At 69.7% G+C, this 55,809-nt stretch carries 53 protein-coding genes and 1 pseudogene (1 of these 54 only partly in view); 35 read left to right on the forward strand and 19 right to left on the reverse strand.

Annotation, left to right across the window (positions count from 1 at the left end):
* The coding region (locus ACFPUZ_RS12565; RefSeq protein WP_377002281.1) for an HNH endonuclease signature motif containing protein at nucleotides 1-879 on the forward strand (879 nt) is incomplete at its 5' end.
* Here ACFPUZ_RS12565 and ACFPUZ_RS12570 read toward each other — a convergent pair.
* The 3 genes from ACFPUZ_RS12570 to ACFPUZ_RS12580 are packed head-to-tail and all read right to left on the reverse strand — an operon-like array spanning nucleotide 876 to nucleotide 5,594.
* On the reverse strand, nucleotides 876-4,763 hold the full coding sequence (locus ACFPUZ_RS12570) for a Pls/PosA family non-ribosomal peptide synthetase (RefSeq protein ID WP_377002282.1): 3,888 nt from the start codon (nucleotides 4,761-4,763) through the stop codon (nucleotides 876-878). The genes ACFPUZ_RS12565 and ACFPUZ_RS12570 overlap by 4 nt on opposite strands.
* Before the next feature lie 5 nt (nucleotides 4,764-4,768).
* On the reverse strand, nucleotides 4,769-5,248 hold the full coding sequence (locus ACFPUZ_RS12575; RefSeq protein WP_377002283.1) for a MarR family winged helix-turn-helix transcriptional regulator: 480 nt from the start codon (nucleotides 5,246-5,248) through the stop codon (nucleotides 4,769-4,771).
* A 55-nt stretch (nucleotides 5,249-5,303) separates the two neighbouring features.
* A complete protein-coding gene (locus ACFPUZ_RS12580; protein WP_377002284.1) occupies nucleotides 5,304-5,594 on the reverse strand; it encodes a rhodanese-like domain-containing protein in 291 nt (96 codons plus the stop codon).
* A gap of 24 nt (nucleotides 5,595-5,618) precedes the next feature.
* On the opposite strand from ACFPUZ_RS12580, the gene ACFPUZ_RS12585 reads away from it, so the two are divergent.
* Together ACFPUZ_RS12585 and ACFPUZ_RS12590 are read left to right on the forward strand one after the other, a co-directional pair.
* A complete protein-coding gene (locus tag ACFPUZ_RS12585) occupies nucleotides 5,619-5,978 on the forward strand; it encodes a hypothetical protein (protein WP_377002285.1) in 360 nt (119 codons plus the stop codon).
* A gap of 153 nt (nucleotides 5,979-6,131) precedes the next feature.
* Nucleotides 6,132-7,709 carry an ABC-F family ATP-binding cassette domain-containing protein gene (locus tag ACFPUZ_RS12590; protein WP_377002286.1) on the forward strand — a complete coding sequence of 526 codons (1,578 nt, stop codon included), beginning with the start codon at nucleotides 6,132-6,134 and terminating at the stop codon, nucleotides 7,707-7,709.
* A gap of 8 nt (nucleotides 7,710-7,717) precedes the next feature.
* Here the strand turns inward: ACFPUZ_RS12590 and ACFPUZ_RS12595 are convergent, their stop codons facing one another.
* Nucleotides 7,718-8,263 (reverse strand): inorganic diphosphatase, encoded by a 546-nt coding sequence (locus tag ACFPUZ_RS12595; RefSeq protein WP_377002287.1) that lies wholly within the window; start codon nucleotides 8,261-8,263, stop codon nucleotides 7,718-7,720.
* Between the two features lie 76 nt (nucleotides 8,264-8,339).
* On the opposite strand from ACFPUZ_RS12595, the gene dacB reads away from it, so the two are divergent.
* The 13 genes from dacB (at nucleotide 8,340) to ACFPUZ_RS12660 (ending at nucleotide 18,970) form a co-directional block, all read left to right on the forward strand.
* On the forward strand, nucleotides 8,340-9,614 hold the full coding sequence (gene dacB / locus ACFPUZ_RS12600) for a D-alanyl-D-alanine carboxypeptidase/D-alanyl-D-alanine endopeptidase (RefSeq protein ID WP_377002288.1): 1,275 nt from the start codon (nucleotides 8,340-8,342) through the stop codon (nucleotides 9,612-9,614).
* A 20-nt stretch (nucleotides 9,615-9,634) separates the two neighbouring features.
* Complete coding sequence (gene tilS / locus ACFPUZ_RS12605) at nucleotides 9,635-10,516, forward strand: tRNA lysidine(34) synthetase TilS (RefSeq protein WP_377002289.1); 882 nt, start codon at nucleotides 9,635-9,637, stop codon at nucleotides 10,514-10,516.
* A 16-nt stretch (nucleotides 10,517-10,532) separates the two neighbouring features.
* Nucleotides 10,533-11,120, forward strand: coding sequence for a hypoxanthine phosphoribosyltransferase (hpt, locus tag ACFPUZ_RS12610; protein WP_377002401.1), 588 nt, complete (start codon nucleotides 10,533-10,535; stop codon nucleotides 11,118-11,120).
* Between the two features lie 91 nt (nucleotides 11,121-11,211).
* Nucleotides 11,212-13,551 carry an ATP-dependent zinc metalloprotease FtsH gene (ftsH, locus tag ACFPUZ_RS12615; protein ID WP_377002290.1) on the forward strand — a complete coding sequence of 780 codons (2,340 nt, stop codon included), beginning with the start codon at nucleotides 11,212-11,214 and terminating at the stop codon, nucleotides 13,549-13,551.
* A gap of 2 nt (nucleotides 13,552-13,553) precedes the next feature.
* Nucleotides 13,554-14,126 (forward strand): GTP cyclohydrolase I FolE, encoded by a 573-nt coding sequence (gene folE / locus ACFPUZ_RS12620; protein ID WP_377002291.1) that lies wholly within the window; start codon nucleotides 13,554-13,556, stop codon nucleotides 14,124-14,126.
* Nucleotides 14,127-14,131: 5 nt separating this feature from the next.
* Entirely contained in the window at nucleotides 14,132-14,980 is an 849-nt protein-coding gene (gene folP, locus ACFPUZ_RS12625; protein WP_377002292.1) for a dihydropteroate synthase, read from the forward strand.
* Nucleotides 14,973-15,368, forward strand: coding sequence for a dihydroneopterin aldolase (gene folB / locus ACFPUZ_RS12630; protein WP_377002293.1), 396 nt, complete (start codon nucleotides 14,973-14,975; stop codon nucleotides 15,366-15,368). Before folP ends, folB begins: the two co-directional genes overlap by 8 nt.
* Complete coding sequence (gene folK, locus ACFPUZ_RS12635; protein WP_377002294.1) at nucleotides 15,368-15,853, forward strand: 2-amino-4-hydroxy-6-hydroxymethyldihydropteridine diphosphokinase; 486 nt, start codon at nucleotides 15,368-15,370, stop codon at nucleotides 15,851-15,853. The genes folB and folK overlap by 1 nt, the downstream gene beginning before the upstream one ends.
* Entirely contained in the window at nucleotides 15,853-16,320 is a 468-nt protein-coding gene (locus tag ACFPUZ_RS12640; protein ID WP_377002295.1) for a DUF3180 domain-containing protein, read from the forward strand. The genes folK and ACFPUZ_RS12640 overlap by 1 nt, the downstream gene beginning before the upstream one ends.
* Before the next feature lie 10 nt (nucleotides 16,321-16,330).
* On the forward strand, nucleotides 16,331-17,134 hold the full coding sequence (locus ACFPUZ_RS12645) for a DUF6779 domain-containing protein (RefSeq protein WP_377002296.1): 804 nt from the start codon (nucleotides 16,331-16,333) through the stop codon (nucleotides 17,132-17,134).
* Entirely contained in the window at nucleotides 17,134-17,838 is a 705-nt protein-coding gene (locus tag ACFPUZ_RS12650; RefSeq protein ID WP_377002297.1) for a 6PGD fold domain-containing protein, read from the forward strand. Before ACFPUZ_RS12645 ends, ACFPUZ_RS12650 begins: the two co-directional genes overlap by 1 nt.
* On the forward strand, nucleotides 17,835-18,638 hold the full coding sequence (locus tag ACFPUZ_RS12655; RefSeq protein ID WP_377002298.1) for a pantoate--beta-alanine ligase: 804 nt from the start codon (nucleotides 17,835-17,837) through the stop codon (nucleotides 18,636-18,638). The genes ACFPUZ_RS12650 and ACFPUZ_RS12655 overlap by 4 nt, the downstream gene beginning before the upstream one ends.
* The gene (locus tag ACFPUZ_RS12660) at nucleotides 18,638-18,970 is read left to right on the forward strand and encodes a hypothetical protein (RefSeq protein WP_377002299.1); all 333 of its coding nucleotides are present in this window, start codon (nucleotides 18,638-18,640) and stop codon (nucleotides 18,968-18,970) included. The genes ACFPUZ_RS12655 and ACFPUZ_RS12660 overlap by 1 nt, the downstream gene beginning before the upstream one ends.
* A 175-nt stretch (nucleotides 18,971-19,145) precedes the next feature.
* Here ACFPUZ_RS12660 and ACFPUZ_RS12665 read toward each other — a convergent pair whose 3' ends face one another.
* The 4 genes from ACFPUZ_RS12665 to ACFPUZ_RS12680 all read right to left on the reverse strand — a co-directional run bounded on the left by ACFPUZ_RS12665 (nucleotide 19,146) and on the right by ACFPUZ_RS12680 (nucleotide 24,399).
* Entirely contained in the window at nucleotides 19,146-20,102 is a 957-nt protein-coding gene (locus ACFPUZ_RS12665; protein ID WP_377002402.1) for an ArsA family ATPase, read from the reverse strand.
* Entirely contained in the window at nucleotides 20,096-20,359 is a 264-nt protein-coding gene (locus ACFPUZ_RS12670; RefSeq protein WP_377002300.1) for a cory-CC-star protein, read from the reverse strand. Before ACFPUZ_RS12670 ends, ACFPUZ_RS12665 begins: the two co-directional genes overlap by 7 nt.
* 3 nt (nucleotides 20,360-20,362) lie before the next feature.
* The gene (locus tag ACFPUZ_RS12675; protein WP_377002301.1) at nucleotides 20,363-22,084 is read right to left on the reverse strand and encodes a carbon starvation CstA family protein; all 1,722 of its coding nucleotides are present in this window, start codon (nucleotides 22,082-22,084) and stop codon (nucleotides 20,363-20,365) included.
* A 230-nt stretch (nucleotides 22,085-22,314) separates the two neighbouring features.
* Nucleotides 22,315-24,399, reverse strand: a complete 2,085-nt coding sequence (locus ACFPUZ_RS12680) for a PhoX family protein (protein WP_377002302.1) — start codon at nucleotides 24,397-24,399, stop codon at nucleotides 22,315-22,317.
* A gap of 203 nt (nucleotides 24,400-24,602) precedes the next feature.
* On the opposite strand from ACFPUZ_RS12680, the gene ACFPUZ_RS12685 reads away from it, so the two are divergent.
* On the forward strand, nucleotides 24,603-25,778 hold the full coding sequence (locus tag ACFPUZ_RS12685; RefSeq protein WP_377002303.1) for a globin domain-containing protein: 1,176 nt from the start codon (nucleotides 24,603-24,605) through the stop codon (nucleotides 25,776-25,778).
* A 17-nt stretch (nucleotides 25,779-25,795) separates the two neighbouring features.
* Here the strand turns inward: ACFPUZ_RS12685 and ACFPUZ_RS12690 are convergent, their stop codons facing one another.
* From ACFPUZ_RS12690 to ACFPUZ_RS12700, 3 genes are read right to left on the reverse strand one after another with little or no spacing between them, the layout of a single operon-like run.
* On the reverse strand, nucleotides 25,796-26,290 hold the full coding sequence (locus tag ACFPUZ_RS12690; protein ID WP_377002304.1) for a DUF456 domain-containing protein: 495 nt from the start codon (nucleotides 26,288-26,290) through the stop codon (nucleotides 25,796-25,798).
* Between the two features lie 9 nt (nucleotides 26,291-26,299).
* Entirely contained in the window at nucleotides 26,300-26,491 is a 192-nt protein-coding gene (locus ACFPUZ_RS12695) for a type II toxin-antitoxin system antitoxin (RefSeq protein WP_377002305.1), read from the reverse strand.
* Nucleotides 26,492-27,427 (reverse strand): SPFH domain-containing protein, encoded by a 936-nt coding sequence (locus ACFPUZ_RS12700; RefSeq protein WP_377002306.1) that lies wholly within the window; start codon nucleotides 27,425-27,427, stop codon nucleotides 26,492-26,494.
* Nucleotides 27,428-27,518: 91 nt separating this feature from the next.
* Here ACFPUZ_RS12700 and lysS point away from each other — a divergent pair, with 91 nt between their 5' ends.
* From lysS to ACFPUZ_RS12715, 3 genes are all read left to right on the forward strand, one after another.
* Nucleotides 27,519-29,087, forward strand: a complete 1,569-nt coding sequence (gene lysS / locus ACFPUZ_RS12705) for a lysine--tRNA ligase (RefSeq protein WP_377002307.1) — start codon at nucleotides 27,519-27,521, stop codon at nucleotides 29,085-29,087.
* A gap of 191 nt (nucleotides 29,088-29,278) precedes the next feature.
* Entirely contained in the window at nucleotides 29,279-30,505 is a 1,227-nt protein-coding gene (locus ACFPUZ_RS12710) for a DUF418 domain-containing protein (protein WP_377002308.1), read from the forward strand.
* A gap of 128 nt (nucleotides 30,506-30,633) precedes the next feature.
* Nucleotides 30,634-32,061, forward strand: a complete 1,428-nt coding sequence (locus ACFPUZ_RS12715) for an MDR family MFS transporter (RefSeq protein WP_377002309.1) — start codon at nucleotides 30,634-30,636, stop codon at nucleotides 32,059-32,061.
* 6 nt (nucleotides 32,062-32,067) lie between these two features.
* On the opposite strand, the gene ACFPUZ_RS12720 is transcribed toward ACFPUZ_RS12715, so the two are convergent.
* Nucleotides 32,068-32,607, reverse strand: a complete 540-nt coding sequence (locus ACFPUZ_RS12720) for a CAP domain-containing protein (RefSeq protein ID WP_377002310.1) — start codon at nucleotides 32,605-32,607, stop codon at nucleotides 32,068-32,070.
* A 226-nt stretch (nucleotides 32,608-32,833) separates the two neighbouring features.
* Between ACFPUZ_RS12720 and ACFPUZ_RS12725 the strand changes: the two genes are divergently transcribed.
* Entirely contained in the window at nucleotides 32,834-35,554 is a 2,721-nt protein-coding gene (locus ACFPUZ_RS12725; protein ID WP_377002311.1) for an ATP-dependent Clp protease ATP-binding subunit, read from the forward strand.
* 67 nt (nucleotides 35,555-35,621) lie between these two features.
* Nucleotides 35,622-35,792 (forward strand): DUF4236 domain-containing protein, encoded by a 171-nt coding sequence (locus ACFPUZ_RS12730; RefSeq protein ID WP_377002312.1) that lies wholly within the window; start codon nucleotides 35,622-35,624, stop codon nucleotides 35,790-35,792.
* Nucleotides 35,793-35,882: 90 nt separating this feature from the next.
* Here ACFPUZ_RS12730 and ACFPUZ_RS12735 read toward each other — a convergent pair whose 3' ends face one another.
* The gene (locus ACFPUZ_RS12735) at nucleotides 35,883-36,746 is read right to left on the reverse strand and encodes an HhH-GPD family protein (protein ID WP_377002313.1); all 864 of its coding nucleotides are present in this window, start codon (nucleotides 36,744-36,746) and stop codon (nucleotides 35,883-35,885) included.
* Between the two features lie 25 nt (nucleotides 36,747-36,771).
* Here ACFPUZ_RS12735 and ACFPUZ_RS12740 point away from each other — a divergent pair, with 25 nt between their 5' ends.
* Both ACFPUZ_RS12740 and ACFPUZ_RS12745 read left to right on the forward strand, forming a co-directional pair.
* On the forward strand, nucleotides 36,772-37,395 hold the full coding sequence (locus tag ACFPUZ_RS12740; protein ID WP_377002314.1) for a carbonic anhydrase: 624 nt from the start codon (nucleotides 36,772-36,774) through the stop codon (nucleotides 37,393-37,395).
* A gap of 60 nt (nucleotides 37,396-37,455) precedes the next feature.
* Entirely contained in the window at nucleotides 37,456-38,124 is a 669-nt protein-coding gene (locus ACFPUZ_RS12745; protein WP_377002315.1) for a hypothetical protein, read from the forward strand.
* A gap of 105 nt (nucleotides 38,125-38,229) precedes the next feature.
* Here the strand turns inward: ACFPUZ_RS12745 and disA are convergent, their stop codons facing one another.
* The 3 genes from disA to ACFPUZ_RS12760 all read right to left on the reverse strand — a co-directional run bounded on the left by disA (nucleotide 38,230) and on the right by ACFPUZ_RS12760 (nucleotide 41,337).
* Entirely contained in the window at nucleotides 38,230-39,294 is a 1,065-nt protein-coding gene (gene disA / locus ACFPUZ_RS12750) for a DNA integrity scanning diadenylate cyclase DisA (RefSeq protein ID WP_377002316.1), read from the reverse strand.
* An 11-nt stretch (nucleotides 39,295-39,305) separates the two neighbouring features.
* A complete protein-coding gene (radA, locus tag ACFPUZ_RS12755; protein ID WP_377002317.1) occupies nucleotides 39,306-40,694 on the reverse strand; it encodes a DNA repair protein RadA in 1,389 nt (462 codons plus the stop codon).
* Between the two features lie 70 nt (nucleotides 40,695-40,764).
* Nucleotides 40,765-41,337: a hypothetical protein gene (locus ACFPUZ_RS12760; RefSeq protein WP_377002318.1), complete on the reverse strand. Its 573-nt coding sequence runs from the start codon at nucleotides 41,335-41,337 to the stop codon at nucleotides 40,765-40,767.
* 214 nt (nucleotides 41,338-41,551) lie between these two features.
* Here ACFPUZ_RS12760 and ACFPUZ_RS12765 point away from each other — a divergent pair, with 214 nt between their 5' ends.
* From ACFPUZ_RS12765 to ACFPUZ_RS12815, 11 genes and pseudogenes are all read left to right on the forward strand, one after another.
* Entirely contained in the window at nucleotides 41,552-42,130 is a 579-nt protein-coding gene (locus tag ACFPUZ_RS12765) for a CarD family transcriptional regulator (protein WP_377002319.1), read from the forward strand.
* A 125-nt stretch (nucleotides 42,131-42,255) separates the two neighbouring features.
* Nucleotides 42,256-43,020, forward strand: a complete 765-nt coding sequence (gene ispD / locus ACFPUZ_RS12770) for a 2-C-methyl-D-erythritol 4-phosphate cytidylyltransferase (RefSeq protein WP_377002403.1) — start codon at nucleotides 42,256-42,258, stop codon at nucleotides 43,018-43,020.
* Nucleotides 43,017-43,490, forward strand: a complete 474-nt coding sequence (ispF, locus tag ACFPUZ_RS12775; RefSeq protein ID WP_377002320.1) for a 2-C-methyl-D-erythritol 2,4-cyclodiphosphate synthase — start codon at nucleotides 43,017-43,019, stop codon at nucleotides 43,488-43,490. Before ispD ends, ispF begins: the two co-directional genes overlap by 4 nt.
* 222 nt (nucleotides 43,491-43,712) lie before the next feature.
* Nucleotides 43,713-44,582, forward strand: coding sequence for a PRD domain-containing protein (locus ACFPUZ_RS12780; RefSeq protein ID WP_377002322.1), 870 nt, complete (start codon nucleotides 43,713-43,715; stop codon nucleotides 44,580-44,582).
* Between the two features lie 11 nt (nucleotides 44,583-44,593).
* Nucleotides 44,594-46,717 (forward strand): annotated as a pseudogene (gene nagE, locus ACFPUZ_RS12785) (N-acetylglucosamine-specific PTS transporter subunit IIBC).
* Nucleotides 46,718-46,808: 91 nt separating this feature from the next.
* A complete protein-coding gene (locus ACFPUZ_RS12790; protein WP_377002323.1) occupies nucleotides 46,809-47,516 on the forward strand; it encodes a FadR/GntR family transcriptional regulator in 708 nt (235 codons plus the stop codon).
* A gap of 48 nt (nucleotides 47,517-47,564) precedes the next feature.
* Nucleotides 47,565-48,722, forward strand: coding sequence for an N-acetylglucosamine-6-phosphate deacetylase (locus tag ACFPUZ_RS12795; RefSeq protein WP_377002324.1), 1,158 nt, complete (start codon nucleotides 47,565-47,567; stop codon nucleotides 48,720-48,722).
* A 22-nt stretch (nucleotides 48,723-48,744) separates the two neighbouring features.
* Nucleotides 48,745-49,518 carry a glucosamine-6-phosphate deaminase gene (gene nagB, locus ACFPUZ_RS12800; protein ID WP_377002325.1) on the forward strand — a complete coding sequence of 258 codons (774 nt, stop codon included), beginning with the start codon at nucleotides 48,745-48,747 and terminating at the stop codon, nucleotides 49,516-49,518.
* A 21-nt stretch (nucleotides 49,519-49,539) separates the two neighbouring features.
* Nucleotides 49,540-50,934, forward strand: a complete 1,395-nt coding sequence (cysS, locus tag ACFPUZ_RS12805) for a cysteine--tRNA ligase (protein WP_377002326.1) — start codon at nucleotides 49,540-49,542, stop codon at nucleotides 50,932-50,934.
* 3 nt (nucleotides 50,935-50,937) lie between these two features.
* Nucleotides 50,938-51,882 (forward strand): 23S rRNA (guanosine(2251)-2'-O)-methyltransferase RlmB, encoded by a 945-nt coding sequence (gene rlmB, locus ACFPUZ_RS12810; protein WP_377002327.1) that lies wholly within the window; start codon nucleotides 50,938-50,940, stop codon nucleotides 51,880-51,882.
* Nucleotides 51,883-51,905: 23 nt separating this feature from the next.
* Complete coding sequence (locus ACFPUZ_RS12815) at nucleotides 51,906-52,988, forward strand: LacI family DNA-binding transcriptional regulator (RefSeq protein WP_377002328.1); 1,083 nt, start codon at nucleotides 51,906-51,908, stop codon at nucleotides 52,986-52,988.
* On the opposite strand, the gene otsB is transcribed toward ACFPUZ_RS12815, so the two are convergent.
* The 3 genes in view from otsB to ACFPUZ_RS12830 are tightly spaced (at most 10 nt apart) and all read right to left on the reverse strand, a layout consistent with a single transcriptional unit that may run on beyond the window.
* On the reverse strand, nucleotides 52,957-54,234 hold the full coding sequence (gene otsB, locus ACFPUZ_RS12820; protein WP_377002329.1) for a trehalose-phosphatase: 1,278 nt from the start codon (nucleotides 54,232-54,234) through the stop codon (nucleotides 52,957-52,959). The two genes, ACFPUZ_RS12815 and otsB, sit on opposite strands and share 32 nt — an antisense overlap.
* 10 nt (nucleotides 54,235-54,244) lie before the next feature.
* Nucleotides 54,245-54,670 (reverse strand): META domain-containing protein, encoded by a 426-nt coding sequence (locus ACFPUZ_RS12825; RefSeq protein WP_377002330.1) that lies wholly within the window; start codon nucleotides 54,668-54,670, stop codon nucleotides 54,245-54,247.
* Nucleotides 54,667-55,809 carry the 3' portion of an alpha,alpha-trehalose-phosphate synthase (UDP-forming) gene (locus tag ACFPUZ_RS12830; RefSeq protein WP_377002331.1) on the reverse strand. The gene runs 243 nt beyond the window's last position, so 1,143 of the gene's 1,386 nt are visible here — the last part of the coding sequence; its start codon lies off the right edge, out of view; its stop codon occupies nucleotides 54,667-54,669. The genes ACFPUZ_RS12825 and ACFPUZ_RS12830 overlap by 4 nt, the downstream gene beginning before the upstream one ends.

Raw genomic sequence — 55,809 nt, forward strand, 5'->3', positions numbered from 1 at the left:
TCGATGACCGTGGAGGAACTGCGCGTGCAGCTGTGTGGTTTGCGCGGCACGGTCGCGGAGATCGACCGGGCCGCAGCCACCCGGGTGCGCGACCTCAACCGCACGGTCAAAGATGCCGCGGCGAAGGCCTACGGGAAACGCGCGTTGCGGGGTGGCAAGAACACCGACGGCCACGGCATGCGGACCTTCACCGTTACCCGCCCGGAACGGGAGATCGCCGCGATGCTGTCCCATCTCACACCGACGGCTTCTGCGTTGCGGGCAGCGGATAAGGGCTTGAGCCACGAGCAGGCCATGGCCGATGCCCTCTACACCCACATCATGGGCAGCACTGGGGAGGCCGCCAACCAGCCCTTGGCCCCGCATGTCGTCATGGCCGTACCCGACTACGCCAAGGTGTTGCGCCGGGAGGGGGATGACACGGTGTTCGGGCTCACTGATGGCACCACCATCACCGGTGCGGAGCTGGTGGCCCATGAGATGGCCACCCACGGGTTCGTCGGTATCTACGACCCGGTCGAAGGGCCGGTGGATCTTTACCGGGACCAACGCAGTGCAACTTTCAAGCAGCGCATGCTGCTGGCCGCGGAGACGATCCTCTGCCCGGTCCCGGGGTGTACCACGGCGGCGGATTTCTGCCAGGTGCATCACCTGGAGGCCTGGAAGGACGGCGGGGAGACCAACATCAAGAACATGTCGATGGCCTGCAAGGTGCACAACGCGCGTAACGATGATGACCCGGACGCCCCGCCCCGCAACGGCCGTTTGGAACGCCACCCGGGTGGGGTGTTGCATCATCCACCTGATGGTGGGCCACCGAGGGCCAACATCCACCCCATCCGGAAACTCTCCGCCATGGGGCTCCTCAACAACGCCTAAGTGGTGCTCCAGGGCTCAATCGGGTTGCCCTGCCACACCGTCGACGCGGGGACCTGGTCCCCGCGCATGACGAGGGAGCCGGGGGCGACGGTGGCGGCGTCGCGAAGCATCGCGGCCGGCAGGGCCACCGAGTGGGCGGCGAGCGTCGCACCGTCGGCGATGGTGACGGTGTCGAGGCTCATGACCCGGTCCTGGAAGAGGTGCGTCTGCACGACGGTGCCCGGGCCGATGCTGGCGCCGCGGCCGACGACGCACAGGTCCGTCTCCGGGAACCAGTAGGACTCGATCCACGCGCCGCGGCCGATCTTCGCGCCGAGCGCGCGCAGCGCCAGGTTGAGCTCGCCCGTACCCAGGTTCGGCACCAGGAACCACGGCCCGGCCACCGCCTCGACGAAGGCGTCCTGCAGCTCGTTGAGCCACACGAATTCGCTCCACAGCGGGTGATCGCCCGGCTTGTGCCTGCCGACGCAGAACCACTTCACCAGCACCGTGATCGCCATGGCGACCGCCCCGGCGGCCATGAGCACGACACCGCCGAGCAGCCAGGCCAGGCCGACCCCGTAGGTGATGGTCAGCCAGTACAGCGTGCCGACGACCCCCGCCAAAAGCGTCGCCGAGGTCATCGGGGCGAGCAGGCGCATCGTCTCGACGAAACCGCGGAAGAACTTCACCTTCCACCCCGGGTTGTAGGTGAGGGCCTCCCCGCCGTCGACGTCGACCTGGACGCGGCGCATCCGCTCGGGTGGGGAACCCCACCAGTTGGTGTTCGCCTTCGCCTTCTTCGGGGTGGAGGACAGCACCGCCACCAGTGAGTTCTTCGGCAGCTTGCGCCCGGGGCCGGTGATACCCGAGTTGCCCACGAAGGAACGCTTGCCCACCCGGGTCTCCCCGGTGAGCATCCAGCCGCCGCCGAGCTCGTAGCCGCCGACGAGAGTGTCGTCGGCGAGGAAGGCGCCCTCGCGGACGTCGGTGAGCTTCGGCACCATGACTGCCGTGGATACCTCGACGTTCTTGCCGATTTTCGCCCCGAGGCTCCGCAGCCACCACGGGGTGAGCTGGCCGGCGTAGAGGGGGAAGAGGTAGGTGCGGGCGTCATCCATGAGGCGCTCGGTGGTCCACAGCTGCCAGCCACGCAAGGAGCGCACCGGGTAGACGCCGGGCTGCAGGCCAGCCTGCAGGACGCGCACCCCGATCCACGTGGAGACCATGTAGAACGCGAAGGCCACCAGGCCGCCCAGGGGGGCGAACACGAGAGCCCCGAGGAGGGGGTTGCCGCCGGTGGCGTCGATAAGCAGGATGACCACGAGCGCCGCCAGGGACAGCGCGGCCAGCGGCTGCAGGCTCAGCGCCACCGAGGTCAGCCCGTAGATGGGCACCCAGCGGGAACGGCGCGGCGGATGCTCGTCCGGGAAGCGGTGCTTGGAGCGGCCCACCTTCGACGCGGGCGAGCCCGACCAGCGGGAACCGGGCTTGATGACGCGGTCGCCGGTGACGGTGGAACCGGCCTCGACGTGCGCGTCCTCACCCACGACGGTGCCCGGCAGGAGCGTGGAGCGGGAACCGACGCGCGCCTCCCGGTGCACCTCGATGGCGCCGACGCGCAGAATGTCTCCGTCGACCCAGTAGCCGGACATGTCCACCTCCGGCTCGATGGCGCAGTGGTCGCCGAGGGTGAGCAGGCCCGTGATGGGGGGCAGGGAGTGCAGATCGACGCCGCGCCCCACCTTCACACCGAGGGAGCGGGCGTAGTAGTTCACCCACGTCGCCCCCGAGATGGACTGCGAGCCGGAGGCGTCCGCCCAGCGTTCCGCCGCCCAGATGCGCAGGTGCGTGGAGCCGCCGCGGGGGTAGTTGCCCGGCCGGATACCGGCCGTGAGCAGGCGCGCCCCGAGGCCGCCGAGCGGCAGACGCCCCAGCGGAGAGCCGAAGACGAGGAGCAGGGCGGCGACGAGCCACCACGAGGTGTGCACCGCCCACTCGACGCCCGCGAGATGGGCGAGGTTGCCGCCCAGGAGGACCCAGCCGAGCCACGTCGTGGCCTGGAGGGTCATCATGGGGATCTGGATGAGCACCTGGGCCACCCGGGTGCCCGGGCCGACCGGGTGGACGACGCGGGGTTCGGTCGGGGTGGCGTCGCTCAGCGAGACGCCGGACTTGCGGGCGATATTCTCGACGGCCTCCGCCAGCGAACCGAGGCGGGGATGATCGTAGAGGTCACGGACGGCGACGGTGGGGACCTGCTCGCGGATGCGGCCGACGAGGGTGGCCGCGGCGAGAGAGGTGCCGCCGAGGGAGAAGAAGTCGGCCCCCGAATCCTGGACGGAGGTGCCCAGGACGTCGACCCACAGCTCCGCCAGCCACGTCTCGGTGGGGGTGAGGTCGGTGGCCTCGACGCCGACGCCCGGCAGCGGCCAGGGCAGCGCGGCCTTGTCGACCTTGCCGGAGGTGCGGATCGGCAGCTCCTCCATGACGCAGATGCGCGGGACGAGGGCGGCGGGCATCATCTCGGCGAGACGCTCGTGGGCGGCGTCGTGATCGAAGCCGAGTGCGGGGTCGTCGAGGGAGACGTAGCCGACGAGCACCGACTGGTTGGCGCCGGTCTTCTGCACCGCGACGGCCGAGTTGTACACGTTCGGCAGGGCGGCGACATTCGCCTCCACCTCGCCGAGCTCGATGCGGCGGCCGCCGATCTTCACCTGGTCGTCGACGCGGCCGACGAAGTAGAGCCCGTCCTCCTCGAGGCGCACGTGGTCGCCGGAACGGTAGGCGCGGGACCAGCCGACGGTGGGCAGGGGGGCGTACTTCTCGGCGTCCTTGACGGGATCGAGATAGCGGGCCAGGCCGACGCCGCCGATGACCAGCTCACCGACCTCGCCGACGGGGACCGGCTTCTCCTCCGCGTCGACGACGAGCAGGTCCCAGCCCGCCAGCGGCAGGCCGATACCCACGGGCTGGCCGGGGTGCAGCTGCGTGGCGGAGGCGACGACGGTGGCCTCGGTGGGGCCGTAGGTGTTCCACATCTCGCGGTCCTCGGTGGCCAGGCGCTCGACGAGCTCTTGGGAGCAGGCCTCGCCGCCGACGATGAGCAGGCGGATGTTGTCGAGGGCCTCGGCGGGCCACAGACCTGCCAAGGTGGGGACGGTGGAGACGACCGTGATGTCGCGGCGGATGAGCCACGGGCCCAGGTCCATGCCGGAGCGCACGAGGGAACGGGGGGCGGGCACGAGGCAGGCGCCGTGGCGCCAGGCCAGCCACATCTCCTCACACGACGCGTCGAAGGCGACGGACAGCCCCGCCAGCACCCGGTCCTCCGGGCCGAGCGGCCCGCCGGGGGAGTCGACGAGGAACATCTGTGCCTCCGCGTCGACGAAGGCGGCGGCCGAACGGTGGGAGACGGCCACACCCTTCGGCTTGCCGGTGGAGCCGGAGGTGAAGATGATCCAGGCGGTGTCGTCGAGGCGGGGGCGGTGCTTGTCGCCGCCCGCGCGCGGGGAGAGCATGCGGAAGCCCTCGTCGGTGAACACCCCGTTGATCGCGCCCTCGGAGAACACCATCTCGGCGCGCTCCTCCGGGTCGTCGGCGTCGACGGGGACGTAGGCGGCGCCGGCGGCGATGGTGGCGAGGATGGCCACGTACAGGTCGCGGGAACCGGAGGTCATGCGGATGCCGATGCGGTCGCCGCGGCGGATGCCGTTGGCGTGCAGCTCGCGGGCGAGGGTGTGGACCTCGTCCATGAGCTCGGAGTAGGTGAGGATCTCACCGTCGTCGATGGCGGCGGCCTCCGGGTGGGCGGCGGCCGTGGCGGCGAGGATGTCGTAGAGGGTGCGCTTGGGCGGGGCGTCGCCGGCGCGGAGGAACTGGCGGGGAACCTGGTGCAGGGACACGGGCCTCAGGCTCCCTGGGCATTGTCGGGGACGGCCACGAGGACGGCCCGGGTCAGTTTGCGCAGGTGCTTGAGCTGCTTGCCGGTCGATTCGTCGAGGGCGGCGGATTCCGCGTCGCTCACCAGGGTGGCCAGTTCGGCCTGCGCCTTGGTGCCCTTCTTCGTCGTGGTGACGATCTGGCGGCGGCGGTCCTTCGGGTCCCGCTCGCGCCGGGCCCAGCCCTGCGCCTCGAGGCCGTCGATGAGGCGGACCATGTCGGAGGCGTCGATGGCGAGGATGTCGGACAGCGCCGACTGGGAGGAGGCGTCGCGGTCGACGAGGCAGGTGAGGACCCAGTAGCCGCGCATGGTGGTGCCTCGGGTGGCCAGGGCGGCCTCGACCTCGTCGCGCGTGCGTCGACGGAGGCGTTCCAGCTGGAAGCTGGGGGATTCGAGGAGTGACTCGGGGACCCCGGCCGTCGTGGGGGAATCAACTGATGGTGGCATGCCACCGATGGTACTCCGCCTACGGTGGCATCGTTAAATCATGGGGCGTGTCCCACTATTCGGTGGGAAGTCCCTGCGCAACCCACTCCAGGGTGCCGCCCTCGACGTTGATGGCCGCGATGTCGTGGTTTTCCTGAAGGAACTCGCATGCCCGGCCGGAGCGCCCGCCGGAGCGGCAGATGAGGTAGATGTCGCGGTCCGTGTCGAGCTCCCCGACGCGCCCCGCGAACTCCGACAACGGAATGAGCGTGGCGCCGGCGGCATGGACCTCGGAGAATTCCTCGGCCTCGCGGACGTCGATAAGCTGGGCGTCGGCGGGAACCTGGGTGACATTGACGGATTTCATGCCTCCGAGACTACCGTCATCGTCATGGACACCCGCCGTCTCACCGGTCTCATCGCGCTCCGCCTGTGGGCCGTCGTGCTCGTCGTCGGCGCCGCGGCCGCCGGCCTCCTGTGGCTCGGGGTCGGCTTCGGCATGGCGCTGGCCACCATCGCGGTGCTCTCGGCGCCCATCGCGCTGGTCGCAAGCGTGGCCTTCGCTTGTCGACGCCCCGCTCCCACCCTCCCCCGCTGGCTCACCTGGCTGGGCGGTACCGCCTCCCTCCTGGGGTTCGGGTGGCTGCTGCTGTCCCCGGGAGAGGTACCGGCGATCCTCACCTTGGCGGTCGGGGTGTGGTTGCTGGTCGTGGGGATCATCTCCGGGGTGGCCGTCGGGAAGCTGTGCTGAGGTCTGATGTGTTAACGTTCCCGTCGTACATGTACCCGAGGAAGGGAGAGGCCGTGCTCTTTCGCGACCGTTCGCCGCATATCCGCGCGTTGACGTCGTAGCACCCCTCCCGGGGCTCCGTCAGCGCACCGCTGAACCTCGCAGGAGCCCCACATGTCACACCCCATCACCTTGTCCGGCGTCACTGTCGCCTGGCCGGACGGTTCCCCCGTCCTCGACCGCAGCGACGCCGTGTTCTCCACCGGCCGCACCGGACTCATCGGCGACAACGGGACCGGCAAAACCACAATCCTCCGTCTCCTCGCCGGGGAGCTCGCGCCGACCACCGGCACCCTCACCCGTACCGGTGACGTCGCGTACCTCCCCCAGCAGCTCACTCTGCGCTCCGGGATGAGTGTCGCGGGTCTGCTCGGCATCCGGAGTCGGCTCGCGGCGCTCGACGCCATCGAGGCCGGCGACCCGGACCCCCGGCACTTCAGCCTCATCGGCGACGACTGGGACATCGAGGCCCGCTCGCGCGCGCTTCTCGACGCCACCGGCCTGACCACCGTCGGCCTCGACCGCCCCGTCGAGACCCTCTCCGGCGGCGAGGCGGTGCTCACCGCACTCATCGGCATCCAGCTGGCAGACACCTCCATCGCGCTTCTCGACGAACCGACCAACAACCTCGACCGACAGTCGCGCGCCCGCCTCCGTGATCTCGTCGCGGGGTGGCGGGGGACACTCGTCGTCGTCAGTCATGACGTCGAACTCCTGGAACTCATGGACTCCACCGTGGAACTCCGCGACCGTCGGCTCACCGCCTACGGCGGGCCCTACAGTCTCTACCGTGAGCAGCTGGCGCGGGAACAGGCCGCCGCCGAGCAGGCGGTGCGTACCGCCGAACAGACCCTCAAGGTGGAGAAGCGGCAGCGCATCGAGGCCGAGACCATGCTGGCGCGCCGGCGTTCCTACGCCAAGACGGACTACCTCAACAAGCGACGCCCGAAGATCATCATGAATCTGCGGAAGGCGGAGGCGCAGGTGTCCGCCGGAAAGCTGCGCGATGACCTGGGCAAGGCCGTCGACGCCGCGGAGTGCACACTCCGTGAGCAGGAGTCACGGGTCCGGAGGGAGTCCCACATCCGCATCGACCTGCCCGATCCCGAGGTGCCCGCCGGACGCCGTCTCCTCGAACTTGTCGACGCCCACGGCACCGCCCACATCATGCAGGGCCCGGAAAGGCTGGCCCTCACCGGGCGCAACGGTGCGGGCAAGACCCGCCTGCTGGAGACGCTGTTTCATGATGCGGACACCTACCCACGGCTGTTCGCCCACACCGGGCGCATCGGCTATCTCCCGCAGCGGCTCGATCATCTCGACGACGGGCAGGAGGTTGTCGAGAGCATCCGCGCGGCCGCCCCGGCCGCCGACCCCCAGCAGGTGCGCGCCAACCTCGCGCGCTTCCTGTTCACCGGGGATGACATCCACCGCCGGGTGGGCGACCTCTCCGGTGGGGAACGTTTCCGGGTGGCACTGGCCCGCCTCCTGCTGGCGGAGCCCACGCACCAACTGCTGCTTCTCGACGAACCCACCAACAACCTCGACCTCAACAGCATCGACGAGGTCGTCAGCGCCCTGTCGAACTACCACGGGGGGCTGGTCGTCATCAGTCACGATGAGGCCTTCCTCGGTCGGCTGGAGATCGACACCCGCCTGGAGCTGCAGGAGGGTCTGTTGACCCGGAGCTGAAGCCGCCCCTAGAGCTGCTGCTCGACCTCGTTCTCCGCGTCCTTCTCCGCCTCGAGGCCCTCGCGGGAGTTGTCGCCGACAGCCTTGTAGCGGTCGATGGACTCCTGGAGGATGCGCTCGGCCTCCTCGCGGGAACCCCAACCGGAGCCGGTGACCTCCTTGTTCGGCTCGAGGTCCTTGTAGTGGACGAAGAAGTGCTCGATCTCGTCGCGGGTGAACTCGGAGATGTCGTCGAGCTCCTGGAAGCTGTCGAAGCGCGGGTCGTCGATGACGCAGAGCAGCTTGTCGTCGCCGCCGGCCTCATCGGTCATCTTGAACACGCCGACGATGCGGGCCATGACGACCACGCCCGGGAACACCGGCTCCGGCATGATGACGAGGGCGTCCATCGGGTCGCCGTCCTCGCCGAGGGTGTGCTCGATGAAGCCGTAGTCCGCCGGGTACGCCATCGGGGTGAACAGGTAGCGGTCGAGGAAGACGCGGCCGGTCTCGTGGTCGACCTCGTACTTGTTGCGCGAACCCTTCGGGATCTCGATGATGACTTCAACGCCCATGCGTCAGACTCCTTGTTGCAGTTTCGGGGGATTGCAGATCATCCTAGCCGCCGGGCCGCGGGTTAGGCTGTACGGGATGAGTGGAAAGAAGTTGTGGTGGACGGCGACCGCCGGAGTGACGGCCCTGGCGGTGGCGGGGGTCGCGGGTTTCGCCGTGGTGGCCGACCGGCACTACGGAGATCTCACCCACGACCCGGCCTTTGTCGCGGAGGCGCCCGCGCCGCTGCTCGAGGCCGCTACCGCCGCGTCCGTCGATAATGCGGTCCTGGGCGCGCGGCTGAGAGAGCTGGCGGGGGATCCGGCACTCGGGACGGTCCACGGGCGGGTCACCGACACCGTCACGGGCGAGACCGTGTGGGAGCAGGCCTCGGGGGAGGCGTTGCAGCCGGCGTCGGCGACGAAGATCCTCACCGCGGCCGCCGCGATCCTCGAGCTTGGCCCCGATGACACGCTGGTCACCGAGGTCGTCGAGGGCAGCGCGCCGGGCGCGGTGGTCATCCGCGCGGTGGGGGACGTGTGGCTGACGGACAAGCAGCTGGATGAACTGGCGGCCCGGGTGGGCGCGGCGGAGCAGGTGATCATCGACACCTCGGTGTGGAGCGGGGAGCCCTTCATGCCGGGCTGGGATGCCGCGGACGTCGACGCCGGTTACATCGCCCCGCTCGAGCCCGCCATGCTCTACGGCGCGCGGCTCGGGGCGACGAGTGGCGATGTGCCGCGCTCGCACACCCCGGCGCTGGATGTCGCTCGTGCCCTGGCGGAGCGGGTCGGGGCGGCGACGGTCGGGCTGGGGCCCGCGCCCAGCGACGCCCGCGTGCTGGCGTCGGTGGAGTCGCCACTGCTCACCGAGCGCCTCGAGGCCATGATGAAGGACTCCGACAACGTCATGGCGGAGGCCATCGGCCATGAGCTGGCCGTCCACCGCGGCCTGCCGGGTTCCGCCTCGGCCGCCACGCAGGCCACCCTCGACGTGCTCACCGCGCACGGTTTCGATATCTCAGGGGTCACGCTGGCGGACAATTCCGGCCTGTCGGTGCACAATCTCATCCCGCCGCGCCTGCTCGACGACGTGCTTCTCGACGCCGCCACCCGCCCCCCGCTCCGCCCCCTCCTGGCGACCCTGCCTGTGGCGGGGGCCTCCGGCACTCTCACGGAGCGCTACGGGGAACTGCCGGGACGCGGCTGGGTGCGCGCCAAGACGGGCACGCTCACGGGTACCTCGGCGCTGGCGGGTGTGGTCACCGCGGAGTCCGGGCGGGTCTACTCCTTCGCGCTGCTGGTCAACGGGGCGGAGATCGAGGGCGCCCGGGCCGCGCTCGACGGGTTCACCTCGGCGATCCGGGATTCCTGACCGGCGATAGCATCAACCGCATGGACCCCTTCTGGCCCCGGCGTAGCCCGCACTTCCTCGCCTGCCGCCGCGCCGTGCGTCCCTTCCTCATCCCGGGCCCAGTGACCATCGGACTGTCGGGGGGCGCTGATTCCCTGGCGCTGCTGGCGGCGGCGCGGGCGGAAGGCCAGGAGGTGCAGGCGGTCATCGTGGACCATCAGTTGCAGGCGGGCTCAGCGGAGGTCGCCGCCCGGGCCGCCGCGCAGGCCGCGCACCTCGGCGCCCCGGCCACCATCACCCGGGTCGACGTCCCCGCCGGCAACCTCGAGGCCGCCGCCCGGGAGGCCCGCTACCGGGCGCTGTGCGCCCCCGGCCGACCCGTCTGGGTGGCGCACACCCGCGACGACCAGGCCGAGACCCTGCTGCTCCAGGCCTTGCGCGGCAACCCGGGCGGGATGGCACCGCGGTCAGGCGACATCGTCCGGCCCTTCCTCAGTATTCGCCGCCACGACACCGAGCAGGCCTGCGCGGAGCTGGGCCTCGAACCCTGGCACGACCCCCACAACGAGGACGCAGACTTCCAGCGTGTCGCCCTGCGCCGGGTGCTCCGGGGGCTGCACGGCGACCCGGTCGAACCCCTGGCGCAGACCGCCGAGCGGATCGCCGCCGACAACGCCCTGCTCACGGAGCTGGCGGGCCCGCCGACCGATGACTGCGCGGAACTCGCGGCACAACCCGGGCCGCTGCGCCGCAGGCGCATTGCGGCGTGGCTGATTGAGCGGGGGGTGGGGCCGACGCGGGCGTCGATAAGCATGATCGAGGACATGTGCACCACCTGGCACGGGCAGGGGGCCGTGCGCGTGGGAAGAGGGTTGGAAGTCAGGCGCGTAGGTGGCAGACTGGCTCTATCCGAGGAGGCCTAGGAAAGGTGTCATGAGCGTGCACGACCACAAGGATCACAACGTACCGGCGAGCTGTTACGGCGAGGACGTGGAGGCGGTGCTCATCAGCGAGGAGCAGCTGGCCGCCCGCATCCGGGAACTGGCCGACAAGGTGTCCGCGACCTACCGCGACGCCGATGATGAGCTGATCCTCGTGTGCGTGCTCAAGGGCGCGGTGTTCTTCCTCACCGACTTCACCCGCGCGCTGTCCATCCCTTCGCAGATGGAGTTCATGGCGGTGTCGTCCTACGGCAATTCGACGACGAGTTCGGGCGTGGTGCGCATCCTCAAGGATCTGGACCGTGAGATCGAGGGCCGCGACGTGCTCATCGTCGAGGACATCATCGATTCGGGGCTCACCCTGTCGTGGCTCATGCGCAACCTCCGGGCCCGCAACCCGCGCTCCCTCGAGGTGATCACCCTGCTGCGCAAGCCCGAGGTGGTCAAGGCGGAGATGGAGCTTTTCGACGTCGGTTTCGACATCCCCAACGAGTTCGTCATCGGTTACGGCCTCGACTACGCCGAGCGCTACCGCGACCTGCCCTTCGTGGGCACGCTGCATCCGCGCGTCTACTCCGGGGAGTAACGGGAACAACTCCCGGCGCTGCGGCGTTGAGCAGGAAGAACTTGGGACGAAGACGAAAGGCACCGGTCGCGCTGCCCTGCGGCCTTAATACATGAGCAACAAGAGAATTCTCCAGATCGGCCTGATCTCCGCGATCGCGCTGGTCACCATCTTCGTATTCAGCCTGCTCACCGACGACACGCGCGGTTTCCAGCGGGTGGACACCTCCGTGGCCATGACGCAGCTGCACGAGCGCAACGCCAAGGTGGTGCAGATCGACGACCGCGAACAGCGGATCCGCATCGAGCTGCGCGAACCCATCACCTATGAGGAGCTCGAGGGCGTCGAGGAGATTATCGCCCAGTACCCCGCGCGCACCTCCCCGCAGCTTTTCGACGCCGTGCAGGCCGCCGAGCCCGACGAGTACAACACGCGGGTGACGCAGGACAGCTTCCTCATGAGCATGCTGGGCTTCCTGCTGCCCATGCTGCTGCTGTTCGGCCTGCTCTTCTTCTTCCTCACCCGCATGCAGGGCGGCGGCGGACTCTTCGGCTTCGGCGGTTCCAAGCACAAGGAACTGACCAAGGACATGCCGAAGAACACGTTCGCGGATGTCGCGGGCGCGGATGAGGCGGTCAGTGAGCTGGAGGAGATCAAGGATTTCCTCCAGGATCCCACCCGCTACCACGCCCTCGGCGCGAAGATCCCGCGCGGCGTCCTGCTCTACGGCCCGCCCGGCACGGGTAAGACCCTCCTGGCGCGCGCGGTGGCGGGAGAGGCCGGGGTGCCCTTCTACTCCATCTCCGGCTCCGACTTCGTGGAGATGTTCGTCGGCGTCGGCGCCTCGCGCGTGCGTGACCTGTTCAAGCAGGCGAAGGAGAACAGCCCCTGCATCATCTTCGTCGACGAGATCGACGCGGTCGGCCGCCAGCGCGGTTCCGGCATGGGCGGCGGGCACGACGAGCGGGAGCAGACCCTCAACCAGCTGCTGGTGGAGATGGACGGCTTCGGGGACCGCGAGGGTGTCATCCTCATGGCGGCCACCAACCGCCCCGACATCCTCGATCCGGCGCTGCTGCGCCCGGGTCGTTTCGACCGGCAGATCCCCGTGACGGCCCCGGACCTCAAGGGCCGCGAGCGCATCCTCGAGGTCCACGCGAAGGGCAAGCCGCTGGGCCCCGACGCGGATCTCAAGGCGCTGGCCAAGCGCACCGCCGGCATGTCCGGCGCGGACCTGGCCAACGTGCTCAACGAGGCCGCCCTGCTCACCGCGCGTGTCGGCGGCAATGTCATCACCGCCGACGCCCTCGAGGAGGCGACGGACCGCGTCATCGGCGGCCCGCGTCGCGAGGGCAAGATCATCTCCGAGAAGGAGAAGAAGGTCACCGCCTACCACGAGGGCGGGCACACGCTCGCCGCGTGGGCGCTCAAGGACATCGAGCGCGTGTACAAGGTCACCATCCTCGCCCGCGGCCGCACCGGCGGGCACGCCATGACGGCGCAGGAGGACGACAAGGGCATGTACAACCGCGACGAGCTCTTCGCCCGCCTCGTCTTCGCCATGGGCGGCCGCGCCGCCGAGGAGCTCGTCTTCGGCGAGCAGACCACCGGCGCCTCCGCCGACATCGAGCAGGCCACCAAGATCGCCCGCGCGATGATCACCGAGTACGGCATGTCGCCCACCCTCGGCATGGTCAAGTACGGCGAGGAGCAGGGCGATCCCTTCTCCGGCCGCCCCGGCGGCGGCTCGCTCGCCGTCTCCCCGGCCGTCGCCGCCAAGATCGACGACGAGGTCCACCTGCTTCTCGACGCCGCGCACCGCCAGGCCTACGACATCCTCGCCCGCTACCGCGATCACCTGGACACCCTGGCCGAGAAGCTCCTGGAGAAGGAGACCCTGCGCCGCCCGGATCTGGAGGTCCTCTTCGAGGGCATCGAGCCCATGGACGCGCCCGACATCTTCCCGCACGCCGAGAACCGCTATCCGCAGCAGGCGGGCCGCGAGCCGGTGAAGACCCCGGTCGAGCTGGCCATCGAGCGCGGCGAGGAGCCGCCGAAGCGCTTCTCGCTGCTCGAGGCCTCCCAGCAGGCCCGCGCCAAGCGCCAGGCCGAGCTGGCCGCGCAGGCCCCGCCTGCCGAGGACACCGGCAAGCACCGCGCCCCGGAGCCCGCCGCCCGCTACGGGGGCACCCCGCCGCCGGCGGACTGGAGCGCGCCGGGCTGGCCGCCGCAGGACAATCCCTACGCCTCCCCCGGAGAGCACCCCGGGATGAAGAACTACGGTCCGGCCACCGCAGGCGCCGACGCCGAGGCCGATACCGCCGTCATTGGTTTCCGCCTGCCGGACCATGAGAAGCCGGAGCATGACGCGGAGGCCGCGGAACGGCAGCCCGAACAGCGCCCGGAGTCCGCAGCTGCGGACGTCGCCGACCCGGACCACCCCAAGGAGTAGACATGACCAGCACTTTCGATCAGGAGCGGGCCGAGGCCGCGGTCCGGGAACTGCTCATCGCCGTCGGCGAGGACCCGGAGCGCGAGGGCCTGCGGGACACCCCGGCGCGCGTCGCGCGGGCCTACAAGGAGGTGTTCGCGGGGCTGCACTCCGACCCCACGGACGTGCTCGAGCGGACCTTCGCGGAGGATCACCAGGAGCTGGTGCTGGTGCGGGACATCCCCATCTACTCCACGTGCGAGCATCACCTGGTGCCCTTCTACGGTAAGGCCCACATCGGGTACATCCCGGGGAAGAACGGGCACGTCACCGGGCTGTCGAAGCTGGCCCGCCTGGCGGACATGTACGCCAAGCGGCCGCAGGTGCAGGAGCGCCTCACCTCGCAGATCGCCGACGCGCTGGTGGACAAGCTGGGGGCGCAGGCCGTCATCGTGGTCATCGAGTGCGAGCACCTGTGCATGGCCATGCGGGGGATCCGGAAGCCGGGCTCCACGACGACGACGTCCGCGGTGCGCGGCGGATTCAAGACCTCCGCGGCCTCCCGCGCCGAGGTGCTCTCCCTGATCAGGGGTTAAGGGTCATGCGGGTCGCAGATCTCACGGTGCCGGGCCGGTGCCTGGTCATGGGCATCGTCAACGTCACGGAGGACTCCTTCTCCGACGGCGGGCGCTGGCTGGACATCGACGCCGCCATCGCCCACGGCCGCGCGCTGGTGGAGCAGGGCGCGGACATGATCGACGTCGGCGGTGAGTCCACCCGCCCCGGCGCGACGCGTGTCGACGCCGCCGTCGAGGCCGCCCGCGTCGCCCCCGTCATCGCGGCCCTCGCCGAGGAGGGCATCCCCACCTCGGTGGACACCATGCGCGCCTCCGTGGCGGCCGCCGCCGCCGAGGCCGGGGTGCACATGATCAACGACGTCTCCGGCGGCCTCGCCGACCCGGAGATGTACCGCGTCATGGCGGACGCGGACCTGCCGGTGTGCCTCATGCACTGGCGCACCGTGCAGTTCGGCGACGCCGCCGGGCAGGCCGACCACGGCGGGGATGTCGTCGCCGACGTGCGCGACACCCTCGCCCGGCTGGTGGACAACGCCCTGGCCGCGGGCGTGGCGCGCGACAGCATCGTGCTGGACCCGGGGCTGGGCTTCGCCAAGTCCCGCGAGGACAACTGGGCGCTGCTGCATCACCTGCCCGAGTTTCTCGCCGGGGAGTTCCCGGTGCTGGTCGGCGCCTCGCGGAAGCGTTTCCTCTCGGCGGTGCGCGCCGAGCGCGGCCTCGAGGGCGTGCCCGCGGATTCCGATCCCGCCACCGCCGCCGTCACCGCCATCTCGGCGCAGATGGGGGCGTGGGGCGTGCGGGTGCACAACGTGCCGGTCTCGCGTGACGCCGTCGATGTCGCCGCCCTGTGGAACGGAGGCGACCGTGGCTGACCGCATCGAACTGACGGGCCTCGAGTGTTTCGGGTACCACGGCGTCTTCCCCGAGGAGAAGCGCGACGGGCAGCGTTTCATCGTCGACATCACCTGCTGGTTGGAGATCGGCCCGGCGGCCGCGGGCGATGACCTGCACCTCACCGTCAACTACGCGGAGCTGGCGCAGCTGGCCGTCGACGTGGTCGAGGGGGAGCCGCGGGATCTCATCGAGACGGTGGCCGTGGAGATCGCCGAGGGCGCCATGGCCGGCTTCGACCTGCTCCACGCGGTCGAGGTGACCATCCACAAGCCCGAGGCGCCCATCCCGCACGCCTTCGCGGACGTGGCTGTCGTGGCGCGGCGCTCGCGGCGCCAGCGCGGCGAAGCCCAGTTCAGGAACGCCTGATGCGCGCCGTCCTGTCGATCGGCTCCAACATGGACGACCGCCGGGCGCTGCTGCGCCGGGTCCACGCTGAGTTCGCCGCGGAGATGGTTGCTGCCAGCCCCGTCTACTCCACCCCGCCGTGGGGGGTGACCGACCAGGACGAGTTCCTCAACGCCGTGCTCATCGTCGAGGTCGACCAGACCCCGTTGGAGCTGCTGCGCCGCGGGCAACGACTGGAGGAGGAGGCGGAGCGCGTGCGGGTGCGGCGTTGGGGGCCGCGCACCCTCGACGTCGACGTCGTCACCGTCTTCGACCCGGAGGAGGTGAGCTCCGCCGACCCGGTGCTCACCCTCCCGCACCCGCGCGCCCACGAGCGAGCCTTCGTGCTCGTCCCGTGGCTGGCGGCGGACCCGGAGGCGCGCCTGCAGGGGCGGCCGGTCGGGGAGCTGCTCGCGCAGCTCGACCCGGCGGAGGTCGCCGACATCGTGGAAGTGGGGGAGCTGTAGTGCAGCGGACCTCTCTGGCCGCCCTGGTCGCCGCCGGAGGCGTCACGGCGGCGCTGGCGGCCCTTCTGACATGGCGTTTCTACGGATCGATGACGTCGATCCCCGTGTCCGTCTCCCTCACCCTGTGGGTGTTGGCCGCCGTGTGCGTGGGGCTGGCCTGGCGGGTGCGCGACCGCCTGGGTGACGGCGGGATCGGCCAGGACCGTTCCCAGCTCAATCCGGTGACGGCGGCGCAGTTCCTCGTCGTGGGCAAGGCCGCGGCGTGGACCGGGACGATCATCGGCGGCGCCTACCTCGGCATGGCCACCTACATCGTCCCGCGGGCCGGCGACCTCATCGCCGCCGCCGACGATCTGCCCGGGGTCCTCGCCTCGGCGCTCGGGGGCCTGGCCGCCGCGGCCGCGGGCGTGTACCTGGAACGACACTGTGAGACACCGCCGCCCGCTGACGGGGAAGTCGCGGGTTAGAGTGGAACACATGACTGAGGAGCAAGGTGGTGTGGACCGCGGCCAGGTGATGCTGGTCGTCCTGATCGCACTCGCGTTCATCGCGAGCATCGTCATGCTGTTCACGGACAGCGACGGCGCCCTGAAACTGGCGCTGCTCGCCGCGCTGTGGGCGGCCATCATCGGGTCCTTCCTGGTGTTCCGTTACCGGCGGGACGCGGAATCCGCCCGCCGCGAACTCGCCCACAACACCCGGCTGCACGATGCCGAGCTGGCCCGCGCCGAAGCCGAGCGCGAGGCCCGCCTCGAGGCTCGGGAGCTGCGCGAGGTGCAGCGCACGCGGGACACGGCTGTTCTCGAGGACATCCAGCGGGAGCTGGCGGGCATCCGCACCCAGCTGGAGAACCTCGCCGGGCGCGAATTCGAGTACGAGCCCGCCGCCCTGCGCGCCGAGGCCCACCGCATCCGCGAGCTGGAGAGCGTCACCCTCGACGACGCCGTCGAATCGGACGTTCCGGAGCCCGAGCCGGCCCAGTCCTTCGGCGCCCCCTCCCCGGAGGCCGTCGCCGGCCGCCTCGGCCAGCAGCCCTCCCGCCCGCAGTCCAACCCGCTGGCGGATCTCATCCGGGAGAAGCAGGTCGCCGAGACCCGTGTCTTCGACACCGGTTCCTTCCAGGCCGTGTCGTGGGAGCAGGGCGGGGATCCGGTTGTCGTCGAGAAGCAGGAGCCGGAGCCGGAGACGGAACGCCGGGGACGGCGGCGTCGCGACGAGAACACCGGGGGACTCTCCGTCGCGGAGCTCCTCGCCCGGGCCCGCGCGAACCGGGAGGAGTGATGCGCGCCCCGCGGATGCGGGTGGGCGTGTACGGCGATTCGCGCACCTCCTCCCTGCCTGACCTGCTGTCCACCGCCGGCCACGACGTCAGCTACATGGACTACGACCCCAGCCCGCCCCCCGTCGAGGAGCTCGACCTCGTCGTCCTCGAGGTGCGCGACACCCTGCTGGAATCCGCCGTGGAGCGACTCGCGGAGCGCGCGCGGCGGGGGCAGATCTTCATCCACACCTCCCTGCAGCACGGGGTCATCGTCATGGATCCCCTGGAGGTCACCGGCGCGGTCGTCATCGCGATGGGTGAACTCAGCCCCACCCGCTGGGCCGTGACCACCGCCGACGAGCTCGGTGACACGATCGCGGAGCTGCTGCTCGGCGAGGTGGGGGCCAGCGGCGTGCCGTGCGCCGATGAGGAGCGCCTCCGCCTGGCGGCCGCCATCACCTACGTCGAGGCCGTGCACTCGCTGCGTCGCGACGCGATGCGCCTGCTCGGCGACGCAGTCGGGGACATCCAGGAGGCCGACGACATCGTCTCCGCGCGCGGCACCCTCGCGCGGCTGCCCGACGCCGCGCACCTGCGCGCCCAGTGGCAGGCCATCGACAACCCCGGCCAGGCGCGCGCCTTCCGCCAGGTCCTGCGCCGCGTCGCCGAGACCCAGCACAACCAGGACGTCGAACTGTGGGCCATCCAAGAGGAGAAACTGTGAGCTTCGAACCAGGTCAGGCCCGGGAATTCGGGCTGACGGAGGTGGGCGTGCTCGCCCGCGCCATGCGCCGTACCGGCCGCCCCGTCGTGCTCGTGCCCCTCGGGGTCGGCCTCCACGGCGGCCACGCCGCGCTCATCCGCGCCGCCCGGCGCCTCCCGCGGGCGGTGGTCATCGTGGCCTTCGCCGGCTCCGACCCCTCATTGCTTATCGACGAAAAAGTCGACGCCATCTGCACCTACACCCAGGACGACCTGTGGCCCCGCGGCCTGCGCACCCTCGTCCACCCCGTCGACCACCACCTCGAATCCGTCGACTCCGTGGCCATGCAGCTCACCCTCGAGCTGACCCTCATCAACGCGGTCGGCCCCTCCGACGTCGTCGTCGGGGAGAAGGACTACGAGCAGATGCGGGCCCTCCAGGCCGCCCTCACCGATCTCCACCTGCCGGTGAAGCTGCACGGTGTGCCCACCGTCCGCACCCCCGACGGTCTGGCCCTGTCCCTGCGCAACGCCCACGTGGAGGAGTCCGCCCGCGAACAGGCCCTCGCGATGTCCGCCGCCCTCACCGCCGGGGCGCACGCCGCCGAACACGGTGCCGAGGCAGTGCTGTCCGTGGCGCGCAGCGTCCTCGAGGACGCGGGTATCGACGTCGACTACCTCGAGATCCGCGGCCTCGACCTCGGCGACGCCCCCGCGCAGGGGGACGCACGGCTGCTCGTCTCCGCCGTGATCGGTGGCGTCCGCCTCACCGACAACGTCGGTCTGCCGCTGGGCATCGGCTTCCGCAACATCGAGGGCTGATGCTGACCTGGCTGACCGGGGTGACGCTGGTGGTCACGGTCCTTGCAATGTGGGGCGACTGGTGGTGGCTCTTCGGGGCGGGTTGCGTGGGCCTGCTCGGGCTTTTCATCCGGTGGGTCACGAGCTTCGGGAATCAGGGATGGCAAGCCGTAGTGGTGCTCGTCGGCACCGGGATGGTCTTGTCGCTCGTGGGTACCTGGTGGACGCGCAGCTTCCCCGAAGGAACTATCTTCCATCCCGTCATCTTTTCCCACCTTCTGGCTCTGATCTACACGGGCCTCGGCGTCTCGCTCGCGGTGTGGCGGTGGGGGCGCGGCGTCGAGAAGCAATAGAAGACGCCGGGAGACCCTAGTCCGAGTAAAGGATTGAGGGCTTCCCGGCGTGGTGCTCCTACCGGAGCGTTCCAGCGAAGGAACGAACATCAGCCATGTCCCGCCCCAGGGGAAGATCGCTCCGGAACCTGACCGCAGTGACCGCCCAGAAGCCGGTCGCGGCGTGATCCTCCCGCTAGAGCATCCCGGCGAAGGCCTCCACCTCGTCGAGCCCCCTGACATCGCGGGGGAGGAGGGGGAGGTGGATGACGGGGGCGTCGATACGCAGGGCGGCGAGGGCGGCGTCCTCGAGGGAGCGGCGCTCGGCGAGGAACTCTCCCTGGTCCGCCGGGGAACGTCGGTTGACCACCAGTCCGCCGACGCGGACTCCGGCGGCCTGCAGCTCGGCGTGGAATTCGCCGGTCTCCTGGACCGGGAGGCGTTCGGCGGTGAGGACGATGAAGAAGACGCAGTGGGCGGGGTCGCGGAGGGCGTCGCGAAGCAGGGTGAAACGCTGGCGACGCTTGAGCAGGATCGAGCGCAGCTGCTGGTTGCGGCGGTCGACGGGGTCTTCGGCGGCGGTGACGCGGTCGCGGCCGGTGGGGGAGAGCCCGCGGACCACCGCCGAGAGGTGCTCGGATTTGTCGCGGCGGTCGAGGAGGCCGTCGGTCCAGGCGGCCATGAGTTCGGGCAGCTCCATGAGGCGGGAGGTGTGGCCGGAGGGGGCGGTGTCGAAGACGACGTGGTCGTAGTCGGTGGCGCCGGCGACGATCTCCGCGATGCGCTCCAGGACGGCCGCCTCGTGGGTGCCGGGGGACTGCGCGGAGAGCTCGAGGTGTCGGCTCACCTCCCCGTGAAGGTGCTCCGGCATCATCTGCCGCATGGTGTGCCCGACGGACTGCAGGTGGGCCCGGGTGGTGGCCGCGGGGTCGAGCTCGAGGACGTCGAGGTTCTCCCGGACGGTGGTGACGGTGTCGCCGATGCGTTGTTCCCACAGGTGGCCGAGGTTGTGCGCGGGGTCGGTGGACACGAGCAGCACGCGGCGCCCGGCGGCGGCGAGGGCGGTCGCGGTGGAGGAGGCGACGGTGGTTTTGCCCACCCCGCCCTTGCCGCCGAAGAAGACGAGGCGCGTGGTTCCGATGAGCTCTAGCAGCACTGAATGTTCTCCAGGGGTGAGTGTTCCATGCCCATCCGGCGGTGCCAGGCGTGGAAGTCCTCGTAGACGATGGGCATCAGTTCGAGCGTGTAGAAGCTCGCCGGGTTGGGCACGCCGAGGGCCTCAGAGAGGACGAGCATCATGAAGAGGTCGTCCTCCTGTTGGCGCGCCTTGAGGAAGGTGGCCCGGTAGGGGCCCGCGTAGAACTCGGTGAGCCCATCGCTGAAGGCCCGCATCCGCTCCCGGAAGGACATGTCCTAGAGCTTCTGGTCGGCAGTGGCCGCGACCGGGGCGGGGGCGTCGGTGTCCTCGTCGCTCCACACCACCGGGTCTTCGCTCCGGGCGCGCTTCATGGCGGCGAAGGCCTCGATGGTCACCCAGACGGCGGCGACGATGATGACGAGGTCGATGATGAGCAGCAGCCAGTTCTGCGCATCCCAGAAGCCGCGGACCTGGACGACCGCCGCCCACAGGGACACGACGAGCACGAAGAGCAGCGGGATGAGCACCGGCCACGTCGGGCGACGCAGGCGGGTGAGGATGACGCAGATGATGGACAGCGACAGGGCGGCCATGAGCTGGTTGGTCGTGCCGAACAGCGGCCAGATGAGCATGCCGCCGGAGCCGTCGCCACCCGCGGAGAAGGTGAGTGCCAGGGCGACGACGACCACCACGCCGGTGGCGGCGACGGCGCCGAGCTTCACGCCCATGATCTCGCCGATCTCCTGGACGACGAAGCGCTGCAGGCGCACGCCGGTGTCCATGGTGGTGGCGGCGAAGAGGACGGCCATGGTGGCCAGGATGGTGGCGGACAGGCTCGGCGGGATGCCCAGGCCCTGGTTCATGAGGTTGCCGCCGCCCTCGACGAAGGCGTTGACGCCGCCCTTGTTGAAGGCGGTGTAGATGGCCTCCCAGTCGGCGATGGTGCGGAAACCGGCGGTGGTGGCGACGATCGTGCCCAGGGCCAGCAGGCCCTCGCCGACGGCGCCGAAGTAGCCGACGAAGCGGGCGTCGGTCTCCTTGTCCAGCTGCTTGGCGGAGGTGCCGGAGGAGACGATGCCGTGGAAGCCGGAGATGGCGCCGCAGGCGATGGTGACGAAGAGCAGCGGCCAGATCGGCGGGGTGCCTTCCGGCACGTTGGCGTTGTAGGCGGGCGCCACGATGGTCGGGGCGGTGAGCAGGAAGGAGCCGTAGAGGATGCCGAGGCCGACGAAGAGCTGCAGGCCGTTGATGTAGTCACGCGGCTGGAGCAGGACCCACACCGGCAGGAGGGAGGCGATGCCGCCGTAGAGGAACAGGACGATGATCCAGAAGGCGTTCGGGGACATGCCGAGGATGGAATCCGGCAGGACGATGGGGAAACGGTCGCCGATGATCATGAGGGCGTAGAGGACGACGACGCCGACGACGGAGACGAGCGGCAGGTTCCACTTGAAGCGGTAGATCGCCTGGCCGATGAACAGGGCCACGACGATCGCGCCCCACGTGGGGATGACGGCCGTGGGCGTGGAGACCAGCAGGTTGGAGATGACCACCGCGAAGGCCGCGACGACCATGAGCAGCAGCAGGAAGATGACCACGAGGAAGAGGTTGCGGCCCCGGTTGCCGATGTAGCGGCCCGAGAGCGTGCCGATCGACTGCCCCTTGTGCCGCTGGGAGGCCCACAGCGTGCCCAGGTCGTGCATACCGGCGATGAACACGGTGCCGATGGTCACCCAGAGGAACGCGGGCAGCCAGCCCCAGATCACCGCGACGGCCGGGCCGACGATGGGGGCGGCGCCGGCGACCGAGGTGAAGTGGTGGCCCCACAGGACGAACTTGTTGGTCGGCACGTAGTCGACGCCGTCGGTCATCGTGTGGGCGGGGGTGCGGTACCGGTCGGAGAGTTGGTAGACCTTGCTCCCGAGGAAGCGGGAGTAGAGCAGGTATCCACCGATCATCATGCCGACGCCGATGAAGACCAGGACTAGTGAGTTCATGGTTCGTCCCTCTGTTGGGCTCTGGGCCGCCCCCGGGTGCTCCAGCGGCGGCCATGCTTTCGTGGTTGAGTTTCCAGACTCTCACACAGCTGTGTCGCAGGTCACCGACAGGCGATCGCGCTCTCCGCATGGTGAGACGTTTATGCAGGAAGCGGCCGCTGTTGTCAGACCAAGGGGTGCGGGCATGAAAATACCCCCGGGGGTGGTGACCTCCGGGGGTGGGGGGGTGCTTAGGCCTTCTCGACGCCGATCTCGCCGCCGTCTTCCTTCCACACCACGGCGGTGGCCGGACGCGGCACCGCCGAACCGCCGTCGGGCCAGTGCGAGGACGGGGACTCCACGGTCGCCTCGTCCGTCTCGCCCGGGTGCTGGACGTTGACCAGCACGCGCTGCTTATCGACGATCGGGCCGCAGGTCTCAGCCGCGTAGGGAACCGTGAGGAAGCACTTGAGCTCGCCGCGGTTCTCGCCCTCGACGGCCAGGGCGTAGAGGCCGTCGTTGGAGCCGAGGGCGTTGCCGTCGGTGGAGATCCACAGGTTGCCGTACTCGTCGAAGGCGAGGTTGTCGGGGCAGGAGATGGGGGAGACCTTCTCCTTGTCGAAGCCGCCGAAGTAGGTGTAGGCCTCCTCCGGGTCGCCGCACACGAGGATGAGGTTCCAGGTGAAGGCCTCGCCGGCGTGGTCGTCGTCGATCTCCATGACGAGGCCGTTCTTGTTCTCCTTGACCGGCGCGTACTCCATGACGTCCTCCTTCGACTTCTCGGCGGCGCCCCGGTACTTGTTGTTGGTCAGGGCCATGTAGACCTTGCCGGTGACCGGGGAGGCCTCGACGTCCTCGGGGCGGTCCATCTTGGTGGCGCCCACGGCGTCGGCGGCCTCGCGGGTGAAGATGGCCACCTCCTCGGCGGTGAAGCCGTCGACGTGGGACTCGGCCGCACCGTTCTCATCGACGGTGAGCAGCTTCTCCCAGCGGCCCGCGCCGTCGAAGGCGCCGTCCTCCGGCAGGGCGCCGGAACCGTCGATCTCGGACTCCGGGGAGTTGCCCTCCATCACGGCGACGTAGAGCGTGCCGTGGTCCATGAGGGTCATGTTGTGCGCGAGGTTGCCCTCCTCCATCTGGCGGGAGGAGACGAACTTGTAGAGGTACTCGAAGCGGGCGTCATCGCCGGAGTAGCACACGACGGTGCCGTCCTCGGTGATGTGGATGTTGCCGGCCTCGTGCTTGAAGCGGCCCAGCGCGGTGTGCTTGATGGGGGTGGAGGCCGGGTCGAAGGGGTCGATCTCGATGACGTAACCGAAACGGTTGACCTCGTTGGGCTCCTTGGAGACGTCGAAGCGGTCGTCGAAAAGCTCCCACTTACGCTCGGAAGCCTCCTCGGGGATGCCGAGGCGGTCCAGGGAAGCCTTGACGCGCTCGTCCTCGACGCCGCCGGCGTTGGCGAAGTACTGGTCGAAGTTCTCCTCGCCGGAGAGGATGGTGCCCCACGGGGTGACGCCGCCGGCGCAGTTGTTGAGGGTGCCCCGGACGGTGACGCCCTCCGGGTCGGCCGCGGTCTTGACGTAATCGGAGCCGGCGACCGGGCCGACGAGCTTCATCGGAGTGGTGGCGGTGATGCGGCGGTTGAGGGGGCCGAACTCGCGCTTGAGCTCGCCGGTATCGCCGACCTTGGAGACCTCCAGCACGGTGAGGCCGTGGTTGGCCCAGCCGATCTTCACCTGCTCCTCGGTCGGGTTGTCCGCGTCGTATCCCGGGTGCATGTGCGGCTCGGTGGTGTACTCGTGGGAGCACACGTAGACGAGGCGGTTCTCGTCGCTCGGGTGGGGGAGCAGGCCGGCGAAGTCGTTGTTGAAGCCGAACTGCTGCTCGGCGGCGGCGGCCGTCTGGTTGTCGACGTCGAATTCCGGGGCGCCCTCGATGACCGGGTCACCCCAGGCGATGAGCACGGACTGGGCGTAGCCGGCGGGGGCGACGAGCTCGTCCTTCTCGTTCGGCGCGACCATCTCGAACTGCAGGCCCTTGCCGGAGGTGTGCTCGCCGGCGGGGGCGGCCGAGGAGGTGCCGGCCGCGGTGGAGGACGAGGACGCGGACTCGTTGGCGGGCGCGCAGGCCGCCAGGGCGGCGCCGCCGCCGACGGTGAGCACCGTGAGGCCGCCGGCCTTGAGGGCGGTGCGGCGGGAGAGCATGTCGCCGAAGTAGGGGTTGTCGGACTTGTTGTCGCACTCGCCGAAGCAGGCGTTGCCGCACTTGTAGGTGCAGGTGATGGAGCTGCGCGAGGAGGTGAACTTGCTGAAAAGGTTGAGGCCCTTGAGGGACATGGGAACTCCCGAAATCTCTGCGATCAATTGGCGTGACAGCGGGCAAATCTAGGGGCGCCAGGTGTCCGCTCGGACATGGATAAGTGAAATCTTGTTGAACTTCGCGTTGTGGTGTGGCGCGGATCTCACCGCCTCCCGCTATTTAAAACGGAAAACACCGTTTAATGTCGGACGGCAGGACACCCCGACCCCCAGGAGACACCGTGTACACCACCGCCCAGCCCACCGCCCGCGACCGCCAGCTCACCCCGGAGCACGAGGAGATCATCAAGGCGACGCTGCCCGCGGTCGGCGCCAACATCGCCACCATCGCGCAGACCTTCTACCGCACCATGTTCGGCAACCACCCGGAACTGCTGGCCAACACCTTCAACCGCGGCAACCAGAAGTCCGGTGAGCAGCAGAAGGCGCTGGCGGCATCCGTCGCCACCTTCGCCACCATGCTCGTGGACCCGAACGCCCCGGACCCCGTCGACCTGCTCGCCCGCATCGGCCACAAGCACGTCTCCCTCGGCATCACCGAGGACCAGTACCAGATCGTCTACGAGAACCTCTTCTCCGCCATCGTCGAGGTCCTCGGCGCGGACGTGGTCACCGAGGAGGTCGCCGCCGCCTGGTCCGAGGTCTACTGGATCATGGCCGATGTCCTCATCACCTACGAGAAGGCCCTCTACGCCTCCGACGGTGTCAAGGACGGGGACGTGTTCCGCGAGGTGACGGTCGTCGAGAAGCAGGAGCTGAGCGACACCGTGACCACCTACACCCTGGAAGGCGACCTCAGCGAGGCGCGCCCGGGCCAGTACACCTCCATCGGTGTCGTGCTGGCCGACGGCGCCCGCCAGCTGCGCCAGTACTCCATCATCGGCCAGGAGCCGGGCCGCTACACCATCGCCGTCGAAACCGAGGGCGAGGTGTCCACCCACCTCCGCGAGAAGGTCCAGGTCGGCGACACCATCCAGGCCACCCTCGCCGCCGGCGACCTCGTGCTTCTCGACGACGACAGCCCCGTCGTCCTCGTCTCCTCCGGCATCGGCTCCACCCCGATGGTGGGCATGCTCTCCCACCTGGCGCGCACCGGCTCGGAGCGTCGTGCCACCTACCTCCACGCCGACGACTCCGAGGCCGCCCACGCGCAGCTCGGCCAGACGACGGCCCTGCTCGAGCGCCTGCCGGAGCTCACCGTCGAGCGTCGCTACCGGGAGAACGGCGAGCTTATCGACGTCGCCGCCCACGACCTCGCCGGGTCCGACCTCTACCTCTGCGGCGGCAGCGAATTCCTCCAGGCCATCCGCCGCGACCTGCAGGCCCTGCCCGCGGAGAAGGCCCCCAAGTCGGTGCACTTCGAGCTGTTCTCCCCCAACGACTGGCTGCTGGGGTAGCCCCCGGCGGGCGGCGCTCAGAAGTGCAGGACCGCCCCCACCACGAAGGCGAAGACCGCCAGCGAGGCGCAGGTGCACTCCAGAAGCATGCCGAAGCCCATGGACTTCATGGCCTCGACGGAGGAACGCCACGCCGCGGCCAGGTCGCGGCGCCGCGCGTACTCTGCCAGCAGCAACCCGAGCGCGAAACCGAGGAAGAGTCCCACCACGGGCACGAGGAACATGCCGACCACCCCGACCGCGACGCCGGCCAGCACGGGGCCGCGCGGGATCTGCTCGCGGCGCAGTTTTCGGCCGGTGAGCACCGCGGACGCGCTCATGCCGACCACCGCCAGCGCCACGCCGATGAGCCCCGCCGTCCACGCGGCCGTCGAGCCCAGCACCCATGCCCACACGAGCAGGGTGCCGATGATGAGCACCGACCCGGGAAGAATCGGGATGATCGTGCCCAGCACGCCGACGATGAGCAGCGCGCCGGCCACGCCGGTGGTGACGGCTTCGAGGGTGTCCATGGGGACAGGTTAAACCTTCGGGGGCCGCCCGCGTTTCGGTAGTTCACCGACGTGGCGGGGGAGGCGCCCGGCACGTCGGAGGGCGTCGCGAAGCATGAGCTCGATCTGGGCGTTGACGCTGCGCGTCTCGTCGCGCGCCCAGCGGGCGATGGCCTCGTGCACTGCGGGATCGAGGCGCAGGGGGAGGTTCTTGCGGGACATTTAGGTGTAGAGGCTGCCTGTGTTGATCACCGGCTGGGCGTTGGTGTCGGAGCACAGGACGACGAGGAGGTTGGAGACCATCGCCGCGCGCCGCTCCGGGTCGAGCTCGACGATCTGCTTCTTCTCCAGTTCGGCGAGGGCGGACTCGACCATGGAGACGGCGCCGTCGACGATGGTCTCGCGGGCGTCGACAATGGCGCCGGCCTGCTGGCGCTGGAGCATGGCCTGGGCGATCTCGGGGGCGTAGGACAGGGCGGAGATGCGGGCCTCGAGGATTTCCAGGCCGGCGATCTTCACGCGGGCGGCAACCTCCTCGGCGAGTTCCCGGGACACCAGGTCGGTGGATCCGGAGAGTGAGGGCAGGTGGGCGGTGCCGCCGTCGTAGGGGTGGCTGGTGGCCACGTGGCGGAGGGCGGACTCGGCCTGGGAGTGGATGAACTCCTCGACGTCCTCCACGGAGAAGGTGGCCTTGGCGGTGTCGGCGACCTGCCAGACGATGATGGCGCCGATCATGATCGGATTGCCGCCGAGATCGTTCACCTTGATCTGGTTGGTCTCGAAGTTGCGGACCCGCACGCTCACCTTCTTCGAGGTCGCCAGCGGCGGCACCAGGGAGAGACCGGTGTGGCGGTTGGTGCCCAGGTAGCGGCCGAAGAACTGCACGACGTGGGTGTGGCCGGGCGAGATGACGCGGAGCATCGGGATGAGGACGGCGGCGACGATGATCGCCAGGATGCCCACGACGAGGGGGATCACGCTGCCCCAGGCGATGAGGGCGGGGCCGAGGATGAGCAGCGCCAGCGTGCCGACGAGGACGGCCGCCGCCTGCGCGGTGGTGCCGGCCCACGCGGGTCGTTCGGTGATCTCCACCTTGCCGCCCTCGTGTCCGACGGGGCGGTCGGCGACCTCGGCTTCAGGGATGTGGGGGGTGCTCATGTCTGATCCTCTCCGGGGGTTAATGTGATATCAGATTACAGGCCGTGCGACGATTCCGCTCGCCCCCGGCCCATCGACTACCCTTGGGGCCGTGACCGAGCAGAAGAATCCCCAGGACCTCCCCGAACAGCTGCGCATCCGTCGTGAGAAGCGTCAGAAGCTCATCGACGCTGGTGTGGAGCCCTATCCCGTCGCCGTCGACCGCACCATTTCCCTGCGTGAGCTGCGTGCGAAGTTCGAGGTCGTGGGGGAGGAGGGGGGCGTCGAGAAGCGCGACGGCGTGACCTACCTCGCCCCGGGCGAGGAGACCGACGTCGAGGTCGCCGTCGCCGGGCGCCTCATCTTCATGCGCAACACCGGCAAGCTGTGCTTCGCCACGCTGCAGGACGGCGACGGCACGCAGCTGCAGGCCATGCTCTCGCTGGCCGAGGTCGGCCAGGAGTCCTTGGACTCCTGGAAGGCGGACGTCGACCTCGGCGACTTCGTCTCCGTGCGCGGTCGCGTCATTGCTTCTCGACGCGGCGAGCTCTCCATCATGGCCTCCTCCTGGCAGATGGCGGCCAAGGCGCTGCGTCCCCTGCCCGTCGCCTTCGCGGACATGTCCGAGGACACCCGCGTGCGTCACCGCTACACGGACCTCATCATGCGCGAGCAGGCCCGCACCAACGCCATGACCCGCATCAAGGTGATGCGCGCCCTGCGCAACCACCTCGAGGGCGAGGGCTTCCTCGAGGTGGAGACCCCGATGCTGCAGACCCTCCACGGCGGTGCCGCGGCGCGTCCCTTCGAGACCCGTTCCAACGCGCTCGACATCGACCTATACCTGCGTATCGCGCCGGAGCTGTTCCTCAAGCGCTGCGTGGTCGGCGGCATTGACAAGGTCTTCGAGGTCAACCGCAACTTCCGCAACGAGGGCGTCGACTCCTCGCACTCGCCGGAGTTCGCCATGCTGGAGACGTACCAGGCGTGGGGCGACTACAACACCGGTATGCGCACCATCCGCGAGCTCATTCAGGCCGTGGCCATGGATGTCTTCGGGACCCACGTGGTCACGCTGGCCGACGGCAGTGAGTACGACCTGGGCGGCCAGTGGCCCGAGATCCAGATGTACCCCTCCCTCAATGAGGCCCTGGCCCGCAAGTTCCCCGGCCAGCCGGAGGTGACCATCGACTCCACCGTCGAGGAGCTCAAGGCGATCGCAGACGTCATCGGCCTCGACGTGCCCGCCAAGGGCGGCTGGGGCCACGGCAAGCTCGTCGAGGAGATCTGGGAGCTGCTCTGCGAGGACCAGCTCACCGGGCCGATCTTCGTCAAGGACTTCCCCGTCGAAACCTCCCCGCTCACCCGCCAGCACCGCTCCGAGCCGGGTGTCACCGAGAAGTGGGACCTCTATGTCCGCGGCTTCGAGCTGGCCACCGGCTACTCCGAGCTCGTCGACCCGGTCATCCAGCGCGAGCGCTTCGAGGACCAGGCCCGCCTCGCCGCCGGCGGCGACGACGAGGCCATGGTGCTCGACGAGGACTTCCTCGCCGCCATGGAGCAGGGCATGCCGCCCACCTCCGGCATCGGCATGGGCGTCGACCGCCTCCTCATGGCCCTGACCGGCCTGGGCATCCGCGAGACGGTCCTCTTCCCGATGGTCAAGCCGGAGCAGAAGTAGGGCGGAGGGAGTCAGGGACCTTAGGGGCAGTCCCTGACCCCGTGCGCGGGTAGCTGCGCTGGGAGTTTCCTGAATGCCGGGCGGGGTCGGGGCGGAAAGGCCCATGACCGGCGGGAACGTGCCCAGCCCGGCCCCAGGAACAGGCTGTTGTCTGACCATGGCTTCCCAGGATCGCTTCTTAGATTGACCGCATGACCACGAACTCCCGACCCCGGCGCATCATCGCCCTCGATGTGCTGCGCGGCATCGCCATTCTGGGCACCCTGCTCACCAACATCTGGATCTTCTCCCAGGTCTCCTCCCCGGCCGACACCGTGCAGGCGGAGGGGGCGCTCGCGATGTTCAACACCGCTGCGCAGACCGTCCTCAACCTGTTCACCGACGGCAAGTTCATCGGCCTGCTGACGATCATGTTCGGCATCGGGCTGGAGATCCAGCGCCAGTCCGCCGTCCGCCGCGGCGAGCCCTGGCCGGGCCGCTACCCCTGGCGCGCGGGCATCCTCATTCTCGACGGCCTGCTCAACTACATCTTCATCTTCGAGTACGACGTCCTCATGGGTTACGGACTCACCGCCCTCGTCGTGGCCGCCGTCATGGCGAAGAGCCCGAAGGTACAGAAGATCTGGATGTTCATCGGCCTCGGTGCGCACCTTGCCCTCCTGGCCTCGATGTCCGTGGTGCCGATCTTCCTCAACAAGATCTGGCCGGTCGGTGACATCAGCTCCCTGCCGGACGCCAACCGCCTCGAGGCCTTCGCCGAGGCCTCCGACACCGGCTCCTACTGGGGCATGGTGCTCAACCGCCTGCAGACCTTCATCGAGGGCCGCGGCGAAATCCCCATCATGTTCGTCATGGGCCTGGGCCTGTTCCTCGTCGGCGCACACCTTTACCGCGCCGGGCTCTTCCTCCCGGAGGGACGCCGCCTGCGCCGCATCGTCATGGGCATCGGTTTCGGTGTCGGATTCCCGCTGGACTGGGCGCTGCGGCTCACCGAGACCGGGGGCTTCGTCACCCGCTACGGCACCTCGACGATCGTCGCCTTCGGTCTGCTCGCCGCCGTCGCCGCCTTCTACGCGAACCGCGAGCGGGTCGGCCTCGTCGGGCACGGGTTCTCGCTCGTCGGCCGGATGGCGCTGACGAACTACATCCTGCAGAACCTCATCGCGTCGATCATCTTCTACGACTGGGGCTTCGGCGTCAGCGCGAAGATCCAGGGCCCCTGGAACACTGTCGCCACCCTGGCGATCTACCTCGGCATCGCCGCCTTCCTCATGACGCTGTCCGCCGTGTGGCTGCGCTTCTTCCGCCGCGGTCCGGTGGAGCTGGTGTGGCACGACACCGTCGACAAGCTCGCCGATGCGGCGGAGCGACGTCGCGGGCGTCGGGCGGAGCGTCGAGAAGCGGTGCTGACCAGCTAGTTCTCCGCCGCCGCGGCTGGGCCCGGATCCTTATGTCAACGCAAAGGTGCAACGATTAGCCGGGTCGGAGATCCACCGTTAGGATGATGGCCTTTAGCGGATATCGAGAGAATTAGCGAGGCACACGAGTGAGCACACCACAGTCCACCGGGAAGCAGGGGCTTCCCGCCGACGTCAAGATCATCCTCACGGTGCTGGTCAGTGCCGCGCTGGTGATGTTCCTCAACGAGACGATCCTGTCGGTGGCGCTGCCGTCGATCATGGCGGACTTCGACATCCCGGCAACCACCGCCCAGTGGCTGACCACCGGTTTCATGCTCACCATGGCGGTGGTTATCCCGACGACGGGCTGGATCCTGCAGCGCTTCACGACGAAGCAGGTGTTCCTCACCGCCGTCAGCAGCTTCCTGGTGGGCACGATCGTCGCGGCGTGGGCGCCGGCGTTCAGCATCCTGCTCACCGGCCGCATCGTGCAGGCGGTGGGCACCGCGCTCATCATGCCGCTGCTCATGACGGTGGCGCTCACCGTCGTGCCCCCGGAGCGGCGCGGTTCGATCATGGGTGTCATCACCATCGTCATGTCGGTGGCGCCGGCGCTCGGGCCGACGGTCTCCGGGTTCATCCTCAACCGCTTCACCTGGCACTGGCTGTTCCTGCTGGTCGTGCCGCTCATCGTGGTGGCGCTCGTGGTGGGTGCGGTGTTCATCCGCAACATCGGCGAGACGAACCGCGCCCCCTTCGACCCCTTCTCCGTGGTGCTGGCCGGGCTCGGTTTCGGCGGCCTGGTCTACGCGCTGAGCACGCTGGGCACCAACCTGCCGGTGGCCGCGGGCGTGGCCGTCGTCGGCCTCCTGGCGCTGGCGGTGTTCGTGTGGCGCCAGCTGACGCTGAAGGCCCCGCTGCTCAACCTGCAGCCCTTCACCATCCGCAACTACACCCTGTCCGTCGTGGCGGCGCTGCTGCTCATGGGCACGCTGCTCGGCGTGGTCATGGTGCTGCCGATCTACCTGCAGACGGCCCTCGGGGTGACCGCCCTGGTCACGGGCCTGCTGCTCATGCCGGGTGGCCTCGCCTCCGGCCTGCTGGCCCCGTTCATCGGCCGCCTCTACGACCGGGTGGGCCCGCGGCCGCTGGTCATTCCCGGGGCGATCCTGCTGGCCGGTGCGATCTGGTCGATGACCCGCCTGGGCATCGCTTCGACGATCACCGAGGTCATCACCATGCACATCGTGTTCTCCCTCGGCCTGGCGCTCATGATGACGCCCCTCATGACCACGGCGCTGGGCTCGCTGCCGCAGCACCTCTACGGGCACGGTTCGGCGATCCTCAACACCCTCCAGCAGCTGGCAGGCGCGGCGGGCACCGCCATTCTCATCGCCGCACTGTCCTTCGGTACCCAGGCCGCGGCGGCCGGGGGTGCGGATCTGGCGCAGGCCACAGCGGACGGCGCACACACCGCGTTCCTCGTCGCCGGGGTCATGGCCATCCTCGTGCTGGTGGCCAGCCCCTTCGTCACCCGCGTCGCCGAGGAGCAGCAGGGCGGGGCTGTCTCCTAGAACGGGTCAGAAGCGGGCGAAGTTCTGCGTGGCGTAGACCTCGCCGCGCGGGCTGATGGCCCAGCCGATACCCACGTGGGTGAAGTTCGGGTTATCCAGGTGCTGGCGGTGGGTGGGGGAGTTGATCCAGGCCTGCAGCATCTCGTGGGCCGCCACCTCCCGGCTGAACATGCCGACGTTCTCCGCCGCCTGGCGCCAGGTGGCGGGGTAGGAGTCGCGGTAGCCGGGGTTGTGGCGCAAGTTGCCCTGCTGGGCCATGGACTCCGACCAGGACTGCGCGACGTTGTTGAGCGCGTCGTGCGCAGCCAGCGGGGGCAGTCCCTTGGACAGGCGGTAGCGGTTGGTCTCCGCGAGGAGGACCTGCTGCACCGGGGCGCCCTGCGAGGAGCTGGGCACCCCCGGAACGGCGGGCAGCGCAGGCAGTGCCGGCAGGGAGGAGCCGAAGTTCGGCAGCTGCGGGAACGCCTGCGCCTGCGCCGGGGTGGCCTGAAGGGACAGGGTGACAAGGGCGGCGAGTGCCGGGGCTGCGTAGCGACGGATGCGCATCTGGTGACTCCTTCGGTGGCGTTGATTCGAGGGTAACAGATATATAACGCAGCATGAGGGTGAACGCGGGAGGCGGCGTGGGCGGCCTGTTCGCTATAGGCGTACATGCCTGTGACCTGGCGAAATGGCTGCTGGCTGGCACTCGAAACCGGAGAGTGCAAATAGATTGGCCGCCCCGCGCGTTACAGTAGGTGACAAGCGAGAAACAAAGGTTAGGGGTACGGACATGTTCGAACGGTTCACCGATCGTGCGCGCCGCGTCATTGTTCTGGCGCAGGAGGAAGCACGGCTGCTCAACCACAATTACATCGGCACCGAGCACATCCTGCTCGGCCTCATCCATGAGGGTGAGGGCGTCGCTGCGAAGGCCCTGGAATCCATGGGTATCTCGCTCGACGCCGTGCGGCAGGAGGTCGAGGAGATCATCGGTCACGGCACGCAGCCGCACACCGGTCACATCCCCTTCACCCCGCGCGCCAAGAAGGTTCTCGAGCTTTCCCTGCGGGAGGGCCTCCAGATGGGCCACAAGTACATCGGCACGGAGTTCCTGCTGCTCGGCCTCATCCGTGAGGGCGAGGGCGTGGCCGCCCAGGTGCTGGTGAAGCTCGGCGCTGATCTGCCGCGCGTCCGCCAGCAGGTTATCCAGCTGCTCTCCGGCTATGAGGGGGGCCAGGGCGGCTCCCCGGAGTCCACCCCGGAGCAGGGTGCCGGCGCGGTCGGCGCCGGGGCGGGTGCCGGTCGCGGCGGTCCGCAGGGGCAGGGCGGTCCGGGTGACCGCTCGAACTCCCTGGTCCTCGACCAGTTCGGCCGTAACCTCACCCAGGCGGCCCGGGACGGCAAGCTCGACCCGGTCGTCGGCCGTGAGAAGGAGATCGAGCGCATCATGCAGGTGCTCTCGCGGCGTACCAAGAACAACCCGGTCCTCATCGGCGAGCCCGGCGTGGGTAAGACCGCGGTCGTCGAGGGTCTGGCCCTGGACATCGTCAACGGCAAGGTGCCCGAGACCCTGAAGGACAAGCAGGTCTACTCCCTCGACCTGGGTTCCCTGGTCGCCGGTTCCCGTTACCGCGGTGACTTCGAGGAGCGCCTGAAGAAGGTGCTCAAGGAGATCAATCAGCGCGGCGACATCATCCTGTTCATCGATGAGATCCACACCCTGGTCGGCGCCGGTGCCGCCGAAGGTGCGATCGACGCCGCCTCGCTGCTCAAGCCGAAGCTGGCCCGCGGTGAACTGCAGACCATCGGTGCCACCACCCTGGACGAGTACCGCAAGCACATCGAGAAGGACGCCGCCCTGGAACGTCGTTTCCAGCCGGTGCAGGTCCCGGAGCCTTCCGTCGAGATGACCATAGAGATCCTCAAGGGTCTGCGCGACCGCTACGAGGCGCACCACCGCGTGTCCATCACCGACGGTGCCCTGGCCGCGGCCGCGAACCTCTCCGACCGCTACATCAACGACCGCTTCCTGCCGGACAAGGCCGTCGACCTCATCGACGAGGCCGGCGCCCGCATGCGCATCAAGCGGATGACCGCGCCGGAGGGTCTGCGTGAGATCGACGAGCGCATCGCCGATGTCCGCCGCGAGAAGGAGGCGGCGATCGACGCGCAGGACTTCGAGAAGGCCGCCGGCCTGCGCGACAAGGAGCGCAAGCTCGGTGAGGAGCGCTCCGAGAAGGAGAAGCAGTGGCGTTCCGGCGATCTCGAGGAGATCGCGGAGGTCGGCGAGGAGCAGATCGCCGAGGTCCTCGGTTCCTGGACCGGCATCCCGGTGTTCAAGCTCACCGAGGAGGAGTCCTCGCGTCTGCTGCGCATGGAGGATGAGCTGCACAAGCGCATCATCGGGCAGGACGAGGCCGTCAAGGCCGTCTCCCGGGCGATCCGTCGTACCCGGGCGGGCCTCAAGGACCCGAAGCGTCCCTCCGGTTCCTTCATCTTCGCCGGCCCCTCCGGCGTGGGTAAGACCGAGCTGTCGAAGGCGCTGGCAGAGTTCCTCTTCGGCGAGGACGACGCCCTCATCCAGATCGACATGGGTGAGTTCCACGACCGCTTCACCGCCTCCCGCCTCTTCGGCGCGCCCCCCGGCTACGTCGGTTACGAGGAGGGTGGCCAGCTCACCGAGAAGGTCCGCCGCAAGCCCTTCTCCGTCGTGCTTTTCGACGAGATCGAGAAGGCCCACAAGGAGATCTACAACACCCTCCTGCAGGTCCTCGAGGACGGTCGTCTCACCGACGGCCAGGGCCGCGTGGTCGACTTCAAGAACACGGTGCTCATCTTCACCTCGAACCTGGGTACCCAGGACATCTCGAAGGCGGTCGGCATGGGCTTCTCCGGCTCCGCGGAGACGGATTCCGACGCCCAGTACGAGCGCATGAAGAACAAGGTCAACGACGAGCTGAAGAAGCACTTCCGCCCCGAGTTCCTCAACCGTATCGACGAGATCGTCGTGTTCCACCAGCTGACCCGCGAGCAGATCGTGGAGATGGTGGAGCTGCTCATCGGCCGCGTCGAGAAGGCCCTGGCCGCCAAGGACATGGGCATCGAGATCACCGACAAGGCCAAGGCTCTCCTGGCCCAGCGTGGTTTCGACCCAGTCCTCGGCGCCCGCCCGCTGCGCCGCACCATCCAGCGCGAGATCGAGGACGCCATGTCCGAGAAGATCCTCTTCGGCGAGCTCGGGGCCGGCGAGATCGTCACCGTCGACGTCGCGGGCTGGGACGGGGAGTCGAAGGACACCGACGGTGCCTCCTTCACCTTCACCCCGCGCCCGAAGCCGCTGCCGGCCGGCACCTTCTCGGAGATCTCCCCGGAGGCTGCCGAGGCCGTGCGTGATGTCGAGGCCGACCCGGAGACCATCACTCCCGACGTCCCGGACGTCGCGGAGATCACCGATGATCTCTCCACCGGCCCCGACGAGGGCCCGGCCGGAGCTGTCGCTCCGCAGAACTAGCCCGCCTATCGACGCCCGCTTCCCCCAGGAGGCGGGCGTCCGCGCGTTCGCGGCTAGGCTGTCCGCCATGGGCATCACTTACCGCAAGCGCCAGAAGCTGGGCAAGAACTCCTGGATCAACGTCTCCGGTTCCGGGGCCTCCGCCTCCACCCGCATCGGGCCGGTGACGATCAACTCCCGTGGCGGAATCTGGGTGAAGCTGCCCGGCGGGCTGAACTACCGCGGCAGGTGGAAATAGCCGCGCGCTGACCGCGGGGGTATTCGAGCCAGGGCATTCATCGAGTAGCCGGACCCCGGCACCCGGTTCATGCCCCCACTCGAATACCCCCTACCGCGGCAGGTGGAAATAGCCGCGCTCGTCCTGCTCTGCCAGACCGTCCTGGAGCAGGGAGAACAGTGCCCGGGAGCGCTGGACCTCATCGGGCCACACGACGTCGAGCGCGGACTGCGGCACGGCCGCGTCGGCCCCGCGCAGCACGTCCATGATGAGCCCGCGGACCTGCCGGTCGGTGCCGGTGAACTTCTGTACCTTCTTGCGGGCCAGTTCCTCCGCGCTGGGGGGTGGGGAGCCGGCGGCGACCCAGGCGCAGTCGTCGAGAAGCGGGCACACCTCGCACGCCGGTGAGGTCGCGGTGCACACGAGGGCGCCGAGCTCCATGAGCGCCGCCGAGAAGCGCGGGCCCCGCTCCGCGGGCAGCAGCGCCGCGACCTCCCCGAGCTCGGCCTTCGACGCCGTCCCCGCCAGGAAGCGTCCCTCCACCGCGCGGCGCACCACCCTGCGCACGTTGGTGTCCACGACCGGCACGTTCTGCCCGTAGGCGAAGCACGCCACGGCGCGGGCGGTGTAGTCGCCGATGCCGGGCAGGGCCAACAGCTGATCGACGTCCCGAGGCACGACGCCGTCGTATAGCGACACGATCTGCTGCGCGCACTCGAGCAGCCGCAGCGCGCGGCGCGGGTAACCGAGCTTGCCCCAGGCGCGCAGCACCTCCGCCGGGGAGGCCTGCGCGAAGGACGCCGGGTCGGGCCAGCGGGCGATCCACTCGCGCCACACCGGTTCGACGCGGGCGACGGGGGTCTGCTGGCTCATGACCTCGCTGAGCAGGATTCCCCACGCGGACGTGCCGGGGGCGCGCCACGCGAGGGGGCGTTCGTGGAGGTCGAACCAGGGGAGCAGACGCGCGGCGAACATGGTGAGCAAGTATAGAATTGCCGTCATGCCCATGAAAGATGTCGCCAAGAACCCGCAGGCCGTGTGGGAGGCCCTGCTGGCCGGCAACAAGCGTTTCGTCCACCAGCAGCAGGAACGTCCCAACCAGGACATCCTCCGCCGCACGGAACTGCGAGACGGACAGAACCCCCGTGCCGTCGTCCTCTCCTGCTCCGACTCGCGCGTGCCCGTCGAGCTGATTTTCGACGTCGGGCTCGGCGACCTCTTCGTCGTCCGCACCGCCGGGGAGATCCTCGACCCCGCCGTCTTGGCCTCCATCGAATACGCCATCAAGAGCCTCGGCGTGGAACTCGTCGTGGTCATGGGACACGAATCCTGCGGCGCCGTCGCCGCCACCGCCGAGGCCCTCGACGGCGGGAAGATCCCCAACGGCCTGGAGCGCATCCTCATCGAGAAGGTCGCCCCGTCGATCCTCGAGGCCCGCGCCCGCGGCCGCAACGACCGTCCCGGCTACGAGCGGCAGCACGTCATCGAGATCGTCATCCAGATCAAGCACCGCCTCTCCGCCCTGCAGGAGCGCATTGCCGACGGCCGCGTCGGCATCGTCGGCCTGCGCTACCTGCTCTCCGACGGCTCCACCGAACAGGTCATCGCCGACGGCGTCGAGTAACAGACACGCGGGGAGTCCGGTTCCCACCTGCGCATAACGCGCGCAATTAGAGTGAGTGGCGTGACCAACCGCAGCCCCCGCCGACTCCCCGAAGAGATCTACGTCCGCCGTCGCGTCGCCGCGGCCGCGGTGATCCTCATCCTCGTCGGACTGCTGGTCTGGGGCATGGTGGCCATCGCCGGAGGCGGCGACGACACCTCCCCGAGCACGAGCACCCCCGCCGCGCCGACCTCGACGGCGAACGCCGCGGCGGCGAGCACGGAGGCGTCGACACGCCGCACCTCCGAGGCGCCGGAGACCTCGACCGCGAAGAGCAGCGAGCCCGCGGAGCCGAAGGACAGCTGCGCGCTCTCCGACCTGCGGATCGTCGCCAGCTCGGACCGCCCCTCCTACGGCGACGGCGCCCAGCCGACGTTCTACATGACCGTGGAGAACCCCACCACCGCCGACTGCGAAATCAACCTCGACGACGAGGAACTGCGCTTCGAGGTCTACAACCTCGCCGACAACGAGCGCGTCTGGGCCGACACCGACTGCTACCCCTCGGTGCTCACCGGCGAGGAGACCTTCCCCGCCGAGGACGAGCGCCGCTTCCAGGCGGTGTGGTCGCGCCTGGGCTCCCAGCCGGGGCAGTGCAACAACCGCCAGAACGTGGGCGCGGGCTCGTTCTACCTGCACGCGGTGATCGGCAACAACGCCTCCGACGCGCACACCTTCAATCTGGGCTAGATCGACACAGTCCCTTTCGGCCGGATGCTCGTTTTTGGCGAATTGCCCCGCCCAATTCGCCAAAAACGAGTATTGCTCCCGGAGAGGGTCCTACGCTCTGAGGCCTCAGGTCAGCCGTGCCAGCCCCTCGTGCACGTGCCGGGCCCACAGATGTCCGACATTCTCCACGCCGGCTAGTTCCTCCTCCGAGGCGGCCAGCAGCGTCTTCACGTCGCCGAAGGCCGCGATGATCTTGTGCTTGAGGAACATCTGCACCCGCGGCACCCGGCTGAGCACCCGGTAGCCGCGCGGCACGATCCACTGGGTGAGCGACTCCTCCGTCGCGGGCAGGCCGAGGATGCGGGCGACGTTGGCGGGCTTGAGCAGGTCGGCGTCGGCCAGCTGGTCGAGGGCCTGCGTGGCGGCGCGCACGTCCTGGTCGGAGGGCGGCCCCTCGGCGATGAGGTAGTCGCGGATGAGCAGGTCGATCTCCCGGTCGTTGTCGCCGCGCAGCTCGGTGAGCTGGAGGTTGAGCTGGCGGCCGTCGGTGCCCAGCTCGAGGACGTCCTGGTCGAGTTCGAGGCCGACGCGTTTGACCAGCAGCTCGCGCTGCATGACGGCGACGACGTCCTGCACGGTGGCGTAGTTGTTGATCTCGGAGACAAACAGCCGCTGGTCGGCGTGGTCGAGGCGGGTGCGGTAACGCTCGAGGGTGCCCAGCGCCTGGTTGGCGCGCTGCAGGATGGTGGCGGGGCTGTCGAGGACGTAGCGGTCGCCCTCGACGTAGAGGGTGATGACGTTCATCGACTGACTCACGGCGATGACGGGGCGCCCGCTCTGCTGGGCGGTGCGCTCGGCGGAGCGGTGGCGGGTGCCGCTCTCGGAGGTGGGGTAGCTCGGCGAGGGCACGAGCTGGACGTTGGCCCGGCGGATGCGGGTGGCGTCGGTGGAGAGGATGACGGCGCCGTCCATCTTGCACAGTTCGCGCAGGCGGGTGGGGGCGAAGGTGACGTCGAACTCGAAGCCGCCGTCGCAGAGGTCGGTGACCTCGGGGCCGTCGCCGATGACGATGAGCGCCCCGGTGCGGCCGCGGACGATGCGGTCGAGGCCGTCCCTCAGTTCCGTGCCGGGGGCGAGGTGCTCGAGGGTCTCCCGGAGGGTGGCGGGGACCGGCGTGGTGGCGGGGCTCATGAGCCGCGATTCTACCCCTGTGACACGTGGCCGATGGCCTCGCGCAGGGTCGCGGCCTGGGCGACCCGCATCCCGGGCACGTTGAACTTCTCCCCGGCGGGGACGACGGCGTGGCTGTAGCCCAGGCGGGCGGCCTCGGCGAGGCGGCGCCCGAGGTGGGGGACCCGGCGGAGTTCCCCGGCCAGGCCGACCTCCCCGATGACCACGGTCTTCGGGGGCAGGGGGCGTTCGTGCAGGGAGGACCAGGTGGCCAGCGCGACGGCCAGGTCGGTGGCGGTCTCGGTGATGCGCACGCCGCCGACGGTGGCCACGTAGGCGTCCTTCTCGTTGGTGCGTTCGCCCGCGCGGGCCTGGAGGACGGCTAGCACCATGGGCACGCGGTTGGTGTCCAGGCCGGTGACCACGCGGCGCGGGTTCTTGGCCACGGGGTCGACGGTGAGTGCCTGCACCTCGGCGAGCAGCGGGCGGACGCCGTCCATGGCGACGGTCACGGCGGAGCCGTCGGGGGTCTGCCCGCGGTGGGAGAGGAAGAGTCCGGAGGGGTCGGGGACTTCGCGGATGCCCTCGGCGGTCTGCTCGAAGCAGCCGACCTCGTCGGTGGCGCCGAAACGGTTCTTGATGCCGCGCAGCATACGCAGCGAGGACTGCCGGTCGCCCTCGAAGTTGAGCACCACATCCACCAGGTGCTCGAGCACGCGGGGCCCGGCGACGTTGCCGTCCTTGGTCACGTGCCCGACGAGCAGGATGGGAATCCCGGAGGTCTTGGCCAGAGTGGTCAGCGCAGCGGTGACGGCCCGGGACTGGGCCACGCCGCCGGCCACGCCCTCGACGCCGGGGGCGTGCATGGTCTGCACCGAGTCGACGATGAGCAGGGAGGGTTTCACCTGCTCGACGTGCCCGAACACCACGTCGAGGTTCGATTCGGCCGCCAGGTAGAGCGTCTCCTGCAGCGCCCCGGTCCGCTCGGCGCGCACCCGTACCTGCCCGGCGGACTCCTCCGCCGTGACATACAGCGCCGTGCGCCCGCTTATCGACGCCCACCTGCTGGCCACCTCCAGCAGGAGCGTCGATTTACCCACCCCGGGTTCCCCCGCCATGAGCACCACCGAGCCGGGGACGACGCCGGAGCCGAGCACCCGGTCGAGCTCCCCGATGCCGGAGGGCACGGAGGCGGCCGCCGTGCCGCTGATGCTGGTGATGGGGCTGGCCGGGGCACTCGGGGTGAGTCCCGTGGGGACCGTCCCGGAGACCGCCGCCACCGCCGCGCCGCCCGCCCGCGGGGCCACGGCGGATTCCACGAGGGTGCCCCAGGAACCGCAGTCCGGGCAGCGGCCCAGCCACTTGGGGGAGGAGTAACCGCATTCGGAGCAGGTGTGGACGGAACGGGGTTTACGGGCCATGCCGACCACCTTAACGACGGGAACGACAAACGCCCGGCTCTCGGGTGAGAACCGGGCGTCGAGAAGCGGACTAGTGTCCGGACTCCTGGTCCGCACCACGGACGAAGGAACCGGCCGGCAGCTGCGGCGCGGAGATGGTGGCGAAGACCTCGATCTCACCGGAGTCGAAGGTGAAGGTGACCGGGGCGTTGCCGCCGACGGCGAAGTCGGCGTTGGTCAGGGAGGTCTCGGTGTACTCGATGCAGCCGATGCCGTCGGCCTGCGGAGTGGACTCGAGGCGCTCGGCGGAGTCACCGACGAGGGTGCAGCCGCGGGCCAGCGGGGCGGCGTCGAACTGGACGTCGTTGCCGTTGACCTCGATGGACTCGAGCGTGTGCTCGGTCATCGTGGTGTCCTGGTTGACGGCCGTGAACTTGAGGGCGGCCTCGCCCGCATCGTCGACGATGATGGTGACGTCGCGGACCGCGACGGTGCCGTCCTCGGAGTTGCCCTCCGCGCCGTTGACCGCGGCCACCTGCGAGGAGGTCTGGGTGATCTGGCCTGCCGAGCAGGAGGCCAGTGCCAGCGCGGACAGAGCGGCGGCGGAGATGATGCCGCCGCGACGGGCGGCCGACTTCAGGGACTTCACTTGGGTGTCCTCCATCAGTTCATGGTTCACAAGGATGTTTCGGAACCTCACCTTAGTCTCTTTGACCCCTGAGCACACAGTTCCCGGGGATCGGTTTCCGCCGGAGGGGTGATCAGGGGTGGGGTGGGGGTAGACCTTCGGTGGAGTCCGGCGGGCGCCGGGCCGGGCGGGCCGCGTGCTAGAATGCGGGGTCTAGTGTGCTGCCAACCGCGCGCAACAAGGAGTGGGAATGGATTTCAAGGTCGGGGACGTCGTTGTCTACCCGCACCACGGCGCTGCCGTGATCGCTGACATCGAGCATCGCGTGATGGGAGGGGAGGAGCTGGAGTACCTGGTCCTGCAGATCAACCAGTCTGACCTCGTCGTCCGCGTCCCGTCCAAGAACGCCGAGCTGGTGGGCGTCCGCGATGTCGTGGGCGAGGAGGGCCTGCAGAAGGTCTTCGGCGTCCTGCGGGAGACGGACGTGGAGGAGGCCGGCAACTGGTCCCGCCGCTACAAGGCCAACCAGGAGCGCCTCGCCTCCGGTGACGTGAACAAGGTGGCCGAGGTCGTCCGCGACCTGTGGCGTCGTGACCAGGACCGCGGGCTGTCCGCCGGCGAGAAGCGGATGCTGGCCAAGGCCCGCCAGATTCTCGTCGGTGAGCTCGCGCTGGCCGACACGGTCGACGAGGCCAAGGCCGATGAGTTCCAGGTCAAGGTGGAGGCCTATGTTGAGGCCGACGCCGAGGACACGCGCGACATCGTGGACGGGGACATCGACGTCGACCTCGATGACCTCACCTTCGACGACGAGGACGACGAGATCTAGGTCCCGCGGATCAGGGCGGCCCTGAAAAGCTGACACCACCGACGAGCCGAGCTGGGGTTTCTCCCGGAGCGCGGCGGTGGGAGGTCAGGGAATCAGGGTGGCCCCGCGGGGACAGGAGTGGAGGACTGGTGCGCGTCATCGCCCTCATCGCGGCCGCCGGGCAGGGGACCCGGCTCGGGGCCGCCGTGCCCAAGGCCTTCGTGCGACTGCGGGAGCGGACCCTCGTGGAGCGCTCCGTCGCCGCCATGCTCACTTCCGGGGTGGTCGATGAGGTGGTCGTCCTCGTCAGCCCCGCCATGGAGTCCTTCGCCCGCGAGGTGCTGGAACGCGCCGGGCTGCTCGGTGAGAACGTCCGCCTGGCGCATGGCGGCGGCGAACGCGCGGACAGCGTGTGGGCCGGCCTGCGGACCATCGCGGACGAAGAGGCCGTGGTGCTCATCCACGACGCCGCCCGGGCGCTCACCCCACCCGGCATGATCGCCCGCGTGGCGCGCCGGGTGCTGGAGGGGGCACCCGCCGTCATTCCCGTGCTGCCCGTGGCGGACACCATCAAGTCCGTCGCCGGCGACACGGTCACCGGCACCCCCGACCGCGCCACCCTGCGGGCGGTGCAGACCCCGCAGGGCTTCAGGCTCTCCGTGCTGCGCGCGGCGAACGAGGCCTATTTCTCCGCCGCCGACGCCGCCCACCCCGCCGACGCCGACCCCGGCTTCACCGACCCCGGCTTCACCGCCACCGACGACGCCTCCCTCGTGGAGTGGCACGGGGTGCCCGTGGTCACCGTGCAGGGGGACCCCATGGCGTTCAAGGTGACCACGCCCATTGACATGACCCTCGCCCGCACCATCACGGACGAGGCCGAACCGACCATCTTCGAGGTGCCCTCATGATCATCCCCCGCGTAGGAATCTCCACCGACGCCCACCAGATTGAAGCGGGCAAGCCCTGCTGGATCGCCGGCCTGCTCTTCGAGGGGGTCGGCGGGTGTGAGGGGCATTCTGACGGGGATGTCGTGGCGCACGCTCTCGTGGATGCGCTGCTGTCCGCCGCGCAGCTCGGTGACCTGGGCACTCTCGTCGGGGTGGGCCGGGCGGAGTATGACGGGGTCTCCGGGGCGCAGTTGCTGCGGGAGGCCCGGCAGGCGGTGGAGGAGGCCGGCTTCGTCATCGGCAATGCCGCCGCCCAGCTCATCGGCCAGTCCCCGAAGATGGGGCCGCGCCGCCTCGAGGCCGAGCAGGTGTTGTCGGAGATTCTCGGGGCACCGGTGTCCGTGGCCGCCACCACCACCGACCACATGGGCTTCACCGGCCGGGGGGAAGGCCGGGCCGCGGTGGCCACCGCCGTCGTCTGGCGGGTGTGACCACCCTCACGATCAACCCCGAATTGAGGGGTTTCCACACTAATTCTGCCTGGAAGCCGTCAAGACCCTTGGAGTAGGTAGGACATCGGACTTATAGTGAAGAAGTCCCAACCCTCCGGGTGTTACTGACCTGATCAGGCATGACTGGATCCTCGGGCACGCACACCCCTTCGTCGGGGCTGCGCGCGTGCCCTCCCGCCGACGACGTGCGAGGAGCCTGTCATGGCCGACGCGACCGATGCTGCGCCCCGGATCATCCGTGTGTTCAGCAATAACGCCGTGCTCGTGCGCCTGCCCGGTGGGGATGAGGGGGAGGAACTGGTCATGGTGGGCCGGGGGATCGGCTTCCAGCGCAAGCAGGGCGACGAGATCTCCGCGGCCAACGCCGACCATCAGTACATGGAACTCAGCCCCGACAAGGTGCAGTTCCTGCGTTCCGTCAACGCCATCGACCCGGAGATCATGGAGACCATCTCCGCCGCGGTCGACCTGGCCGTTGACCTGCTCGGTGAGCTGCACCCCTCGGTGTATGCCGTACTCGCCGAGCACATTTCTTTCGCGGTCCAGCGCGTCGGGTTGGGGGAGACGATCCGTAACTCCCTGCTCGACGAGATCCGGGCCTCGTTCCCCCTGGAGTTCCGCGCCGCGGAACTCGTGGTCGGCTACCTCAACTCCCACGTCGACGGCATCGATCTGCCCGTCGACGAGGCCGCCTACATCGCCCTCCACCTCAACGCCGCCCGCCTGGGCGTCACCGTGAAGCAACCCCTGGCCACCGCCCATGCGCTGGCCGGGCTCATCCGCCTGGTGTGTCTGCGGCTCAACGCCACCACCACCGCCCTCGACGGAACCCCGGACCGCACGCTCGCCATCGAGCTCACCCGCCTCAGCCGGCGGGCCGCGGCCGCGCAGTTCCGCACCAATCTCCTGCGCCGCTCGGTCGAACGTGACCTGCCGCGCGAGATCGACCTCGCCCGGCAGGTTCTCTGCCGCATTCTCGACGTCCCCTCCCTGCCCTCCCACGTCGAGGGGGAGGCCGCGTTCCTCGCGGTCTTCCTCCACGGATGGCAGCAGACGGTGCGTCCGAACTGAAAGGAACCGACATGTCAACCTCCACCACCGCGCCTCCCCGGCAGCGGAAGAACGCCGGAAACGTCGTGATGACGTCCCTGCAGAAGCTCGGCCGCGCCCTCATGGGTGCCGTCGCCGTCATGCCCGTCGCCGCCATCCTCATGGGTGTCGGCTACTGGATCGACCCGGAGGGCTGGGGTGCCGAGAACATCCCCGCCGCCGTCCTCATCTCCGCGGGCGCCGCGGTGCTGGACAACCTCGGTGTCATCTTCGCCATCGCCATCGCCTTCGGCCTGGCCAAGGATCACAACGGAGCGGCCGCGCTGTCCGGCTGGCTGGGCTTCACCACCCTCACCCGCCTGCTCAGTGAGAAGTCCGTCGCCGGTTACCAGGGCGTTGACCTCGAGGCCCTCGACGGCCAGGCCGCCATCGACTGGGCGTCCCACGGTTGGGCCGCCGTCGGCCCGGGCAACGTCCTGTTCGGTATCGCCGTCGGTATCCTCGCCGCCTGGGTGTACAACCGCTTCCACGCCACCAAGCTGCCCGATGCGCTGGCCTTCTTCTCCGGCCGCCGCCTGGTGCCGATCCTCACCGCGGTCTTCTCCATCGTCCTGGCCGGCATCTTCTACTTCGTGTGGCCGTTCATCTACGGCGTGCTCTTCGACTTCGGTACCTGGATCCAGGGCATGGGGGCCGTCGGCGCAGGTATCTACGGCTTCGCCAACCGCCTGCTCATCCCGACCGGTCTGCACCACGCGCTCAACTCGATCTTCTGGTTCGACATCATCGGCATCAACGACATCGGCAACTTCCTCGGCGGTGGCAAGACCATCGAGGCCGCTGCAGCCGCCACCTCCGCCGCGGACTGCCCGGGTATCTGGGCCAACGGCGTCTGTGAGGTCGAGGGCATCGTCGGCCGCTACCAGGCGGGCTTCTTCCCGGTCATGATGTTCGGTCTGCCGGGTGCCGCCCTGGCCATGTTCCTGCGTGCGGACACCAAGCGCCGCAAGGCCGTGGGCTCCCTCATGCTGGCCGGCGCGCTGGCCTCCTTCTTCACCGGTGTCACCGAGCCGCTCGAGTTCTCCTTCATGTTCGTCGCCCCGCTGCTCTACGTCGTCCACGCCCTGCTCACGGGTATCTCGGTGGCGATTGCCGCCTCCTTCGAGTGGACCGCGGGCTTCGGCTTCTCCGCCGGTTTCGTCGACATGCTGCTCTCCGCGCGTAACCCGCTGGCCAACCAGTGGTGGATGCTGCTGGTGATGGGCGTGATCTGGTTCGCGCTGTACTTCGTCATCTTCTACTTCCTCATCGGCCTGCTCAACCTGCGTTCCCCGGGCCGCGGCGAGGAGGACGGCGACGCCGAGGCCACCCTGGCAGAGGACGCCGAGGTCGCGGATGTCGCCCGCCAGATCATCACCGGCCTCGGTGGGCAGGACAACATCGACACCATCGACTACTGCACCACCCGCCTGCGCGTGACCACGCGGGACCACGTCCCGGTCGATGAGGGCGAGATCAAGAAGGCAGGCGTCGCCGGTGTCATCCGCCCCTCGCAGAACAACGTCCAGGTGGTCATCGGCCCGAAGGTCCAGTTCGTCTACGACGAGGTCGCCCGCCAGCTCTCCCGCTCGGATGTGGCCCTCCAGGGCGAGCAGGAGATCTAGATGTTCGGCTTCGGCAGAAAGTCCACGACCGTGGACCTGGGATCCCCCTTCGCGGGCGAGGTCATCCCGGTCACGGAGGTGGAGGACCCGGTCTTCGCCGGGAAGATGGTCGGCGACGGCTTCGCGGTACGCCCGCGTGCCGACGCCCCCGTGGTCACCGTCTGCGCCCCCGCCGCCGGTGAGCTGGTGACGGTGTTCAAGACCGGGCACGCCTTCGCGCTGCGCACCCCGGAGGGGCTGGAGGTGCTCGTCCACATCGGACTGGACACTGTCGAGCTCAAGGGCGAGGGTTTCACCACCCTGGCCGCCCAGGGTGAGACCGTGGCGGCGGGGCAGCCCATCGTGGAGGTGGACCTCGCGCTGCTGCGGGAGCGGGGCCGGAACCCCGTCACCCCCGTCGTGATGAGCAACCGCAAGCAGGTGGCGTCCGTCGAGGTCATCACCGGTTTCATGGATAGTGGCACTATTTCCGCCACGGTGACCCTGGCGTAGGGATGCTGACCATGGGGCGCCGGAATTGTATATTCAGATCAGTTCTCAGTGGCCGGTCGTCGTCGATCGGCCCGGAAAGGGTCTGGTCACCATGGTCAGTACATACCCCGGCGCTCGCAGAACCCGCAGTGCCGCCCGCACCGCCGAAGAGGGGATCAAGGACTATATCCGGACGCACCGGCTGCGCCCGGGAGACCTTCTCCCCTCGGAATCGGAACTCTGCGAGGCCATTGAGTGTTCCCGTTCCTCCCTCCGGGAGGCCGTGCGCACCCTCTCCAGCCTCGACGTCGTTGAGGTCCGGCACGGGCACGGCACCTTCGTGTCCGGCCTCTCGCTCGAACCGCTGCTGCGGGGGCTCCTCCTGCGCATCACCCTCAATCCCGACCGCTCGCTGGAGCACCTGCGCAACGTCATCGACACCCGCGAGGCCCTCGACCTCCACTCCGCCGAGGAAATGTCATCACATTTCGCGGGGCGGGACATGTCCGAGCACTGGGAGATCATCGAGCGCGTCCGCACCATCGCCGCGGCCGGCCAGACGGCCGTCCCGGAGTACGTCGCCTTCCACCAGCGGCTCCACGCGGGACTGTCCAACCCCCTGCTCCAGGAGATGGCGGGTGCCTTCCTGCGCATCCACATCGACTGCCTCCGCCTCCTCGAGCTGGCGCCCCCACGCGACTTCCCCGACACCATCCGGGCACACACCGACCTGCTTCGGGGGCTGCAGGCCGGCGACGCCGACGCCGTCCGCGCCGCCGTCCGCGACCATTACATCCCCCTGCGCCAACTCCCGGAATAGCGGTGCGGCGTGCCGGGGGCTGATCCGAAAGGAGGCCTCCGCGAGGCCATGACTCCACGCACCCTCACCGGCACCGTCGTCACCGCACGGGGCGAACAGCCGCACACAACCGTCACCATCACCGGGGACACCATCACGGGCCTGGCGCCCGCCGACCCCGCCACCCCCGACACCGGGCTGCGCCTGATCCCCGGGTTCATCGACCTCCACAACCACGGGGGCCTGCGCGGCTCCTTCCCCGACGGCGACGCCGAGCAGTGCCGCACCGCCGTGAGGCACCACCGCGCGCACGGCACCACCACCCTCCTGGCCAGCCTCGTCTCCGCGAGTGAAGAACACCTGCTCCGGCAGATCCCCGTCCTGGCGGGGCTCGCGGAGGAGGGCGAGATCGCCGGGATCCACCTCGAGGGGCCCTTCGTCAACGTCGGCAAGTGCGGCGCGCAGGACCCGGCGGCGATCATCCCCGGCGACGCCGCCCTCTTCGCCCGCCTCATCGCCGCCGGTCGCGGCCACGTCCGCTCCATCACCTTCGCCCCGGAGACCGCCGAGGTTAACGCCCTGCTCGACCTGTGCGCGGAGCACGACATCATCGCCTCCCTCGGGCACACGGAGGCCAGCGCGGAACAGACGCGGGAGGTGGTGGACGCGGGCGTCGAGAAGCACGTGACGGTGACGGCCACCCACCTGTTCAACGCGATGCCGCCGCTGCACCACCGGGCGCCGGGCGCGGTTGCCGCGCTGCTGAGCGCGGCCGCCCGCGGCGAGGCCTTCGTCGAACTCATCGCCGACGGCGTGCACCTGGCCGACGACACCGTCGACATGGTGCTCGACAGTGTCGGCGCGGGCGCCTTCTTCATCACCGACGCCATGCAGGCCGCCGGCATGGCCGACGGCGACTACACCCTGGGCACCCTCGACGTCACCGTGGCCGCCGGGGTCGCCCGCCTGGCCACCACCGACGGCACCCCGGGCGCCATCGCCGGCGGCACCACCACCCTCGCCGACCAGGTCGCCCGCCACCTGGCCCGCGGACATTCCCTGCCCACCCTCGTCGCCGCCACCGCCGCCACCCCCGCCCGGGTCCTGGGCATGGACGACCGCATCGGCGACATCGCCCCCGGGTACCTGGCCGACATCGTCGTCCTGGACGCGCAGGGTGCGGTGCGCGACGTGATACGCCGAGGACTTAGCATTGAACGCAGCTGACCCGTCCACGCAAGGAGACAACATGGACATCCTCATCCGGCCCGACGCGGCCGGCGTCGCACTCGCGGCGGCGGACATCATCGCCGACTACGCCCGCCGCGGCGCCACACTCGGCCTGGCCACCGGCTCCACCCCGCTGGGCACCTACCAGGAACTCATCCGCCGCCACCGGGCCGGGGAGCTCAGCTTCGCCGACTGCACCGCCTTCCTCCTCGACGAGTACGTCGGCCTGTCCCCGGAGCACGAGCAGAGCTACCACCACACCATCCGCCACGAGTTCACCTCCCACGTCGACTTCGACGACTCCCGGGTGCACAGCCCCGACGGCACCGCGGCCGACCCGTGGGTGGCGGCCGAGGAGTATGAGCAGGCCATCATCGACCACGGGGGTATCGACATCCAGCTGCTGGGTATCGGCACCAACGGCCACATCGCCTTCAACGAACCCGGGGCGGCGCTGCACGGCCCTACCCACGTCGACACCCTGCAGCCGCAGACCATCGCCGACAACGCCCGCTTCTTCGAGCGCCCGGAGGACGTGCCCATCCACGTGCTCACCCAGGGCCTGGGCACCATCCAGCGCGCCGGGCACCTGCTGCTCCTGGCCACCGGCGCCGGCAAGGCCGAGGCCATCGCGGCGCTCGCCGAGGGTCCGCTGACCACCATGTGCCCGGCCTCGGTGCTGCAGTCGCACCCGCGGGTGACCGTCATCGTCGACGAGGACGCCGCCGCGCTGCTGCACCACCGCGACTACCATCGCTTCGTCGAGGAGAACAAGCTGCCGCGGAAAAACTGACGGGGTCTAGGATGGTGAGTTGTGACTCTCCGTATCTTTGACACCGCCACCCGGTCGCAGCGCGAGTTCGTCCCGGTCCGCCCGGGACACGCCTCGATCTACCTGTGCGGTGCGACGCCGCAGTCCCAGCCGCACATCGGCCATGTCCGTTCCGGCGTGGCCTTCGACATCCTCCGTCGCTGGCTGCTGGCCTCGGGATACGACGTCGCCTTCGTGCGCAACGTCACCGACATCGACGACAAGATCCTCACCAAGGCCGCCGAGCACGACCGGCCCTGGTGGGAGTGGGTGTCCACCCACGAGCGCGCCTTCACCTGGGCCTACGACCAGCTCGGCGTGCTGCCGCCCTCGGTGGAGCCCCGCGCCACCGGGCACATCACGCAGATGGTCACCTACATGGAGCGCCTCATCGCCGCCGGCTTCGCCTACGAGGCCGAGGGTTCCGTCTACTTCGACGTGGCCGCCTGGGTCGCCGCCGAGGGCTCCGACTACGGCTCGCTCTCCGGCAACCGCGTCGAGGAGATGGAGCAGGGGGAGACCGACAACACGGGCAAGCGTTCCCCGCAGGACTTCGCCCTGTGGAAGGCCGCCAAGCCCGGCGAGCCCTCCTGGCCCACCCCCTGGGGGTCCGGCCGCCCCGGCTGGCACCTCGAGTGCTCGGCCATGGCGACCTGGTACCTCGGCGACATCTTCGACATCCACGGCGGCGGGCTGGACCTGCAGTTCCCGCACCACGAGAACGAGATCGCCCAGGCGCACGCCGCCGGGGACGGTTTCGCCAACTACTGGATGCACAACCACTGGGTCACCATGGCCGGCGAGAAGATGTCCAAGTCGCTGGGCAACGTGCTCGCCGTGCCCCACATGCTGGAGCTGGTCCGCCCCGTCGAACTGCGCTACTACCTCGGCTCCGCGCACTACCGCAGCGTCCTCGAGTATTCGGAGGCGGCGCTGCAGGAGGCCGCGGCCGGCTACCGGCGCATCGAGGATTTCCTCGCCCGCGTCGGGGACGTCCCGGTGGGGGAGTGGACCCCGGCCTTCGCGGAGGCCATGGACGATGACATCGCCGTGCCGCGCGCGCTCGCCGAGATCCACAACGCCGTCCGCGCCGGCAACACCGCGCTGGCGGCCGGCGACACCGCCGCGGCCACCCGCCTCGCCTCCGCTGTGCGCGCCATGGCCGGCGTGCTCGGGGTCGACCCGCAGGACGCGACGTGGGGGACGGGGGCGTCGCAAAGCGACGATGCCCTGGTCGCCCTCGACGTGCTCGTCGCCGCCGAACTCGAACGCCGCACCACCGCCCGGTCCACCCAGGACTGGGCCACCGCCGACGCCGTCCGCGAGCGACTTCTCGCCGCCGGCATCGACGTCACCGACACCCCCGATGGCCCGCAGTGGTCGCTGAAGAAGGACTGATTCATGGTTAAGCAGGGACGACCCGGCGCCCGACGCACCAACAAGAAGGGCGCCGTCAAGGGCTCCGGCGGACAGGTCCGCCGCGGCCTACGCGGCAAGGGCCCCACCCCGAAGGCCGAGGACCGCGAGTACCACGCCGCCCACAAGCGCAAGAAGGCCGCCGAGCGCCGCGCCTCGGGGCGCCACGTCCAGGAGAACCCCTACGAGCTCGTCGTCGGCCGCAACCCGGTCATCGAGTGCCTCCATGCGAAGGTCCCGGCGTCGCTGCTCTACGTCGCCGAGGGCACGGGCGCCGACGACCGCCTCACCGAGGCCGTCCAGATGGCCACCACCCGCGGTATCCCGATCCAGGAGGTGGCGCGTTTCGAGCTGGACAAGATGACCGGCAACGGCCTCCATCAGGGCATCGGGCTGCAGATCCCGCCCTACAAGTACTCCGACGTGCACTCGCTCATCGCGGCGGCCGCCGACAGCGGGGAGCCGGGCATGTTCGTCGTGCTCGACAACATCACCGACCCCCGCAACCTGGGCGCCGTCATCCGCTCCGTCGCCGCCTTCGGCGGGCACGGCGTGGTCATCCCCGAGCGTCGCTCCGCGGGGGTCACGGGCGTGACCTGGCGGACCTCCGCGGGCACGGCCGCGCGCCTGCCCGTGGCGCGCGAGGTCAACCTCACCCGCACGCTCAAGGAGTTCCAGAAGAACGGCTACCAGGTCGTCGGCCTCGACGCCGGCGGCGAGCACACCCTGGACACCTACGACGGCGGCACGGACCCCGTGGTCATCGTCGTCGGCTCCGAGGGCAAGGGCATCTCGCGCCTGGTCCGCGAGAACTGCGACGTCATCATGTCCGTCCCCATGGAGAGCTGGGTGGAGTCGCTCAACGCCTCCGTCGCCGCCGGTGTCGTCCTGTCCGAGTTCGCGCGTCAGCGCCGGGCGGCGCAGGCCTGATCCCCACGGGCTAGGTTGGGGACATGGTCAAACGTGCCCGGACACTGGCGTCGCTCGCGGCGGAGCTCGGCGTGTCCCGCACGACCGTGTCCAACGCCTACAACCACCCCGACCAGCTCTCGGCCGAGACCCGCGAGCGGATCCTGCGGGCCGCCGCCGCCCGCGGCTACCCGGGCCCGGACCCCATGGCTCGCTCGCTGCGCACCCGCCGGGTCGGGTCCCTCGGCGTCCTACTCACCGAGCACCTGTCCTACGCCTTCGAGGACGCCGCCTCGGTGGATTTCCTCGCCGGGCTGGCCGAGGCCACCTCGGGCACCGAATCCGCGCTCACCCTCATCCCGGCGGGGCCCTCCGAGGATGACGCCTCCGCCCTGGTGGGGCGGGCGGTGATCGACGGGGTGGTGGTCTATTCGGTGGCGGAGGGGGATCCGCACCTGGCGGCGGCGCAGGCCCGGCAGGTGCCGCTGGTGGTGTGCGATCAGCCGAAGGGGTTGGAGCTGCCCTTCGTCGGCATCGACGACCGGGCGGCGATCCGCCCCGCCGCCCGCGCGCTTGTCGACGCCGGCCACACCCGCATCGGCATCCTCGCCATCCGGCTGCACCGGGAGCGCCACGACGGTTTCATCACCGACATCGACGACGCCGAGCTGCACGTCCAGCGCGAGCGCGTCCGCGGGGCCCGGGAGGAGTTCGCGGCCGCGGGGCTGGACGACATCCCCGTGGTCACCCGCCACATCAACGACCACGACACCTGCCTGTCCGCCGCCCGGGAGCTGCTCACGACGCACCCCGAGCTCACGGCGGTGCTGTGCACGACGGACTCCATGGCGCTCGGGGTCCTCGACTTCGCCCACGAACAGGGCATCGACGTGCCCGGCGAGCTCTCGGTCACCGGCTTCGACGGCATCCGCACCGCGCTGCTGCTGGGCTTGAGCACCGTCATCCAGCCGAACAAGGCGAAGGGGGAGGCCGCGGGCCGCATGCTGCTGCAGCTTATCGACGCCCACCTCGCCGACGCCCCCACCACCGCACCGCGGGTGATCCTGGAGACCACGTACCACCCCGGCCGGACGGTCAGCGCACCGCGCGCCCCACATACGCCATGAGCGCCTCGCCCGGGGTGGCATCCGCCGGCGCGGGGCTCGGCGGGCCGAACTGACCGGTCTCCTGCAGCGCCGGGCCGAGGGACTGCAGGCCCGCCAGGTTCCGGGCGGCGTAGTCGGCGTCGAGCTCGACGTGCCGCCCCTGGGAGCGGGCGAGGTCCCAGGTGTGCATGAAGATGTCGGGGAGCAGGAAGCCGTTCGTCGCCTGCCCCACGGTCTTCCCGGCATCGGGGCCCGACTCGAAGACGGCGTCGACGCGCTCGTCGCCAAGCAGCGCGCGGACGCCGGCGACGAAGGAGAACCACCGTTCGGTCGGATCGTCGCCCTCCACCGTCAGCTCGATTCCGGCGTGCCGGAGGTTTTCCGGGTACCAGGTGAGCAGGTGCTCGACGATGTCGCGGGCCGCCCAGCCCGCACACGGAGTCGCGGCGGACCAGTCGCTCACGCCGAGCACCTGGGCGGAGAAGCCGGCGGCGAGGGCCTCGAAGCGGGCGGGGAGTGCGCGCGGGACGGTGGCGCGGGCCTCGGCCAGCGCGGTGAGCAGCGCGGCGACGGCCGGGATGTCCGCGATCCGGTGGGTGGCGGCGGTCTCCCCGTCACCGACCTTGACGCCGACATCGCCCTCGCGCAGGGCGCGGAAGCCGTCCTCGTCGGTGGTGTCGTCGCCGATGAACAGCGCCACGTCGGGGTTGACCCGGGCGATCTCGGCGGCCAGCCACGTGCCCTTCGTCCGGTCGGAGACGGAGAACTCGACGATGTTCTTGCCGCGGTTGACGCGGGTGCCGGGGGCCTCGATGAGCAGGGCGCGCTCGAGCACCGCATCCCCGGCCGCCTGATCCTGCGCCGCCAGCCGGGCGGTGTGCACGACCCGCTGGAAGGGCTTGCGCTCGACGTGGACGAGGGGGTCGTCGAAAAGCAGGGTGGCATCGAGGTGGGCGAGCAGCTCCGACTGCGCCGCCGTGAGGGTGGCGCCGTGCTCGGCGGATTCGGCGCCGTGGGAGCCGGCCATGATGATCGGGGGCCGCAGGACGCACTCCTGCGCCAGTCCCGCCAGGTGGCGGCCCGAGAGCACCGCGACGTGCGTGCCGGGCAGCCCGGCCAGGCGGGTGAGCGCCATGAGGGAGTCGACGTTGACGGGGACGCCGTAGATGTCGGTGGTCAGCCCGGCGAGGGTGCCGTCGAAGTCGGTGACGATCAGCAGCGTCTCAGCCGAGGCCAGACGGTTCAGGGCGGCGGAATCAAAGCTCATGCGCCCAATATTAGAGCGCGGCGAGACCGATGGCCGGAGGATCGACGGCGTCGGAACGCGCCGTGAGGGTGAGGGAACGCCCCGCGTGGTGCACCGCGAACTCCGCGCCCGGGCGCAGCAGCTCCGTGAGCTGCCCGTGGGTCCGCTCGGCGGGGCAGTCGGCGGCCGCGGGGTCGACCTCGAGGTGGTCGATGCTTAAGGTCTCGCCGTCCTCGCTGAAGGTGACCGTGCCCTGCAGGCGCGAGCAACCGGTGTTGCCGGACAGGGACTGCCCGCCGAGGGCCAGCCACGCCCGCCCCGCGTCCTGCGGCGGCAGCGTCGAGGGATCGCCCGGGGTGGTCCAGATGTCGGTGACCTGCCAGGTCGTGTCGGAGACCTCGGGCTCGCCGCTGCAGGCCGTCAGAGCGAGGGCGAGGAAGATGAGGGCGCGCTTCACTCCGCCTCCCCGAGGGCGGCGAGGAAGGCGTTGGCCCAGGCGTCGACATCGAACTCGGCCACCTGCGCGTACATGGCCGCCATGCGCTCGGCCATGACCTCCGGGCTGGCCTGCACCGCGGTGAGCAGCGCCCGCTTGATGGACTCCAGGTCGAAAGGGTTGCACAGGTTCGCCTGGTGCAGCTCGACGGCCGCCCCCGCGAACTCGGAGAGCACCAGCGCCCCGCTGCCGTCCGGGTGGCAGGCGACGTACTCCTTGGCCACCAGGTTCATGCCGTCCTTGAAGGGCGTGACCAGCATGACGTCCGCGGCCTCGTAGTAGGTGCGCAGCTCGTTCTTCGGCAGGGACTGGTGCAGGTAGTGCACCACCGGCTGCCCCATGGACCCGAATCGCCCGTTGATGCGTCCCACGGCCTCCTCGACGCGGGAGCGGGCGACCTGGTACTGGTCGATGCGCTCGCGCGAGGGCGTGGCGATCTGCAGCAGCACCGCGCCTTCCAGTGCCCCGGCCTCGAGCAGCTCCTCGAAAGCCAGCAGGCGCTGGAGAATCCCCTTGGTGTAGTCCAGGCGGTCCACGCCGAGGATGACGGTGCTCGGATCACCCAGCGAGGCACGCAGCTTCTCGACGCCCCCGTCCTCCCCCTCGCCGAGCGAGTCGAGGGCGATGGAAATGGGGAAGGCGCCGACGCCGACGCGGCGGCCGTCGTGGGTGGTGACGTGGGCGTCGATACGCCGGGTGGCGGGCTGACCGGTGACGGTGAGCCCCTCCGTGCCGGCGCACAGATCGAGGAAGTTGCGGGCGTTCGACTCGAGGTGGAAACCGATGAGGTCCGCGCCGAGCAGGCCGCGGATGATCTCCTCCCGCCACGGCAGCTGCCGGAAGAGGTCCGCGCCAGGGAAGGGGATGTGGAGGAAGAAGCCGATCCGCAGATCGGGGCGCAGCTGGCGGAGGATGCCGGGCAGCAGCTGCAGCTGGTAATCCTGCACCCACACGGTCGCGCCCTCGGCGGCGACCTCCGCCACCTCCTGGGCGAAACGCAGGTTGACGTCGCGGTACGCCGCCCACCAGTGCCGGTGGTAGACGGGCGTGACGATGAGATCGTGATAGAGCGGCCACAGCGAGGCGTTGGAGAAACCCTC

It is taken from the genome of Corynebacterium nasicanis, assembly GCF_042658165.1.
Classification (GTDB): domain Bacteria; phylum Actinomycetota; class Actinomycetes; order Mycobacteriales; family Mycobacteriaceae; genus Corynebacterium; species Corynebacterium nasicanis.

What these genes read in the sequence shown, in the direction of transcription:
- ACFPUZ_RS12575 (WP_377002283.1), bottom strand. Translation starts at nt 5,248, where the DNA reads ATGCCACCATCAGTTGATTCCCCCACGACGGCCGGGGTCCCCGAGTCA.
- ACFPUZ_RS12580 (WP_377002284.1), bottom strand. Translation starts at nt 5,594, where the DNA reads ATGAAATCCGTCAATGTCACCCAGGTTCCCGCCGACGCCCAGCTTATC.
- ACFPUZ_RS12585 (WP_377002285.1), top strand. Translation starts at nt 5,619, where the DNA reads ATGGACACCCGCCGTCTCACCGGTCTCATCGCGCTCCGCCTGTGGGCC.
- ACFPUZ_RS12590 (WP_377002286.1), top strand. Translation starts at nt 6,132, where the DNA reads ATGTCACACCCCATCACCTTGTCCGGCGTCACTGTCGCCTGGCCGGAC.
- ACFPUZ_RS12595 (WP_377002287.1), bottom strand. Translation starts at nt 8,263, where the DNA reads ATGGGCGTTGAAGTCATCATCGAGATCCCGAAGGGTTCGCGCAACAAG.
- dacB (WP_377002288.1), top strand. Translation starts at nt 8,340, where the DNA reads ATGAGTGGAAAGAAGTTGTGGTGGACGGCGACCGCCGGAGTGACGGCC.
- tilS (WP_377002289.1), top strand. Translation starts at nt 9,635, where the DNA reads ATGGACCCCTTCTGGCCCCGGCGTAGCCCGCACTTCCTCGCCTGCCGC.
- ftsH (WP_377002290.1), top strand. Translation starts at nt 11,212, where the DNA reads ATGAGCAACAAGAGAATTCTCCAGATCGGCCTGATCTCCGCGATCGCG.
- folE (WP_377002291.1), top strand. Translation starts at nt 13,554, where the DNA reads ATGACCAGCACTTTCGATCAGGAGCGGGCCGAGGCCGCGGTCCGGGAA.
- folP (WP_377002292.1), top strand. Translation starts at nt 14,132, where the DNA reads ATGCGGGTCGCAGATCTCACGGTGCCGGGCCGGTGCCTGGTCATGGGC.
- folK (WP_377002294.1), top strand. Translation starts at nt 15,368, where the DNA reads ATGCGCGCCGTCCTGTCGATCGGCTCCAACATGGACGACCGCCGGGCG.
- ACFPUZ_RS12645 (WP_377002296.1), top strand. Translation starts at nt 16,331, where the DNA reads ATGACTGAGGAGCAAGGTGGTGTGGACCGCGGCCAGGTGATGCTGGTC.
- ACFPUZ_RS12650 (WP_377002297.1), top strand. Translation starts at nt 17,134, where the DNA reads ATGCGCGCCCCGCGGATGCGGGTGGGCGTGTACGGCGATTCGCGCACC.
- ACFPUZ_RS12660 (WP_377002299.1), top strand. Translation starts at nt 18,638, where the DNA reads ATGCTGACCTGGCTGACCGGGGTGACGCTGGTGGTCACGGTCCTTGCA.
- ACFPUZ_RS12670 (WP_377002300.1), bottom strand. Translation starts at nt 20,359, where the DNA reads ATGTCCTTCCGGGAGCGGATGCGGGCCTTCAGCGATGGGCTCACCGAG.
- ACFPUZ_RS12675 (WP_377002301.1), bottom strand. Translation starts at nt 22,084, where the DNA reads ATGAACTCACTAGTCCTGGTCTTCATCGGCGTCGGCATGATGATCGGT.
- ACFPUZ_RS12680 (WP_377002302.1), bottom strand. Translation starts at nt 24,399, where the DNA reads ATGTCCCTCAAGGGCCTCAACCTTTTCAGCAAGTTCACCTCCTCGCGC.
- ACFPUZ_RS12690 (WP_377002304.1), bottom strand. Translation starts at nt 26,290, where the DNA reads ATGGACACCCTCGAAGCCGTCACCACCGGCGTGGCCGGCGCGCTGCTC.
- ACFPUZ_RS12695 (WP_377002305.1), bottom strand. Translation starts at nt 26,491, where the DNA reads ATGTCCCGCAAGAACCTCCCCCTGCGCCTCGATCCCGCAGTGCACGAG.
- ACFPUZ_RS12700 (WP_377002306.1), bottom strand. Translation starts at nt 27,427, where the DNA reads ATGAGCACCCCCCACATCCCTGAAGCCGAGGTCGCCGACCGCCCCGTC.
- ACFPUZ_RS12710 (WP_377002308.1), top strand. Translation starts at nt 29,279, where the DNA reads ATGACCACGAACTCCCGACCCCGGCGCATCATCGCCCTCGATGTGCTG.
- ACFPUZ_RS12720 (WP_377002310.1), bottom strand. Translation starts at nt 32,607, where the DNA reads ATGCGCATCCGTCGCTACGCAGCCCCGGCACTCGCCGCCCTTGTCACC.
- ACFPUZ_RS12725 (WP_377002311.1), top strand. Translation starts at nt 32,834, where the DNA reads ATGTTCGAACGGTTCACCGATCGTGCGCGCCGCGTCATTGTTCTGGCG.
- ACFPUZ_RS12730 (WP_377002312.1), top strand. Translation starts at nt 35,622, where the DNA reads ATGGGCATCACTTACCGCAAGCGCCAGAAGCTGGGCAAGAACTCCTGG.
- ACFPUZ_RS12735 (WP_377002313.1), bottom strand. Translation starts at nt 36,746, where the DNA reads ATGTTCGCCGCGCGTCTGCTCCCCTGGTTCGACCTCCACGAACGCCCC.
- ACFPUZ_RS12740 (WP_377002314.1), top strand. Translation starts at nt 36,772, where the DNA reads ATGCCCATGAAAGATGTCGCCAAGAACCCGCAGGCCGTGTGGGAGGCC.
- disA (WP_377002316.1), bottom strand. Translation starts at nt 39,294, where the DNA reads ATGAGCCCCGCCACCACGCCGGTCCCCGCCACCCTCCGGGAGACCCTC.
- radA (WP_377002317.1), bottom strand. Translation starts at nt 40,694, where the DNA reads ATGGCCCGTAAACCCCGTTCCGTCCACACCTGCTCCGAATGCGGTTAC.
- ACFPUZ_RS12760 (WP_377002318.1), bottom strand. Translation starts at nt 41,337, where the DNA reads ATGGAGGACACCCAAGTGAAGTCCCTGAAGTCGGCCGCCCGTCGCGGC.
- ACFPUZ_RS12765 (WP_377002319.1), top strand. Translation starts at nt 41,552, where the DNA reads ATGGATTTCAAGGTCGGGGACGTCGTTGTCTACCCGCACCACGGCGCT.
- ispF (WP_377002320.1), top strand. Translation starts at nt 43,017, where the DNA reads ATGATCATCCCCCGCGTAGGAATCTCCACCGACGCCCACCAGATTGAA.
- ACFPUZ_RS12780 (WP_377002322.1), top strand. Translation starts at nt 43,713, where the DNA reads ATGGCCGACGCGACCGATGCTGCGCCCCGGATCATCCGTGTGTTCAGC.
- ACFPUZ_RS12790 (WP_377002323.1), top strand. Translation starts at nt 46,809, where the DNA reads ATGGTCAGTACATACCCCGGCGCTCGCAGAACCCGCAGTGCCGCCCGC.
- ACFPUZ_RS12795 (WP_377002324.1), top strand. Translation starts at nt 47,565, where the DNA reads ATGACTCCACGCACCCTCACCGGCACCGTCGTCACCGCACGGGGCGAA.
- nagB (WP_377002325.1), top strand. Translation starts at nt 48,745, where the DNA reads ATGGACATCCTCATCCGGCCCGACGCGGCCGGCGTCGCACTCGCGGCG.
- rlmB (WP_377002327.1), top strand. Translation starts at nt 50,938, where the DNA reads ATGGTTAAGCAGGGACGACCCGGCGCCCGACGCACCAACAAGAAGGGC.
- ACFPUZ_RS12815 (WP_377002328.1), top strand. Translation starts at nt 51,906, where the DNA reads ATGGTCAAACGTGCCCGGACACTGGCGTCGCTCGCGGCGGAGCTCGGC.
- otsB (WP_377002329.1), bottom strand. Translation starts at nt 54,234, where the DNA reads ATGAGCTTTGATTCCGCCGCCCTGAACCGTCTGGCCTCGGCTGAGACG.